This window comes from Actinoplanes sp. 13, from assembly GCF_056134165.1.
The window spans coordinates 1-57,671 of the sequence record NZ_JBVYOQ010000019.1 but is presented as its reverse complement, the minus strand read 5'-3'; the positions used below and the strand labels follow the sequence as shown (position 1 = coordinate 57,671).

45 protein-coding genes and 1 rRNA gene (1 of these 46 running past the window's edge) are annotated in these 57,671 nt (G+C 71.5%); 10 read left to right on the top strand and 36 right to left on the bottom strand.

The annotated features are described in order from the left end of the window. On the bottom strand, positions 1-957 hold the 5' portion of the coding sequence (gene hrcA, locus AC0NH5_RS29615) for a heat-inducible transcriptional repressor HrcA (RefSeq protein ID WP_474409984.1). The gene continues 66 nt to the left of window position 1, outside the view; 957 of the gene's 1,023 nt are visible here — the first part of the coding sequence; its start codon is at positions 955-957; the stop codon falls past the left edge of the window. Positions 958-1,050: 93 nt separating this feature from the next. Beyond that, entirely contained in the window at positions 1,051-2,250 is a 1,200-nt protein-coding gene (gene hemW, locus AC0NH5_RS29610) for a radical SAM family heme chaperone HemW (RefSeq protein ID WP_474409983.1), read from the bottom strand. Between the two features lie 27 nt (positions 2,251-2,277). Between hemW and AC0NH5_RS29605 the strand changes: the two genes are divergently transcribed. From AC0NH5_RS29605 to AC0NH5_RS29595, 3 genes are all read left to right on the top strand, one after another. Continuing rightward, positions 2,278-3,048, top strand: coding sequence for an enoyl-CoA hydratase-related protein (locus tag AC0NH5_RS29605; protein ID WP_474409982.1), 771 nt, complete (start codon positions 2,278-2,280; stop codon positions 3,046-3,048). A gap of 82 nt (positions 3,049-3,130) precedes the next feature. Beyond that, entirely contained in the window at positions 3,131-3,997 is an 867-nt protein-coding gene (locus tag AC0NH5_RS29600; RefSeq protein ID WP_474409981.1) for a hypothetical protein, read from the top strand. 120 nt (positions 3,998-4,117) lie between these two features. After that, on the top strand, positions 4,118-5,749 hold the full coding sequence (locus AC0NH5_RS29595) for a PAS domain S-box protein (RefSeq protein WP_474409980.1): 1,632 nt from the start codon (positions 4,118-4,120) through the stop codon (positions 5,747-5,749). A 246-nt stretch (positions 5,750-5,995) separates the two neighbouring features. Here AC0NH5_RS29595 and AC0NH5_RS29590 read toward each other — a convergent pair whose 3' ends face one another. The 4 genes from AC0NH5_RS29590 to AC0NH5_RS29575 form a co-directional block, all read right to left on the bottom strand. Next, the gene (locus AC0NH5_RS29590) at positions 5,996-6,277 is read right to left on the bottom strand and encodes a GlsB/YeaQ/YmgE family stress response membrane protein (protein ID WP_474409979.1); all 282 of its coding nucleotides are present in this window, start codon (positions 6,275-6,277) and stop codon (positions 5,996-5,998) included. 112 nt (positions 6,278-6,389) lie between these two features. Continuing rightward, positions 6,390-8,270 (bottom strand): translation elongation factor 4, encoded by a 1,881-nt coding sequence (gene lepA / locus AC0NH5_RS29585; protein WP_474409977.1) that lies wholly within the window; start codon positions 8,268-8,270, stop codon positions 6,390-6,392. Between the two features lie 321 nt (positions 8,271-8,591). After that, positions 8,592-9,485 (bottom strand): MOSC domain-containing protein, encoded by an 894-nt coding sequence (locus tag AC0NH5_RS29580; protein WP_474409976.1) that lies wholly within the window; start codon positions 9,483-9,485, stop codon positions 8,592-8,594. An 80-nt stretch (positions 9,486-9,565) separates the two neighbouring features. After that, positions 9,566-10,102, bottom strand: a complete 537-nt coding sequence (locus tag AC0NH5_RS29575) for a DUF4240 domain-containing protein (protein ID WP_474409974.1) — start codon at positions 10,100-10,102, stop codon at positions 9,566-9,568. Positions 10,103-10,156: 54 nt separating this feature from the next. On the opposite strand from AC0NH5_RS29575, the gene AC0NH5_RS29570 reads away from it, so the two are divergent. Continuing rightward, entirely contained in the window at positions 10,157-11,131 is a 975-nt protein-coding gene (locus AC0NH5_RS29570; RefSeq protein ID WP_474409973.1) for a phosphotransferase, read from the top strand. Between the two features lie 323 nt (positions 11,132-11,454). Further along, positions 11,455-11,721: a 30S ribosomal protein S20 gene (gene rpsT, locus AC0NH5_RS29565; RefSeq protein ID WP_474409972.1), complete on the top strand. Its 267-nt coding sequence runs from the start codon at positions 11,455-11,457 to the stop codon at positions 11,719-11,721. 377 nt (positions 11,722-12,098) lie between these two features. Here rpsT and AC0NH5_RS29560 read toward each other — a convergent pair whose 3' ends face one another. The 4 genes from AC0NH5_RS29560 to AC0NH5_RS29545 all read right to left on the bottom strand — a co-directional run bounded on the left by AC0NH5_RS29560 (position 12,099) and on the right by AC0NH5_RS29545 (position 17,775). After that, entirely contained in the window at positions 12,099-12,914 is an 816-nt protein-coding gene (locus AC0NH5_RS29560; protein WP_474409971.1) for a hypothetical protein, read from the bottom strand. After that, positions 12,911-13,894, bottom strand: a complete 984-nt coding sequence (holA, locus tag AC0NH5_RS29555) for a DNA polymerase III subunit delta (RefSeq protein WP_474410149.1) — start codon at positions 13,892-13,894, stop codon at positions 12,911-12,913. Before holA ends, AC0NH5_RS29560 begins: the two co-directional genes overlap by 4 nt. Before the next feature lie 240 nt (positions 13,895-14,134). Further along, positions 14,135-16,702 (bottom strand): ComEC/Rec2 family competence protein, encoded by a 2,568-nt coding sequence (locus tag AC0NH5_RS29550; protein WP_474409970.1) that lies wholly within the window; start codon positions 16,700-16,702, stop codon positions 14,135-14,137. Next, the gene (locus AC0NH5_RS29545) at positions 16,699-17,775 is read right to left on the bottom strand and encodes a ComEA family DNA-binding protein (protein WP_474409969.1); all 1,077 of its coding nucleotides are present in this window, start codon (positions 17,773-17,775) and stop codon (positions 16,699-16,701) included. The genes AC0NH5_RS29550 and AC0NH5_RS29545 overlap by 4 nt, the downstream gene beginning before the upstream one ends. 107 nt (positions 17,776-17,882) lie before the next feature. Here AC0NH5_RS29545 and AC0NH5_RS29540 point away from each other — a divergent pair, with 107 nt between their 5' ends. Next, a complete protein-coding gene (locus tag AC0NH5_RS29540) occupies positions 17,883-18,761 on the top strand; it encodes a putative protein N(5)-glutamine methyltransferase (protein ID WP_474409968.1) in 879 nt (292 codons plus the stop codon). Positions 18,762-18,770: 9 nt separating this feature from the next. Next, entirely contained in the window at positions 18,771-19,826 is a 1,056-nt protein-coding gene (locus AC0NH5_RS29535; RefSeq protein WP_474409967.1) for a hypothetical protein, read from the top strand. Between the two features lie 30 nt (positions 19,827-19,856). Here AC0NH5_RS29535 and AC0NH5_RS29530 read toward each other — a convergent pair whose 3' ends face one another. From AC0NH5_RS29530 to AC0NH5_RS29445, 18 genes are all read right to left on the bottom strand, one after another. Next, positions 19,857-20,702 (bottom strand): DegV family protein, encoded by an 846-nt coding sequence (locus tag AC0NH5_RS29530; RefSeq protein WP_474409966.1) that lies wholly within the window; start codon positions 20,700-20,702, stop codon positions 19,857-19,859. Positions 20,703-20,731: 29 nt separating this feature from the next. Continuing rightward, positions 20,732-21,124 carry a hypothetical protein gene (locus AC0NH5_RS29525; RefSeq protein ID WP_474409965.1) on the bottom strand — a complete coding sequence of 131 codons (393 nt, stop codon included), beginning with the start codon at positions 21,122-21,124 and terminating at the stop codon, positions 20,732-20,734. Positions 21,125-21,177: 53 nt separating this feature from the next. Beyond that, positions 21,178-21,807 carry a histidine phosphatase family protein gene (locus tag AC0NH5_RS29520; protein WP_474409964.1) on the bottom strand — a complete coding sequence of 210 codons (630 nt, stop codon included), beginning with the start codon at positions 21,805-21,807 and terminating at the stop codon, positions 21,178-21,180. Next, positions 21,804-22,208, bottom strand: a complete 405-nt coding sequence (rsfS, locus tag AC0NH5_RS29515) for a ribosome silencing factor (protein WP_474409962.1) — start codon at positions 22,206-22,208, stop codon at positions 21,804-21,806. Before rsfS ends, AC0NH5_RS29520 begins: the two co-directional genes overlap by 4 nt. Before the next feature lie 38 nt (positions 22,209-22,246). Next, positions 22,247-22,852, bottom strand: a complete 606-nt coding sequence (nadD, locus tag AC0NH5_RS29510; RefSeq protein ID WP_474409961.1) for a nicotinate-nucleotide adenylyltransferase — start codon at positions 22,850-22,852, stop codon at positions 22,247-22,249. A gap of 60 nt (positions 22,853-22,912) precedes the next feature. Beyond that, complete coding sequence (locus tag AC0NH5_RS29505) at positions 22,913-24,415, bottom strand: hybrid sensor histidine kinase/response regulator (protein WP_474409959.1); 1,503 nt, start codon at positions 24,413-24,415, stop codon at positions 22,913-22,915. 60 nt (positions 24,416-24,475) lie between these two features. Beyond that, positions 24,476-26,971: an aminopeptidase N gene (gene pepN / locus AC0NH5_RS29500; protein WP_474409958.1), complete on the bottom strand. Its 2,496-nt coding sequence runs from the start codon at positions 26,969-26,971 to the stop codon at positions 24,476-24,478. A 258-nt stretch (positions 26,972-27,229) separates the two neighbouring features. Then, entirely contained in the window at positions 27,230-27,682 is a 453-nt protein-coding gene (locus tag AC0NH5_RS29495) for a GNAT family N-acetyltransferase (protein ID WP_474409957.1), read from the bottom strand. A 57-nt stretch (positions 27,683-27,739) separates the two neighbouring features. Beyond that, positions 27,740-29,248 carry a GTPase ObgE gene (obgE, locus tag AC0NH5_RS29490; protein WP_474409956.1) on the bottom strand — a complete coding sequence of 503 codons (1,509 nt, stop codon included), beginning with the start codon at positions 29,246-29,248 and terminating at the stop codon, positions 27,740-27,742. Between the two features lie 186 nt (positions 29,249-29,434). Beyond that, positions 29,435-29,692 (bottom strand): 50S ribosomal protein L27, encoded by a 258-nt coding sequence (rpmA, locus tag AC0NH5_RS29485; protein ID WP_474409955.1) that lies wholly within the window; start codon positions 29,690-29,692, stop codon positions 29,435-29,437. 8 nt (positions 29,693-29,700) lie between these two features. Next, on the bottom strand, positions 29,701-30,015 hold the full coding sequence (gene rplU, locus AC0NH5_RS29480; protein ID WP_474409953.1) for a 50S ribosomal protein L21: 315 nt from the start codon (positions 30,013-30,015) through the stop codon (positions 29,701-29,703). A gap of 156 nt (positions 30,016-30,171) precedes the next feature. Then, a complete protein-coding gene (locus tag AC0NH5_RS29475; protein ID WP_474409951.1) occupies positions 30,172-30,714 on the bottom strand; it encodes a hypothetical protein in 543 nt (180 codons plus the stop codon). A 109-nt stretch (positions 30,715-30,823) separates the two neighbouring features. Beyond that, positions 30,824-34,090: an Rne/Rng family ribonuclease gene (locus AC0NH5_RS29470; protein WP_474409949.1), complete on the bottom strand. Its 3,267-nt coding sequence runs from the start codon at positions 34,088-34,090 to the stop codon at positions 30,824-30,826. Between the two features lie 131 nt (positions 34,091-34,221). Further along, on the bottom strand, positions 34,222-34,962 hold the full coding sequence (locus tag AC0NH5_RS29465; RefSeq protein ID WP_474409946.1) for a TIGR03936 family radical SAM-associated protein: 741 nt from the start codon (positions 34,960-34,962) through the stop codon (positions 34,222-34,224). A gap of 52 nt (positions 34,963-35,014) precedes the next feature. Further along, on the bottom strand, positions 35,015-36,958 hold the full coding sequence (locus AC0NH5_RS29460; RefSeq protein ID WP_474409945.1) for a TIGR03960 family B12-binding radical SAM protein: 1,944 nt from the start codon (positions 36,956-36,958) through the stop codon (positions 35,015-35,017). 20 nt (positions 36,959-36,978) lie between these two features. Then, the gene (locus AC0NH5_RS29455) at positions 36,979-37,323 is read right to left on the bottom strand and encodes an STAS domain-containing protein (protein ID WP_474409942.1); all 345 of its coding nucleotides are present in this window, start codon (positions 37,321-37,323) and stop codon (positions 36,979-36,981) included. Continuing rightward, positions 37,320-39,824 carry a SpoIIE family protein phosphatase gene (locus tag AC0NH5_RS29450; protein WP_474409940.1) on the bottom strand — a complete coding sequence of 835 codons (2,505 nt, stop codon included), beginning with the start codon at positions 39,822-39,824 and terminating at the stop codon, positions 37,320-37,322. Before AC0NH5_RS29450 ends, AC0NH5_RS29455 begins: the two co-directional genes overlap by 4 nt. A gap of 29 nt (positions 39,825-39,853) precedes the next feature. After that, on the bottom strand, positions 39,854-40,651 hold the full coding sequence (locus AC0NH5_RS29445) for an alpha/beta fold hydrolase (RefSeq protein WP_474409939.1): 798 nt from the start codon (positions 40,649-40,651) through the stop codon (positions 39,854-39,856). A gap of 227 nt (positions 40,652-40,878) precedes the next feature. On the opposite strand from AC0NH5_RS29445, the gene AC0NH5_RS29440 reads away from it, so the two are divergent. Then, on the top strand, positions 40,879-42,243 hold the full coding sequence (locus tag AC0NH5_RS29440) for a hypothetical protein (protein WP_474409937.1): 1,365 nt from the start codon (positions 40,879-40,881) through the stop codon (positions 42,241-42,243). Between the two features lie 97 nt (positions 42,244-42,340). Here the strand turns inward: AC0NH5_RS29440 and AC0NH5_RS29435 are convergent, their stop codons facing one another. From AC0NH5_RS29435 to ndk, 4 genes are all read right to left on the bottom strand, one after another. Further along, positions 42,341-43,018: a lysophospholipid acyltransferase family protein gene (locus AC0NH5_RS29435; protein ID WP_474410147.1), complete on the bottom strand. Its 678-nt coding sequence runs from the start codon at positions 43,016-43,018 to the stop codon at positions 42,341-42,343. Positions 43,019-43,164: 146 nt separating this feature from the next. Then, on the bottom strand, positions 43,165-46,281 hold the full coding sequence (ileS, locus tag AC0NH5_RS29430) for an isoleucine--tRNA ligase (protein WP_474409935.1): 3,117 nt from the start codon (positions 46,279-46,281) through the stop codon (positions 43,165-43,167). 410 nt (positions 46,282-46,691) lie between these two features. After that, positions 46,692-48,212, bottom strand: a complete 1,521-nt coding sequence (locus AC0NH5_RS29425; protein WP_474409933.1) for an alkaline phosphatase D family protein — start codon at positions 48,210-48,212, stop codon at positions 46,692-46,694. A gap of 57 nt (positions 48,213-48,269) precedes the next feature. Further along, positions 48,270-48,686, bottom strand: coding sequence for a nucleoside-diphosphate kinase (gene ndk / locus AC0NH5_RS29420; protein WP_474409931.1), 417 nt, complete (start codon positions 48,684-48,686; stop codon positions 48,270-48,272). 150 nt (positions 48,687-48,836) lie between these two features. Between ndk and AC0NH5_RS29415 the strand changes: the two genes are divergently transcribed. After that, positions 48,837-51,941: a VOC family protein gene (locus AC0NH5_RS29415; RefSeq protein ID WP_474409929.1), complete on the top strand. Its 3,105-nt coding sequence runs from the start codon at positions 48,837-48,839 to the stop codon at positions 51,939-51,941. Between the two features lie 134 nt (positions 51,942-52,075). On the opposite strand, the gene AC0NH5_RS29410 is transcribed toward AC0NH5_RS29415, so the two are convergent. The 3 genes from AC0NH5_RS29410 to AC0NH5_RS29400 are packed head-to-tail and all read right to left on the bottom strand — an operon-like array spanning position 52,076 to position 56,447. After that, on the bottom strand, positions 52,076-52,471 hold the full coding sequence (locus AC0NH5_RS29410; RefSeq protein WP_474409927.1) for a DUF4233 domain-containing protein: 396 nt from the start codon (positions 52,469-52,471) through the stop codon (positions 52,076-52,078). Beyond that, a complete protein-coding gene (locus AC0NH5_RS29405; protein ID WP_474409926.1) occupies positions 52,468-53,793 on the bottom strand; it encodes a bifunctional folylpolyglutamate synthase/dihydrofolate synthase in 1,326 nt (441 codons plus the stop codon). Before AC0NH5_RS29405 ends, AC0NH5_RS29410 begins: the two co-directional genes overlap by 4 nt. Positions 53,794-53,816: 23 nt before the next feature. Next, complete coding sequence (locus AC0NH5_RS29400; RefSeq protein ID WP_474409925.1) at positions 53,817-56,447, bottom strand: valine--tRNA ligase; 2,631 nt, start codon at positions 56,445-56,447, stop codon at positions 53,817-53,819. A 156-nt stretch (positions 56,448-56,603) separates the two neighbouring features. On the opposite strand from AC0NH5_RS29400, the gene AC0NH5_RS29395 reads away from it, so the two are divergent. After that, positions 56,604-57,269, top strand: a complete 666-nt coding sequence (locus tag AC0NH5_RS29395; protein WP_474409924.1) for a hypothetical protein — start codon at positions 56,604-56,606, stop codon at positions 57,267-57,269. A 141-nt stretch (positions 57,270-57,410) separates the two neighbouring features. Here the strand turns inward: AC0NH5_RS29395 and rrf are convergent. Continuing rightward, a 5S ribosomal RNA gene (rrf, locus tag AC0NH5_RS29390) occupies positions 57,411-57,527 on the bottom strand. Positions 57,528-57,671 lie beyond the last annotated feature (144 nt).

Here is a 57,671-nt window from a genome sequence, read left to right as displayed (position 1 = left end):
GTAGTCCATGCGGGTGGGGCCCAGTACACCGAGCCCACCAACGATCGTCGCACCCGGTCCGTAACCGCTGCTGACCACGGATGCCGAACGCAGGTTGTCGATCTCGTTCTCGTCGCCGATCCGGACCCGGGTGGTGCTGGGTTCCAGATCGCCGATGAGCTTGAGCAGGATGACCTCTTCCTCGAGGGCTTCGAGGACGGGGCGCAACGTGCCCTGGAAGTCCAGCACACCCCCGCGTGTCAAGTTGGCTGTACCGGCGAGCGCGAGCCGTTCCTCACTGCGCTCGACCAGTGTCTCGAGGAGCACGGTGGCGAGACAGGCCATCTCCCCACGGCGCTCGGCCGCGCACTCCTCCACCAGTTTCTGCACCAGCGGCGGGGTGTCGGCGAGCTTCTGACCTGCGAGTCTCTCGTTGCACCGGCGGCGCAGCTCCCAGACCACGTCGGGCTCCACCGGCGCCGGCATCTCGACCAGGCGCTGCTCGACACGGCCGGTATCGGTGATCATCACGAGCGTCAGCCGGGTCGTGGAGATCGGCACGAGTTCCAGATGGCGAACAGCGGAGCGGGACAGGCTCGGGTACTGCACGACGGCGACCTGCCGGGTCAGCTGGGCCAGCAGGCGGACCGTGCGATGGACCACATCGTCGAGGTCGACCACGCCGATCATGAACCGCTCGATCGCGCGGCGCTCGGCCGGGCTGAGCGGCTTGATCCGGGTGAGGCGGTCGACGAACAGCCGGTAACCGGCGTCGGTGGGCACCCGGCCGGCACTGGTGTGCGGCTGCCGGATGTAGCCCTCCTCCTCCAGCACGGCCATGTCGTTGCGGACGGTGGCCGGAGAGACGCCGAGCTGGTGGCGCTCGACGAGGGATTTGCTGCCGACGGGCTCGCGGGTCTCGACGTAGTCCTCGACGATGGCGCGCAGCACTTCGAGCTTGCGGTCATCGAGACTCATTCGACCCCTCCCCGGCGTTGGCTTCCGCTGGCACTCCCGCTAATAGAGTGCCAGTCTACGTCGCTGGTGGCGGCTGCGCGATGATCGAAAGGGTCAGAGCACGTCTCGAATCACCGCGTCGGCCAGCAGACGGCCACGCAGCGTGAGCACCAGGTTGCCCTCCTCATAGGCGCCGCGCTCCAGCAGGCCACCGGCGAGGGCCTGGGCGGCCCCGGCCGGGTCGACCCTGGTCAGCGGGATGCCGTCGCGCAGGCGGACGCGCAGCATCACGTCCTCCATGTGCCGGTCCTCCTCGGTAAGGAACTCCCGGGCCAGTCCCGGCGACTCGGCGGCGGCGAGGCGTTTGGCGTACGTCGTCGGATGTTTGACGTTCCACCAGCGGACGCCGCCGACGTGGGAGTGCGCGCCCGGCCCCAGGCCCCACCAGTCGGCGCCGGTCCAGTAGAGCTCGTTGTGCCGGCAGTTCCCGCCCGGTTTCGCCCAGTTCGACACCTCGTACCACTCGAAGCCGGCGGCGGTGAGCGCCTCCTCGGCGGCCAGATAGCGGTCGGCGGCGACGTCGTCCGACGGGTAGGGCAGCTCGCCGCGGCGCATCCGGGTGGCCATCCGGGTGCCGTCCTCGACGATCAGGGCGTACGCGCTGACGTGGTCGACCCCCGCGGCGATCACCGTCTCGAGGGAGCGGGCGAAGTCGGCGGGGGTCTCGCCCGGAGTCCCGTAGATCAGGTCGAGGTTGACGTGGTCGAAGCCGGCGTCGCGGGCCTCCTGCGCCGCCTGGGGGGCACGACCGGCGGTGTGCCGGCGGTCCAGCACCCTCAGGACGTTCTCCGCGGCGGACTGCATGCCGAGGGAGATGCGGGTGAAGCCGGCACTTCTCAGCCTCTTGAGATAGGCGAGGTCGACCGACTCCGGGTTCGCCTCCGTGGTGATCTCGGCGCCGGGGGCCAGCCCCCAGGTCCGATCGATGCCGTCGAGGATGCGCGCCAGGTCGTCGGCGTCGAGCAGGGTCGGCGTGCCACCCCCCACGAACACCGTGTCCACTCTTTCGGGATTTATAACCTTTGAAGCTAATGAAAGCTCTTGGAGTACGGTCTCCGCGTACTCGTCGCGGCTGGCGCCTCCACCCAGCTCACTCGCGGTGTAGGTGTTGAAGTCGCAGTACCCGCAGCGGCTGGCACAGAACGGGACGTGGACGTAGACCGCGAAGCCCTGCGCACCCACGTCACGGGTGGCTTCGTCGGGGAGCGAACCGTCGGCGGGGACGGGTTCGCCGTCGGGGAGTGTGCCGGCCATCGGTCAAGCGTAGTTAAGGTCTGCGGCATGGAACTGGTCCGTACCGTCACCGCCGCCGGGGTGACCACCATGACACTGGACAGCCCGTCGAACCGCAACGCGCTCTCCACCACCCTGCTGCGGCAACTCCTCGAAGCCCTCGGCGCCGCGAGCGCCGACCCCACCTCCCGCGTCGTCGTCCTCTCGCACGCCGGCCCGGTCTTCTCCTCCGGCGTCGATCTGAAGGAGACCGCCGCCGCCCGGCCCGGCGACCGGCTGCCCGCCGAGATGCTCGCTGACGTGCTCGCCGTGCTCTGGGAGTTCCCCAAGCCGGTCGTCGCGCGGATCGGCGGTCCGGCGCGGGCCGGCGGCCTCGGCCTGATCGGCGCCGCCGACATCGCGGTCTGCACCCGGTCGGCGACGTTCGCGTTCACCGAGGTGCGGCTCGGCGTCATTCCCGCGGTGATCAGCTCGACCGTGCTGCCGCGGCTGGCACCCCGCGCGGCGGCCGAGCTCTATCTCACCGGCGACGTCTTCGACGGGGCACGGGCGGCCGAGATCGGCCTGGTGACGGCGGCGGTCGAGGAGGACCGCCTGGACGCGGCGGTGGAGGCTTTCTGCGCGTCGCTCACCCGCGGCGGCCCGCTTGCGCTTGCCGGCACCAAACAACTTCTCCGGCGTACGCGCCACGACTCGATCCGGGTCGAGCTGAGCGATCTGGCGCAGCGTTCGGCCGGATACTTCAAGTCGGCGGAGGGCCGTGAGGGAGTGGCCGCGGCCAGGGAGAAGCGTGATCCTTCCTGGATTTCGTCGGCTTGATCATCTCGGTCGGGTGGCCGGTGGCAGTCACGCCGGCCCATGAGCGTTCGTTGTCTAGGCTTGGCGTGGCGACGAAGAGGAGGTGAGGGTGCGAGCGAAGCCGCTTGTGGGCGTCATCACCCTGCTCGCCCTGGTCGGTGTGGTCGGTGTGGTGGTGCTGGTCAACAATCTGGCGGGCAACCTCACCCTGCCCCACCTCGGCCCCGAGTGCACGGTCAGCGCCGACGGTGAGGTCACCCTCGACGCGGTGCAGATGGCCAACGCGGCGACGATCGCCGCGGTCGGCGTCCGCCGCGGGATGCCCGAGCAGGCCGTGGTCGTGGCGCTGGCCACCGCCTTCCAGGAGTCCAAGCTGGAGAACCTCGACGACGGCGACCGCGACTCGGTCGGCCTCTTCCAGCAGCGCCCCAGCCAGGGCTGGGGCACGGTCGAGGAGATCAAGGACCCGAGGTACGCGGCCGGCCGCTTCTACGCCGCCCTGAAGAAGGTCAACGGTTGGCAGGAGATGCGGGTCACCGACGCGGCGCAGATCGTGCAGCGCTCGGCTTACCCGGAGGCGTACGAGAAGTGGGCCGACGAGTCGAAGGTACTGGCCGCCGCGCTGACCGGCCGGGCCACCGGCGCGGTCGAGTGCACGGTCCGCGGCACCCCGCAGGTGCGCGGCGCCGAGGCGGCCACCGCCCTGCTGGCGAGCCTCAAGCTGGACTGGGGCAAGAAGCTGCCGCGCACCGCCGCCGCTGCTCGGGCGGCCGCGCTGACCGTCGACGTGACGAACGTCAACACCGGCTGGCGGTACGCGCATTGGCTCGTTTCGCACGCCTCGGCCACCGGTCTCGAACGGGTACGTTTCGGCGATCTGGAATGGCACGCGCCCGAGGGCAAGTGGCAGCCCGTCACCGACCGCAACAGCGCGAACACGGACCAGGTGGTGGCGGAGGTCTTCCGTTAGAGCAGGTCCGGAATTATCGGTGACCAGCCGTGATGTTTCGGCACGGCCAACCCGGATTGCGCTGCGTATATCGGCTCATGGACAGTGCGCTACCGCCCTGGTACTAAGTAGGGCGTGCTGATGGCGATCGAATGGATCCTGCTCGGGGCGGGAAGCGTCATCGCGATCCTTCTCGGCGTCCATCGGCATCGCCCAGCCCGCAAGTCGCCCTGGTTCCTGCTGGCCGGCGCGGTGACCGCGCTCACCGGCGGCGACGTCTTCTACGACCACGGGCTCATGGGCCTGGCCGAGGCCTGCTATCTGGCCATGTTCCCGCTGGTCGTGTTCAGCCTGATGATTTTCACGCGGGTCGGTGCGGTGCTCGTCGACCGGGCCCGGCTGATCGACCTGCTCGCGTTCGGCTGCTCGGCCCTGCTCGTCATCTGGGTCTTCGTGATCGGCTCCGGCGGCCAGCTCGGTGCGGTCGATCCCGCCAACGTGATCGGCGGGCTGCTGCTGATCGGCGTCGCCATCCGCCTGGTCGCCGCGGACCGCCGCAACGTCTCGGCACGACTGCTGCTCACCGGCGCGATCGGCCTGCTGGTCGGCAACATCGCCTATCCGCTGGCGCCCAACCCGTTCACCGAGTCCGCCTTCGCGGTGCTCTACGCCGCCTGGGGTCTCGCGGCAGTGCACCCGTCGATGGTGGGGCTGACCGAGCGGCGCACGCCCGACACGGCCCCGGGGCACTTCCAGTGGAACGTGCTGCTGGCCGCCTCCGCGGTGACGCCCCCTACAGTCCTGGTGATCGAGGCGTTGTCCGGGGACCTGCGCGACGGTCCGGTGATCGCCGTCACCACCGTGATCACGATGCTGCTCGTCATCACGCGGCTCGCCGACGTGATCCATCAGCACAGTCGGGCGCTCACCCGGGAACACGGGTTGCGGACCGCCAACACGGCTCTGGTCGCGGCCGCGGAACCGCCGGAGGTCGAGGCCGCGGTCCGCACGGCGGTCGAACGGCTGCTGCCCCCGAACACCGTGCACCGCGTCGTCCTCGCCACCGACGACGAGCAGGTCGCGCGCGCCGGCGTGCCCTCCGCCCCGCCGGGCGCCGAGTCGAGTTGGTGGGCGCCGGCCGGCCATCCGGACGACCGGATCCTGGTCTGCCCGCTGCGGCTGGAGCCGCTCGCCGTGGCCCGGCCGAGCGGCGGCGCGCTGATCCTTACCGGGCGCCGGGAAGCCCTGGTCACCTGCCGGGACTCGCTCGAGGTGCTGGCCGGTGAGGCCGCCATGGCCCTGGACCGGATCACCCTGGTCGAGGCGATGGGCCGCCGGGACAGCGACAACTACCTGCGGACGGTCGTCCCGAACAGCGCGGAGATGATGGCGGTCATCGACTCCGACCGGCGCATCCGGTACGCGAGTCCGGCGCTGCGGCGTCTGCTGGGCGGCGAGGACGAGCTGCCGCCGCTGACCGCGCTGGACGATCTGGTCCACTCCGACGACCGGTTCCGGGTCCGCCAGGTGCTCAACGCCCAGGGCGACGGGATGGTGCACTGTGCCCTGCACCGGCCGGACGAGACCCAGGTGCTGGTCGAGCTGACGTACCGCGACCTACGCGAGGACCGGCTCGTCCAGGGGCTCGTGGTGACTGTGCGGGACGTCACCGACCGGCGCAATCCGTTCGAGCAGGCGCCGCCGCAGGAGTTCCTCGGCGAGCAGCCGGCCCGGGTCAATCGGCGGAGCGCGCAACACAAGTTCCGGTTCTGAGGTCGGCCCTCTCGGGCCAGCTTCTCCCGGCGCTCACCGCTTCCCCCGCGCTCTCCCCCGGCGCTCACTGTCTCCCCGCGCTCTCCCCCGGCGCTCACCGCTTCCCCCGCGCTCCCTACTTCCCGGGCGCTTTGCTGTTTGCGGTGTCGCGCGGAAACGGCAAAGCGCCGGACCCCGGGGGTGGGTCCGGCGCTTTGCCGTTCTTACTGACCAGTCAATTACCGGGTCAGGCTGTGTTCTGACCGATTACCGGGTCAGGCGACGACGACCGCCGACGCCCGCGACCAGGGCCACACCGATGGCGGCGAGAACGACCTGGAACAGGAGCTCGATCCAGTCGAAGCCGGCCGTGTCAGCAACACCGGCGGCCCGGGCGATCACGGTGCCCAGCAGCGCGGCGACTACACCGACGACCATGGTCAGCCAGAGCGGGATGTTCTGCCGGCCCGGGACCACGAGCCGGCCGAGCGCGCCGATGATGAGGCCGACGATCAGGGCCACGATGATTCCGGTGAGGGTCAGTTCCATTTTAGTTCCTCCTCGGGGGGTGGAGCAGTTGTTGCGTCCGTCGAGCCCCAGAGTTCCCGACCCTTCGAAAACTCAAACCGCCCTATTTTATTTTTGGAACCGCTCCCATCGACTACTTCTTGCCGGAGCCCTTCGCGTCGCCCGCCTCGCTGGTCGACAACGCGGCGATGAAGGCCTCCTGCGGGACCTCCACGCGGCCGACCATCTTCATCCGCTTCTTGCCTTCCTTCTGCTTCTCCAGCAGCTTCCGCTTCCGGCTGATGTCACCGCCGTAGCACTTCGCGAGCACGTCCTTGCGGATCGCGCGGATCGTCTCGCGGGCGATGATCCGGCTGCCGATGGCGGCCTGGATGGGCACCTCGAACTGCTGCCGGGGGATGAGTTTCTGCAGCTTGGCGGCGATCGTCGTGCCGTACGAGTAGGCCTTGTCCTTGTGCACGATGGCGCTGAACGCGTCGACCGGCTCGCCGTGCAGCAGGATGTCCACCTTCACCAGGTCGGCCACCTGCTCGCCGGAGGGCTCGTAGTCGAGGGAGGCATAGCCCTTGGTCTTGCTCTTCAACTGGTCGAAGAAGTCGAAGATGATCTCGGCGAGCGGCAGCGTGTAGCGCAGTTCCACCCGTTCGGCTGACAGGTACTCCATGCCGAGCAGGTTGCCGCGGCGGCTCTGGCACAGCTCCATGACCGCGCCGACGTACTCGTTCGGCACCAGGACTGTGGCGCGGACCACCGGCTCGTGGATCTCCGCGATCTTCCCGGCCGGGAACTCGCTCGGGTTGGTGACCACCTTCTCGACGGCGTCCTCGGTGAAGACCCGGTACACCACGTTCGGCGCTGTCGAGATCAGGTCCAGGTTGAACTCCCGCTCCAGCCGCTCCCCGATGATCTCCAGGTGCAGCAGGCCCAGGTACCCGACGCGGAACCCGAAGCCGAGCGCCGCCGACGTCTCGGGCTCATAGGTGAGCGCGGCGTCGTTGAGCTTCAGCTTGTCGAGCGCGTCCCGCAGTGCCGGGTAGTCCGAGCCGTCGATCGGGTAGAGGCCCGAATAGACCATCGGCTTCGGGTCCTTGTAACCGCCGAGCGCCTCCTTGGCCGGCCGGTTGTTGCCGGTGACGGTGTCACCGACCCGGGACTGACGGACGTCCTTCACGCCGGTGATCAGATAACCCACCTCGCCGACGCCGAGCGCTCCGGCCTTCTCCATCTCCGGCGAGACCACACCGATCTCGAGCAGCTCGTGCACCGCGCCGGTCGACATCATCTTGATCCGGTCACGGGCCTCGATCCGGCCGTCGATGACCCGGACATAGGTGACGACGCCGCGGTACACGTCGTACACCGAGTCGAAGATCATCGCCCGGGCCGGAGCGTCCGCGTCGCCGACCGGCGGCTGGAACTCCCGGACGATCTCGTCGAGCAGGTGACCGACGCCGACGCCGGTCTTGCCGGAGACCCGCAGCACGTCGCTCGGCTCCACGCCGATCAGCTTGGCCAGCTCCTCGGCGTACTTCTCCGGCTGCGCCGCCGGCAGATCGATCTTGTTGAGCACCGGGATGATGCGGAGGTCGTTCTCCATCGCCAGGTACAGGTTGGCGAGAGTCTGCGCCTCGATCCCCTGCGCGGCGTCGACCAGCAGGACCGCACCCTCACACGCGGCGAGGCTCCGGGACACCTCGTACGTGAAGTCGACGTGCCCCGGGGTGTCGATCATGTTGAGGACGGCGGTCTCACCCTGCCTGTCGCCCTCGCGGACCGTCCAGGGCATCCGCACGGCCTGCGACTTGATGGTGATGCCGCGCTCGCGTTCGATGTCCATCCGGTCGAGGTACTGCGCACGCATCTGGCGCGGGTCGACCACCCCGGTGATCTGCAGCATCCGGTCGGCCAGCGTCGACTTGCCGTGGTCGATGTGGGCGATGATGCAGAAGTTGCGGATGCGGCCGGGATCGGTCGATCCGATCACGTTCACGCCGGGGTCGAGCGGTCCAGGCACGGTCTTCCGTTCTTCTCGAGCTGGTTTTCGCGGGCTGGCTCTCCGGCCGCACGGGGCCGGCCACCGGCCCGTGCGCCGCCCGGGCCGCCGCCCCCGCGGGGACCGGCTCGTCCGGGCCGGCAGTGAGGCCGACGGAGCCGGCGGTGAAGCCGGCACTCCCTATCGTCCCACGCCCGCGCGGACCGGTCCGATCACACCCGCTCCAGCGCCTCCCCACGGACGTGACCGACCCGCCGCGAGTGGCCGCGTTCACCTCGACCGCCCAGCTCCAGCGGCTCACTCTCCCGGTCCACCCGGCCCACGCACGACAGAAAAGTCCGCTCACACCGGCTCCAGCCGCTCCCCCGGACCCGGAGGTGACTCCACCGTGACCGGGTCGCCCGGCCGGACCGGGCCGCCGCGCAGCACCACAGCCATCACCCCGGCCTTGCGAACGACGTTCCCCGCACCGTCCTGGCCGATCATCTCCTTCAAAAGGCCCGGCCGGAACTTGTTGATCTGTGCACACGGACTGCGCAGCCCCGCCACCACGATCGCCGGCCGCTCGTCACACCCGCTCGCATCCCGCTCGGCGGCCGCCGCCACCGCCTCCACGGCCCGGGCCGTCGCCTCGTTCAGCGTCGCCCTCCGAGCCGCAGCCAGCACCCCCGCAACAGCGGACCCGGCCGCCTCCGTAACAGCGTGCCCGGCCGCCCTTGCCTCAGCGTGCCCGGCCGCCCCCGCCTGCCCGGCCGCCCCCGCCTGCCCGGCCGCCCTTGCCTCAGCCTGCCTGGCCGCCCCCGCCTGCCCGGCCGCCCTTGCCTCCGCCTGCCCGGCCGCCCCCGCCTCAGCCCGCGCCACGTTCCCGTCCGGCCCGTCCGCGGACGCACCGCCGGACATCTCCGGTCGGCCGAAGCGCAGGATCGTCCCGCGCGGCAGCCCGAGCAGATCGATCCCCCGGGTAGTGACGTTCTCCCCGATACCGCCCGGCGGAACCTCGTAGCCCTTCCCCGCCACCTCCTCCAGCAACTCCGCGTGGATCAGATGCACCTGCCGCAGGTTGGGCTGCGCCGGATCCGCCACCACCCGGCCGCGGTGCCGAACCCTCGCCCCCGCATGCGCATCTCCCTCCACACCGACCCCCGCCACCAGCACGATCTCGTCCCGGTTCGGCTTGGTGAACGTGTAGGCGTCGTTACCGCTGACCGCGGCCACACTCCCCTGCTCAGCACTCATGCCGCCGAGTCTGGTGAACCACCGCACCCGCCCACGACCCTGTTTCCCGCACTTCGGCCGGCCGGCCGAAGTGCGGCGGCTCAGTCCGGCGGCTCCAGGAAGAGCGACGACAGCCTCGGCAACCGCCGCCTCATCTCGTCCTCATTGTCGAAATCCCACAGGTCACCAGCCTCAGGCCGGGTCCGCGGCCGGTCCGCCGGCTGCGGCAGCGGCTGCCCCGTCGCCTTCTCATAGGCCCGGTCGGCGATCGTCAGCACCTCCTCCGCACCGAACACCGCCCCGCTGTCCGCCGCGGTTTTCACCGCCGGCATGCCGGCCAGCACATCGGGCGACTTCACCGCGCTCGCGACCGCCGCCCGGCCGTGCGCGACGAGCCAGCCCCGGAAACTGTCGAAGTCATCCCCCGAGGCGCCTCCGTTGATCAGGTAGGCCGCGGCCCACAGGTCCTCGGTGCCGGACGCGGCGAGGACCTTGTCAAGGTGACGGCCCCAGGCGACGATCTCCTCCGGATCGCGCTCGGCCAGGTCGGCGACGGCGCGCTCGGCCACCTCGGCGGGCGAGGCGGGCCGATCAGCGGTGGCGCGGTCGATGACCGCCCAGAAATCGTCGGTTCTCATGCCTGCGATCCTCCCAGTGGGGTACGACAATCCCGTCGGCGCCAGGATGGATGCATGCGGCCGATCTCGTTGCCCGACGTACCGTACGACGCCACAGCCGTACGCCCGGAATGGTGGGATCTTCCGAAAAAGGTGCGGGAAGCGATAGCGGTGCGCCTCGGCGGGCCGATCACCACCGCCCGCAGCGCCGGCGGCGGCTTCACCCGCGCCTTCGCCGCGGTGCTCAGCACAGCGGACGGCCTCAGCGCTTTCGTCAAGGCCGCACCGCTCAGGGAGCCGACTTCGCAGTGGTACGCACGAGAGGCGGCGATCACCTCTGCCCTCCCACCGGCGGTCACCGCCGCGCGGCCCCGCTGGACCTTGACCGAGGCCGGGTGGTTCGTGTTGTGCCTGGAAGCGGTCGACGGCCGGATCCCGGCCCTGCCCTGGACGCAGACGGACCTCGACGCCGCGCTGACGAGCTGGTCCGCCGCCGCGACAGCCCTGCACGACCCCGCACCCGAGCTGCTCGCCGTGGGGTTGCCGCAGCTGCCCGAGATCCTGCGGGCCGAGATGTCCTGGTGGTCCCTGATCGAGTCCGGTCACGAGCGGATGCCCGTCACCGCACACGGCACCGTCGCCCCGACCCGGCCGGCGGAGCTGGCCGAACTCGAGCGGGCCCTCCCCGCGCTGGCCGCCGGCACCTCGATGTCCCACGGTGACCTGCGCGTGGACAACGTGCTGATCGACCGCTCCGGCCGGGCCTGGCTCTGCGACTGGACCTGGCCCTGCCTGGGCGCACCGTGGTTCGACACCGTCACGTTGCTGGTCAGCGCGTACGCCAGCGGCCTCGACACCGACGCCGCCCTCCGTGAGTGGGGCGCCCCCGACGCCGGGGTGGACGGCGCCCTGGCCGCGCTCGCCGGCTACTGGCTGACGAGCGCCGCCGGCGGCCCCAGCAGCGCCTCCCCGCACAGCCGTCAGCACCAGCGCTTCAGCGGCACCCAGGCCCTGGCCTGGCTCGCCGAACGCCGCGGCTGGCACAGGTGAGCACCGCGCCCGGCACAGCTCAGCGCAACCAATGGTCAGCATCGCCGCAGGCACAGGCCAGGGGCCGCGGCCGGTACAGCTCAGCGCGGGAGTCGCCGAGACCGCCGCACGCCGGGCGGCGACCGGTTGAACGTCCGCTGAACCGTTTGCCACCGCCCCGCTGACCGGAGCCGTTTTGGCGGCCCGCAGCCGTGCTGGTAGTCTGGCTCATCGCGTGTGGTGACACGATGCTGTTGGCTGCACCGGCTCCCAGCCGGGACAGGTGATGGCGGTGACCACCGCTTGAGACCAGTTTCCGAACCTAGTCAGGACAAGGCTGTCGCGTGGCGAACATCAAGTCCCAGATCAAGCGCAACCGGCAGAACGAGAAGGCCCGTCTGCGCAACAAGTCGGTCAAGTCGTCGCTGAAGACCGTGATCCGCAAGCTGCACGAGGCGAGCGACTCGGGCAACGTCGAGACGGCCACCACTCTGCTGCGTGACGCCTCGCGTCAGCTCGACAAGGCTGTCAGCAAGGGCGTCATCCACAAGAACCAGGCGGCCAACCGCAAGTCGGCCATCGCCAAGAAGATCGCCTCGCTGTCAGCCTGATCTGCTCGTTCCGGATCAGGTCACGACCGCACGGACGCGGTCGGTGACACGCCTGCCGTAACAGGTGGGCAGACTCTTTGAAACCGGGCTCCGCCGGACCTTTCAGGTCCGCGACGGTGCCCGGTTTCATTGTGTCCGAGCACGGTCCCCGCGCGCCGGACCGAGCACGGTCCCCGCGCGCCGGCAAGAGCGTCCAGCGCGCCGGCAAGAGCGTCCGGCACGCCGCAGGCGACGAAGGCTGCTTGAAGCCCGGCGGGGCATCACCCGGCCCGGCCAGGCCCGCCAGGAGCCCAGGATGAGACGGGCGTAGATCGCGGGATGCAACCGGCGCAGTCCGACGACGGGGCCGGTGTAGTCAGATCCTCAGTGACCCGAACTCACTCGTAGCGGCGCGCAGCCGCCTGGCGCGCCACCTGCTGCCGCACGTCCAGCTGATCCGCCCAAGGACGCCGCACCACGCCGCCCCCGGCACCAGGCCGAGCCGTCTCCGCTCCGGTGACCCGCTGCCCACGCTCCGCCACGTGCCCGCGCCCCGCCACGTCACCGTCCCGGCTCGCACCCTGTGGCCGGCCATAGACGACACCCGGCGCATAGCCACCGGCCGGCACAGTGCCGGACGCCGCGCGCACCTGCGCGGCCACATCCTGACGAAGCTCACGGTCAACGGCACCGTGCCCCTCAGCCCCAGCGGGATGAGCACCGCCCGGGTGACCGGTGGAAGACCGGCTCGCAACGGGCATGCCCGTCCCGGCAGCCGAACGACTTTCATCAGCGGAAGGCGCTCCGGAGAACCAGGAGGAGCCGGAGAATTCAGAAGACCCGAAGGACCCCGAGGGCTCGGAGGACCAGCTCCCGTCGGCGAAGGACCGCTCATCCACACCGGGCGGCATCGTGGCCGACCGCAGCACGGTGGCCCGCGCCGTGGCCGGCTCGGCAGCGATCGACCCCATGGCGAACGTGCCCGCCACCAGGTCGTTGAACTTGACCATCAGGGCGACCGTGATCGGCAGCACCAGCACACCCCACCAGCTGACCAGCTCGGCCAGGGCCAGCAGGATGCCCAGGACCACGGCACCCTCGAGGAAGACGAAGCAGAGCAGGCCGCTGGGGGCGAGGTGCCGCAGGTGCAGGACCCGCGCGTAGAGCGGCTGGGAGGCCATCTCGGCGCGCCGGGACCGCACTGTCCGGGTCATCGGGCACCGCCGTCCCGGCGGGCGGCGGCCACCGCGAAGACCGCCCGCTCCAGCGCGTAGCCACGGTCCTCCGCTCCGCCCTTGACAGCGGCGTTGCAGTCGGCGGCGGCACGCATCGCGTCGATCAGGCCTTCCGGTGTCCAGCCGCGGCTGCGCTCCTGAGCGCGCTGGATCTTCCAGGCGGGCATGCCGAGGGTGCTCGCCAGCTGGTAGGCGTTGCCGCGACCGGCGGACGCCACCCGGGCCACGGTGCGCACGCCGTCGGCGAGCGCGTCGGCGATCGGCACCGGGTCCACGCCGACGTGCAGGGCCCAGCGGAGCGCCTCGAGGGCTCCCGGCAGGTCCCCGACGACCGCGGCATCGGCCACCGTGAAGCCGCTGACCTCGGCCCGGCCCTTGTAGTAGCGGGCCACCACCGCCTCGGTGACCTTGCCCTCGGTGTCGGCGAGCAGCTGCGAGCAGGCGGCCGCGATCTCACGCAGGTCGTTGCCGACGGCCGCCAGCAGGGCGGCGGCGGCAGCCTCGTCACATCGGGCGCCGTGGCGGCGGAACTCGTCACGGACGAACGCGACCCGCTCCCGGTCGTTCTTCAGTTTCGCCGCCGGCTCGACCACCGCCCCGGCGGCGCGCAGGCCGTCGGCGAAGGCCTTGCCTTTCGCGCCACCCGGATGCGTGACGATCAGGGTCACGTCAGGATCCGGGCCCTTCGCGTAGGCGAGCAGTGCGGTCACCAGGTCCTTGCGGGCATCCTGACCGTTACGGATCACCAGCACCCGCCGCCCGCCGAACAGCGAAGGGCTCAGCATCTCGGCCACTTCGCCGGCCGAGAGCGCGCCCGCCTCGTATTCCCGGACGTCGGCGCCGGGCTCGGCCGCGCGGGCAGCCTCCACCGCCGCGGCGACAGCGCGGGCGGAGAGCAGTTCCTCATCACCTTGGACGAGCAGCAACGAGGGAGGTGGCGCGGCATTCACGCCCGATATCGTCGCACGGTGGTCTGACAACCCGGCACGCCTCACTCCTTAGCGCATGGACGCCGATCACCGAACGCGAAAGCCGACATATCGCCGCTCAGGCATGCCTTGTCACCCGTAAAGTCGCCTGCTCAGGCCAAACGTCGTCACACCCCATGCATCCGGTTTCATCCGCTATATCACCTAACGGCCGCGTCCGCTGCCGTTACCCGGATCCCTCATCCGCGCGTGTCGTCGACAGGCCGGCCTCTAAGCGGGCGGGTCACCGCGAGCCGCCACCGCCAATCCGTCTCCCGCCGCGACCGCTGCCACGTCTCCCGACTCGTCGGTGCGGACGATCCGCGCTCCACCCCGCCCCAACCTGCCCAGCACCCCGGGATTCGGGTGACCGTAATCGTTGTCCCTGCCCACCGACACCAACGCCACCGCGGGCCGCACCGCGTCGAGCATCTCCACCGACTGCAGAGCACTGCCGTGATGAGAGACCTTCAAGACATCCGCTCGTACGCCCTCCGCGCCCACCACCGCCATCAGGTCGTCCTGCTGCTCCGTCTCCGCGTCGCCGGGCAGCAGCACCGTCCGGCCGCCGATCGTGGCCAGCAGGATCAGCGAGTTGTTGTTCGGGTCGGAGTTGGTGCCGCGCAGCGGTTCGAGCGGCCCGAGCACCTGCAGGCGGAGCGCACCCACCGTGGCGGACCATCCCGGCCGCACCGCCCGCACCGCGATCCCGGCTCCGGCCGCCGCACGCTCGACGTCGGCCCGGCCGCCCACCGGCTCCGGCCAGTCCGGGCCGATCACCGCGGCCACCCGGCGGCCGCGGAACACTCCGGCGACGCCGCCGACGTGGTCGGCGTGGAAGTGACTGACCGCCAGGAACACCACCTCCCGTACGCCCAGGCGGCGCAAGCAATGATCGACGGCGTGCGGCTCCGGACCGGCGTCGATCACGACTGCCCGGCCGTCCCCCGCGGGCAGCACCACAGCGTCACCCTGACCGACCGCGCAGGCGATCACCAGCCAGCCCGGCGGCGGCCACCCCGGGGCGAGCATCCGCACCGGCAGCGAGCCGAGCATGGCCGCCAGAGCAACGACCAGGGCGATCCGGCGTACGACAACCCGGCGCGCCGCCACCAGAAAGGCAATCGTGAGGCCCGCGAGCAGCAGCCCACCGGCCGCACCCTCGGGCCACGGCAGCGCGCCGGCCGGAACCCGCGCGCCGGTGTGCGCGACCAGCACCAGCCACCGGGCCGGCCAGTGCCCCAGCCAGGCGAGGAACTCGGCCCCCGCCGGCCACACCGGGGACACCACCGCCGCGCCCACGCCGAGCAGCGTGGCCGGGGCGATCGCCGGGACCGCGACCAGGTTGGCCGGCACCGAGACCAGGCTCACCGTCCCGGAGATGGCGGCCACCACCGGACCGCAGGCCACCTGCGCCGCGGCGGGCACCGCGAGGGCTTCGGCGGCACCGGCCGGCCAACCGTGCCGGCGGAGTCCGTCCCGCCAGGCCGGTGCGAGCAGCAGCAGTCCCGAGGTGGCCAGCACGGACAGGGCGAAACCGGGGTCGGCCGCGAGCTCGGGATCCGCGACCAGAAGCACCGCGGCACCGGCCGCGAGGGCCGGCACCGCCGCCCGGGGCCGCCCGGCGGCCAGGCCGAGCAGCCCGATGGCGCCCATCGCGGCCGCCCGGACCACGCTCGGTGACGGCCGCGCCAGAATGACGAACCCCACCAGCGCCACCCCGCACACCACCGCGCAGAGCAACGGTCCGGCCCGCGCCCGCCGCACCAGGAACAGCACCACGCCCACCACGATCGCCACGTTGGTGCCACTGACGGCCGTCAGGTGCGTCATCCCGGTGGTCCGGAAGTCCTCCTCCAGGGCCGGGTCCAGCCGGCTGGTGTCGCCGACCACCAGGCCGGGCAGCAGGCCGCCGGGCTCGTCCGGCAGCGGGGCGCAGGCGCGCTGCAGGCCGGCGCGCAGCACGTCCGCCGCCCGCTGCGCCCAGGACGGCCGCCCGATCGGGGCCGGGGGCTTGCGCGCCGAGATCACTGCCGCCCGCAGGTCACCGGGGCGAGGCTCCTGAAGCCGGCCGCTGACGGCGACGCGCTGGCCCGGCAGCAGGCCGCGCCAGCCCGGGTGCGCGCCGAGGACGAGCGCCCGCGCGGAGAGCCGCACCAGCGGACCCTCCTCAGGCTGCACGGACCGCAGTTCGACGGCGACCAGATAGGTGGGCGGCCCGGCGGTGCGGGGCAGCAGCCGCGGGTCGTCCCGGACGATCACCTCGACCCGCACCGGCTCCCTGGCTTCCAGCAGCGCCACCAGGGCCGGCGCTTCGCGAACCGACACCCGGGCCGCGGTGGCGATCGCCCCGCACCCGACGCCGAGCGCCACCGCCACCCCGATCCACCGCACGCCCGCCGCCGAAACGCCCGCCAGAAAACCGGCAGGCGCCACCCGGCCACTCCGCACCCCCACCGCCGAAGAAGCGGCCGGCGCCGCCCCACGACGGCGCCGGCGCAAAGGTCTGCCACCACCTGCGAGGAAGGCAAAAGGGCTACGCCGGACGGCGTGACCGCCGGCCACGGAGGCGTCGGCACCGAGGTGGGCGGCGGCGCCGACGTGAGAGGCGGCGCCGGGGTGGGATGCGGCGCGAGGGCGGTACAGCAGGAGGCTGATCGCGACGACTAAGGCCACCACACCGACCACCGTCCCGGCAGCGGCGGGCAGGTGGAGGGCAGCCAGTGCGGAGAGCCACGTCCCGACGGTGAAGCCGCCCAGCCGCAGGTCCGGCACACGGCGTTGACCAGGCTCGGTCATCCGACCGTCACCAGGTCCTTCAACTGCTCGTACCGCGCGTCACCGATGCCGTCGACCTTGCGGAGGTCACCGACCGCGCGGAAGCCGCCCTGGGCGGTGCGGGCGTCCAGGATCCGTTGCGCCAGGACCGGCCCGACGCCCGGCAACTGATCGAGGTCAGCCATCGTGGCGGTGTTCAGGTTGACCAGCGCCCCGGGCGTCGCGGGCGGCGGCGCTCCCGGGACGGCTCCGGCCATCGGGCCGGCACCCGGCGCCACGGAGACCCCTACCATGATCAGCTCGCCGTCGACGACCTTGCGCGCCAGGTTCAGCATCGCGACGTCCACACCCGGCTGGGCGCCACCGGCAGCGGTCAGCGCGTCGGCCACCCGGGCACCCGGCGCGAGGCGGACCAGGCCGGGCTTGCGCACCTTCCCGCCCACCGCGACCACGACCTCGCCCACATCCGCAGCAGAACCAGCGCTCGGCACCGGGCCCGCGCCGGGAACGGCGCCCGCACCGCCCGAGACAGGGCCCACCTCGACCGCATCGGCGCCCGCGATCGCCGGAGACGTGACCTCGTCGACTCTCGGCCGCGCCCGCCACGCCAGGAAGGCAGCGACGACGACCACGACCAGCGCGACAAGAGCCAACGCCCGCACACCCCGCCGGCCGGGATCAAAGGCATGCAGCCAGGACCGCCGGTCCCCGCCGAACGCGCCCGCCCCGCTCAGGCCCGCGGACGCAGGCCGCACCCGAGGAGCCGCCGGGTCGAGGAACACGGCGTTGGCGGGCCCCTCGGAAGCGGACAACCGCTTCCCGTCCCACGCATAAGCCGGCCCGGCGTCATCCCGCCCGCCCGGAGACGACCCCGGCGAGCCGCCGCCGGACCCGCCATCCTCCGCCCGCCCACCCGCGGGCGATCCCCCGAAAGGGCGACCATCCCCCGCCAGGTCCTCCTCGGACCACCCCGGCAACAGGTCGTCCCAGCTGACCGGCCCGCCGTCGGCCGGCACCGACTCGTCCGCGTCCGCGTCGAGCACCGCCCGGAGCCGCGCCCCGACGGCGTCACCGTTATCCTTCGCCTCTCGCACGCTTGGAGAAGGTAGGAACTCAGCCGGCCCGCTGCCCGCGTCCCTGTGGACAGCGCGTCATTGTGGATAACCGCCCAGCCCGCCGTCATCGTGCTAAAGGACTGCCCGTGAAGTCGACCGACGCCCTGGCCACGACCGTTTCCCGGCTGCGGGCGGCGGGCTGTGTGTTCGCCGAGGACGAGGCGGCCGTGCTGATCGAGGCAGCGGCGGACGACGTGGCGCTCGCCGCGCTGGTGGAGCGGCGCGCCGCCGGTGAGCCCCTCGAACAGGTGGTCGGGCACGCGGATTTCTGCGGGGTGCGGGTCCGGCTGCGTCCCGGCGTCTTCGTGCCCCGGGTGCGCAGCGAGCTGCTGGTCCGGCTCGGCGCTGCCGCGGTCCCGCCGGACGGCCTGGTGGTGGATCTGTGCTGCGGCTCCGGCGCGCTCGGGCTGGCGGTCCGGCATCGGGTTCCCGGCATCACCCTGCACGCCTGCGATCTGGATCCGGTCGCCGTGGCCTGCGCCCGGGACAATCTGGCACGGCCGGGCAACGAGACAGCCGCCGTACATCAGGGAGATCTCTTCGAAGCGCTTCCGCCGGGGCTGCGCGGCCGCGTCGACCTGCTTCTCGCCAACGTCCCTTACGTGGCGACCCGGCATCTGCCGTTCCTGCCCGCCGAGGCCCGTGACCACGAGCCCCGCACCGCCCTGGACGGCGGCGACGACGGGCTGACGATCTTCCGGGCCGTCGCTGCCGGGGCCGGCGACTGGCTCTCCCCCACCGGCCTGCTGCTGTCCGAGATCACCGAGACCCAGATCGACACCGCTCTCGCGATCGCCGGCGGGAACCTCTTGACCGCGACCGTCGAGAGAGACGACGATCTCGACGCCTTCGTGATCACCGCACGGCAGAAGGACGCCACCGTGAGCACCGCACGGCAGAACGACACCGCCGTGAGCACCGCACGGCAGAACGACGCCACCGTGAGCACCGCGCGGCGGAAGTAGGACGGACCCATGGGCCTCATGCGAAGGATCGCCCGAGCCAGACTGGCCGGCCGGGTCCTGCGGCGTCTGCGCCGTGCCGGTGTCAAGGACGCCCGCTATCACGCCCGCGCCTTCGAGATCCGGTTCACCGCGCCCAGCGACCTGGAGACGGCCATCGTCCAGCTCGAGCCGCTGCTGACCGGGCGGTACCGGCGCCGGCAGCTGGACGGCTTCATCACCGGCCTGCTGCAGAGCCCCGGCCTGCCGGGCGAGTGGTCGCAGGCCGCGCCGCTGCTGCGGCCGGTGCTGCGCGGCGTCACGCCGGGCGCGCCGCTGCGTCGCCCGGCCATGCCGTTCCTGTCCGAGTTCGTCGTGGTCGATCAGCCGGACACCATGACGTACGTGACTGCGGCCCAGTTGGCCGCCTGGCGGGTGTCGGCCGCCCGGGTCCATGCGACCGCCCGCGCCAACCTCACCGGCGCGGTGCTGCACGGCGTGGCGAAGGGTCCGACGGTGGTGCGGTTCGTCGACGACGGTGACGCCTACTGGACCTCGCATCTGCTGCTGGAGGGCTGGCTGGGCCGGCTTGCCGAGCAGGTCGGCGGGGTGCCCGTCGCATTCGCCCCGGATCGGGGCACCCTGCTGGTCACCGCCGACGGCAGCGATCACCTGCCGGGCCTGTTCGCCCAGGCCGAGGAGTTCTTCCTGCGCTCGGCGCGGGGGCTCAGCCCGATGGCGTACACGGGTGACGCGCAGGGCTGCACGGTCCCTTATCCGGCGCCGCCCGGCCATCCGCTGCACCACCTGGTCCAGCGCGCCGAACGCGTCCTGGCCGTCAGTGAGTACGCCCGTCAGGCCGTCGACTCCACCGAGCCGCTGGCACCGCTGGTGCTGACCGGCTCACCGGCGGAGGGGTGGCGCACGTGCGCGGTGTGGGAGCAGAACAAGCCCGTGCTGCTGCCGCGGGCGGACGAGGTGCAGATCGGGGACCGGGTGGTGCCGTGGCCGGAGATCGAACGCCATCTGCGCCGGGTCGAGGGCATCGAACCGGCACGCTGGTCGGCAAGCGCCTGGCCGAAGGCCTGACGCCGCACACGGGCGGCGAAGGCCGGCCGTTCAGCGCCGGTGCACGACCACGCCGGCCAGGCCCGGCCCGGTGTGCGCGGCGACCACCGCGCCCACCTCGGTCAGATAGCAGTCCCGCAGCCGCTCGCCGAGCCGCGTGCTGATCGCGTCGACCAGCGCCGACGCCCGGTCCGGCGTGCCGAGGTGGTGCACCGCGACGTCGGCCTCACCGTCGCCCGCCGCCTCCACCGCGAGATCGACGAGCCGGGTCAGCGCGCGCCCCGCCGTGCGCACCTTGTCCCGGACGACGACTTCGCCGCCGAGCACGTGCAGGATCGGCTTCACCGACAGGGCGGTGCCGAGCAGGGCCTCGCCCGCGCCGATCCGGCCGCCGCGCCGCAGGAACTCCAGCGTGTCCACGTAGAAGAAGGTCGTCACTCTGCGCGCATGGTCGAGCGCGACAGCGCGTACCGCATCGAGATCGTCTCCGTTGGCCGCCGCGGTGGCCGCCGCCAGGGCGGGGAAGCCCAGCCCCATCGCTGCCGTCCCGCTGTCGACGACCCGCACCCGGTCGCCGATCTCGGCCGCAGCCAGCTCGGCCGCCTCGAACGTGCCGGACAGCTTCGCGGACAGGTGCACCGAGACGATGCCGTCGGCGCCGGCGTCGAGCAGCCGCCGGTAGACGGCGGCGAACTGGGACGGCGCGGGCCGGGACGTGCTGACGGCGACCCGCCGGGTGCCGAGCGCTCGGGCGATCTCGGCGGGCGAGATCTCCAGGCCCTCCAGGCCGTCCCAGCCGTTGACAACCACGGTGAGCGGCACGATGGTCAGGTCATATGTGCCGCTCAGTTCGGCCGGCAGGTACGCCGTGGAGTCGGTCACGACCGCGATGGTCATGCACGCAAGGTACTTGATGAACCTGCGGATCAGTTGGTGGCCACGGAGGAGACCACGAACGGCTCGCCCTGCATGCAGGTGGTCATCAGGCCGCTCTCGGCCTTGCCGACGACGGTGATCTCGCTGCCGGCCTTCACCGACGACTCCATCGCCTTGTCCTGGAAGATCAGCAGATGGTCGCCGGCGCCGTCCTTGAGGAGCAGACAGCCGGGCTCGACGCCCTGGCGGACAGTGCCGGTGATGGTGGTCGCCCCGGCCGGCGCGGAGGCCGCCGGCGACTCACCGGTGGGCTCGGGCGAGGCCGAGGGGAGATCGGCGGAGGGTGCCGGTGCGGGCGCGCCCGCGTCGGTGGTGTTGTTCGCGCAGCCGGCGGCCAGCGCCAGGAACAGCGCGGCGGGGAGAACGCTTCGACGGATCAACATGGTCCTTGGACGTTACCGGATCACCGGTGGTTCCCCGCCGCCGGAGGGGAACCTCAGACCGGCGGCGGAACCGGGCGGTCGGTGAAGACCCCCACGTTGTACGCCCCGAGCTGCCAGCCTCGGACCGGGTCGTCGGTGAGCTCCACCCAGTGGCAGTTCTGCAGGGCCCGCAGGGTGCGCAGCTGTTCCTGCCGCCAGCCGAGCAGATGCCCGACGCCCTGCCGGGCCGCGGCGCCGTGGGTGGCCACCACGACTGTGCCGCCGGGCGCCAGCAGAGCCGCGTCCTGGATCGCGTCGCAGACCCGTTTACCCAGTTCGTCCAGGGTTTCCACGTCGCCGCCGACGACGTCCTCGCCGGCCGTCCAGCGGGCGTGCTCGTCGGGCCGGCGCGCGGCCACCTCGGTCATGGTCAGACCCTGCCAGGCGCCGAAGTAGCGCTCCCGCAGCCGCTTGTCGGCGCTGACCGGCAGCTCGGTCAGCGCGGCGAGCGCTGCGGCGGTGTCGGCGGCCCGGCTCAGGTCGCTGGAGACGATCGCGTCCGGACGGGTCCGGGCGATCAGTTCCGCGGCCTCGGCCGCCTGCCGCCGGCCCAGGTCGTTGAGCGGCACGTCGGTCTGCCCCTGCACGCGGTGGCCGGCGTTCCAGTCGGTGTTGCCGTGCCGCCAGACGATGACCCGGGTCACGGCGCCTCGGTGGCCGGGGCCCCGGCGTCGACCATGTCCCGGTCCACGAACGGGATGCTCGGGCAGTCCTTCCAGAGCTTGTCGAGCGCGTAGAACTCGCGCTCCTCGACGTGCTGGACGTGGACCACGATGTCGACGTAGTCCAGCAGGACCCATCGGCCCTGCCGCTCACCCTCACGCCGGGCCGGCTTGGCCTTCTCCGGCAGGTTGAGGAGCGCTTCCTCGATGGCGTCGACGACCGAGACCACCTGACGCTCGTTCGACGCCGAAGCGATGACGAACGCGTCCGTGAGGTAGATCTGATCGGCGACGTCGATGATGGAGATGTCCTGCGCCTTCTTGTCGGCGGCGGCCTGAGCGGCCGTCAGCGCGAGTTCCAGAGCGCGTTCGGTGACGGGCAAAAGAGTCCCCTCGGTCGGGTGTCAGTGCTTCAAGCGTCTCACATCGGAGCGGCAACGCCCGAGTCCCGATAGAGGCCCCGCTTGTTGATGTACTGCACGACACCGTCCGGCACGAGGTACCAGACCGGCAGCCCCTCGGCGACCCGTTCCCGGCAGTCGCTGGACGAGATGGCCAGGGCCGGCACCTCGACCAGAGTCACGCTCTCCGCCGGCAGATGCGCCTTGGAGAGCTCGAAGCCCGGACGGGTCACACCGATGAAGTGCGCCAGCCGGAGCATGGTCAGCGCGTCCTTCCACGACAGGATCCGGGAGAGCGCGTCGGCGCCGGTGATGAAGTAAAGCTCGGCGGACTGGCCGTAGACCGCGCGCATGTCCCGCAGCGTGTCGACGGTGTAGGTGGGGCCGTCCCGGTCGATGTCGGCGCGGCTGACGTGGAACCGCGGGTTCGAGGCGGTGGCCACCACCGTCATCAGGTACCGGTCCTCGGCCGGCGAGACGCGGCCCTTCTCGTACGGCTGGCCGGTGGGGACGAACATCACCTCGTCCAGGTCGAAGCGGGCCTGCACCTCGCTCGCCGCGACCAGGTGACCGTGGTGGATGGGGTCGAAGGTGCCACCCATGATTCCCACGCGCCGTCCGGACATCGCAGAAGAATATCGTTTGATTCCGGTCAGGGGCGGTGGCGGGGCGGTCGGATGGGGAGATCAACCGTCCAGGCGGGCTCGGACGGCGGCCAGCAGGTCGTCGGCGGTGAACGGCTTACCCAGCAGCGCCACGCCGGGGTCCAGGGTGCCCTGCGAGGCCAGCACCGGCTGGGCGTACCCGGACATGTAGAGCACCCGGGTCGTCGGGCGGGCCGTCACCAGCCGCTCGGCCAGCTCCTTGCCCAGCATTCCGGGCATCACCACGTCGCTGACCAGCAGATCGATCTCGCCCTCGTGCCGGGCGGCCAGCTCCAGCGCCTGCGCGCCGCCCTCCGCCGAGAGCACGTGATATCCCGCGCCGGACAGGATCCGCCCGGCCACGTCCCGCAGGGCGTCCTCGTCCTCGACGACCAGCAGCGTCTCGCCGTGCCCACCGGTCGCGGCCGGCTCGGCGGCCGCCTCCTCCGGCGCCTCGGCGGCGCCGACCGGCAGCAGCACGGTCACCGTGGTGCCGAGGCCGACCTCACTGGCGATGGTGACGTCGCCACCGGCCTGGGTGACGATCCCGTAGACCGTGGCCAGGCCGAGACCGGTGCTCTCACCGTTGCCCTTGGTGGTGAAGAACGGCTCGAAGGCGCGGTCCAGCACGTCGGCGGGCATGCCGGAGCCGGAGTCGCAGACCCGCAGCCGGACCCGGTCGTCCAGGGCCCCGGTGTCGATCACCAGGTTGCCGCCGGACGGCATCGCGTCCCGGGCGTTCAGCGCGAGGTTGACCAGCATCTGCTCGATCTGGCTGGGGTCGCAGGTCACCGTCGGCAGATGCGGGGCGGACCGGAAGATCAGCGTGATGTGCTCCCCGAGTGTGCGGCGGAGCAGGTCCTGCACCTCGGCGATCAGCGCGTTGAGGTCGACCGGCTGGGGGCGCACCACCTCCCGGCGGGCGAAGGCGAGCAGCTGGTGGGTGAGGTCGGTGCCGCGCTTGCCGGCGCGGACCACCTGCTGCGCGTCGGCCACGATCATCGAGACGTCCGGCTCCGGCGACTCCGCCTCCTCGATCACGAAACTGGCGTAGTTGAGGATCACGCCGAGCATGTTGTTGAAGTCGTGGGCGATGCCGCCGGCCAGCTGGCCGAGGCTCTCCAGGCGCCGGCTGCGGTGGGTGTGCGCCTCGGCGCGCAGCCGTTCCCGCTCCTGCTCGGCGTGCACCCGCTCGCTGATGTCGCGCACCACGGCGACAGCCAGCCGGCCCTGCGGGGTCTCCACGATCGTGGTGGAGGACTCGCACGGGAACTCGGTGCCGTCCCGGCGCCGGGCGGTGGTCGTCACCGTGCCGATCGAGCCGGGCGGGCTCTCCGCGAACAACCGGTGCCGTTCCGACCGGATCACCCGGGAGGCGTCGGTCAGCAGCACCTCGACGGGCTGCCCGATCAGCTCGGACCGCGGCCACCCGTACATCTGCTCGGCCCGGTCGTTGATCAGCACGACCCGTTCGCCGTCGATGACCAGGATCGCGTCCGGCGCGGCCTGCAGCAGACCGCTGGACAACTCCGCCGACCACTCCACGCATACACCCCCGTAGCCTCAGGCTACGAAATCGGAAGGGTGAAGGCGGGGCGAATCGGGTCAACCGCGGGCGTTGAGCGCCCGGCGCATGTCGTCGTCGGCGTCCTGCACCACGCGGCGCAGGATGGGGTTCAGGTCCGGGCGGGCCAGCAGCCCGGCGGCCAGCTGCCGGGTCCGTGCCGAGACCGCCACGTCGGGGTACGCCGCGATAGCGGTCCGCTCGGCGCTCATGCCGCTGCGCACGCGCATCATCTCCGGCATCTCGGCGAAGTACCGCTCGGCGTACCCGATCAGCAGGTCGAGCTGCTCCGGGTGCCAGAACCCGGCCGCGGTGAGTTCGGCCAGCCGGTTCGACAGCGAGGCGTCGCCGACCACGGCCGACCAGGCGGTCTCCTTGGCCACGGCGTCCGGCAGCGCGGCACGGCAGCGGGCCGCCCACTGCTCGCCGCTGGCGCTGCGGTCGGTGTCCAGCTCGGCGTCGATGGTGTCGTGGCCGGCCCCGCCGAGCACGCAGAGCCGGTACAGGATCAGCCAGCGCAGGTCGGCGTCGACGGCCAGGCCCTCGGGCACGTACTCGCCGTCGAGCCAGCCGCGCAGGCGGGCGGTCTCGGCGGTGGCGCCGATCAGGCCGCGTGCCGCCGCCAGCTGCCGGGAGCTGCCGGCCGGCGATGCGACGAGCAGCCGGTCGGCGGCCTGGGCGAGCAACTCCAGGACGGCGGGCCGGGTCTCCGGGGTGGCGTACCGGTCGACCAGCCCCCGGGTGGCGCGCAGCACGTCCTCGACGATCACCACCTCGGTCTCCGCCGGCAGCGCCGCGAGCACCAGGGTGACCAGCTCGGCGACCGGCCGTTCGCCGTCCACCACGGCGTCCAGCCCGGCGGCCCAGATCACCGCACGGGCCAGCGAGTCGTCGAGCAGGGGCAGCAGCAGCGGCACGCCGGCGGCCGACTCCTCGTCGAGGCGGACCTTCGCATAGGTCAGGTCACCGTCGTTGAGCAGCAGCAGGTCGGCCGCCGGCTCACCGGTGAGTTCGGTGATCACGGTACGACCGGACGCGTCCAGCTCGGCCTCCACGTGCTTACGGCGTACCACCGCGCCGCCCGGCCCCGCGTCGAACAGCCCGATGCCGATCCGGTGCGGCCGCAGCGTCGGATGCTCGTCCGGCGCGGTCTGCACCACCGCGACCTCGGCGTAGTTGCCGCCGTCGGTGGTCACCTCGGCGCGCAGCGTGTTGACCTGCGCGCGCCGCAGCCACACCTCGGCCCAGGCGGAGAGGTCCCGGCCGCTGGCCGCGGAGAGGGCGCCGAGCAGGTCGGCCAGGGTCGCGTTGCCGTACGCGTGCGCCGCGAAGTGTGCGTTCAGCCCGGACAGGAACGCGTCGTCACCGAGCCAGGCGACCAGCTGCTTGAGCACGGCGGCGCCCTTGGCGTACGAGATGCCGTCGAAGTTCAGCAGCGCCTCGTCGGTGTCGGACACCTGCGACGGCGCCACCGGGTGGGTGGAGGGCCGCTGGTCGGCGCGCAGCCCCCAGGCCTTGCGGTGCATGGCGAACGTGGTCCAGGTCCCCCGGTAACGGGTGGCCTCGGCGGTGACCCGGGTGCCCAGGTACTCCGCGAACGACTCGTTGAGCCACAGGTCGTCCCACCACTTCATGGTCACCAGGTCGCCGAACCACATGTGCGCCATCTCGTGGGCGATCACGTTGGCCCGGTGTTCCCGCTCGCTCTCGGTGACCGCGGACCGCGGGATCATCTCGTCCCGGAACACGACCAGGCCGGGGTACTCCATCGCGCCGAAGTTGAACTCCGGCGCGAACGCCTGCTGGTAGTGGCCGAACGGGTAGCGGATCGCGAACATCTCGTGGAACCGGTCCAGGCACTGCTTGGTGATCTCGAAGATCTCCGGCGCCTCGGCGTCCAGCTGCTCGGCGAGCGCGGCGCGGACGTAGAGCGCGAGCGGCACCCCGTCGTGGGAGTCGGTGAGCGCGTAATAGCGGCCGGCGATCAGCGTGGCCAGGTAGGTGGAGATCCGCTGGGTCGGGGCGAACTCCCAGCGCCCGCCGTCCCGGGACAGCAGGGGGCCGTTCGTCGCCACCAGCCACTCCGGCGGCGCGGTGACGCTCACCCGGAACGACGCCTTCAGGTCGGGCTGGTCGAAGCTGGGCAGCACCCGGCCGGCGTTGTTGATGAACAGGTGCTGGTACAGGTAGACGTTGCCGTCCGCCGGGTCCACGTAGCGGTGCAGGCCCTCGCCGTTGTTCGAGTACCGCATCTGGGCGTCCACGACGAGCTCGTTGCGCTCGGCCAGGCCGGTCAGCAGCAGCCGCTCGCCGGTCGCCGCGGCGGCCGGCACCGGCTCGCCGTTCACCGTCATCGCGTTGATCTCAGCCGGCTCGAACTCGAGGAACGTCGCGGCGCCGGCCCGGGCGCGGAAGCGGACCACAGTCCGGGAGCGGAACGTGTCGCCGTCCCCGGTGAGGTCCAGGTCTACGTGGTACTCCTCGACGTCGACGAGGGACGCTCGCTCGGCGGCCTCGGCACGGGTCAGGGTCGGCATGACGACCATCATGCCTGCCGGTGGAGCGCTACCTGCGCAAGCGCGCGCCACTGAGGCACCGATCGTCTCTGCTAGCCTGGGCGCTCTGCGCCCGTGATGGACCTGGCCGGCCTCATCACCAAGATGAGCAAGACCACCGGCACCGGCCGGATCGGCCTGCTCGACCCGCCCGACGTGCGGAAGGTCCTGGCCGAGGGCGCCGACCGGGTGCGGCCCACCGCCGCGGCGACGGTCGGCCGGGCCCGGCGGGCCATCGGCCTACTGGACCAGCGCGGGCAGCCGTTTCTCGAAGCAGAGGCGGTGCGGGTGCCCGGCGTGGTCGCCGAAGGCCGGGATCTGGTCGTACCCCGAGGACTGGTAGAGGGCGATCGCCGCGGCCAGGTGGATGCCGGCGCTGAGCCGGATCACCGGACGTCCCGCGGCGAGCGCCTCCTCCTCGATCGCGACGATCATCTGCCGGGCCAGACCTCGGCCCCGGTACGCCGGGCGCACGTACATGCGCTGCAGTTCGGCGGCGCCGATGCCGAGGGCACGCCAGCCGCCGCAGGCGACAGCCCGGCCGTTGACGAGACCGACCAGATAGGCGACGTCGTCCTGCGGCTCGAACATCCGGTCCCCGGACCCGGCGCCGGCCCCCGACACCTCCCGCTGCTGGGCGGTGACGAGGGTGGCCAGTTCGGGGTCCAACGAGGGACGGGATTCGATCAGCACACAGGTGACTCTAGGTGACGACCGTTTCTAGAGGGTTGCGACGATCTGGCCGATTCCCTATTCGCCGGTGTCCTCGTCGTCGTCATCGTCGTCCGTGACCAGCACCGGCATGTGCGTGTTCGACACCGTGGACACCGTGCCGTCCGCGGACATCTGCAGGACCTCGTCGTCCTTGCGGACCCGGCGGGCCTTGCGCGCGGCCAGGCGCTGCGCGGCGCTGGCACGGCCGGTGAGCTCCTCCAGGCGGGCGTCGGTGCCACGCGGACCGGTCACGTACTCGCCCGCGCTGGGCTGCCAGTCGAACTCGCGCTCGCCGATCCGGACCGGGTCGCCGGGCTGTGCGCCCTTCTTGGCCAGCTCCGCCTCCACGCCGAGACGCTCCAGGCGGTCGGCCAGGTAACCCACGGCCTCGTCGTTGTCGAAGTTGGTCTGCCGGACCCAGCGCTCCACCTGGGTGCCGCGGACCACGAACACGCCCTCCGCGTCCTGCTCCACGGTGAACCCGGCGTCGTCGACCGCCCGCGGGCGGATCACGATGCGGGTGGCCTCCTCGACCGGCTTGGCGGCGCGGTTCTCGGCGACCAGCTTCGCCAGCGCGAAGGAGAACTCCTTGAGGCCCTCGCGGGTCACCGCGCTGATCTCGAACACCCGGTAGCCGCGGGCCTCCAGATCGGGCCGGACCATCTCGGCGAGGTCCCGGCCGTCCGGGATGTCGATCTTGTTGAGCACCACGAGACGGGGGCGGTCCTCCAGCCCGCCGTACGCCGACAACTCGGCCTCGATCGCGTCCAGGTCGGCCAGCGGGTCGCGCTCGATCTCCGGCGCCGCCGCGTCCAGTACGTGCACCAGCACCGAGGTGCGCTCGATGTGCCGCAGGAACTGCATGCCCAGGCCCTTGCCGGTGGCCGCGCCGGGGATCAGGCCGGGCACGTCGGCGATGGTGAACGTCTCGTCACCCGCCTGCACGACGCCGAGGTTCGGCACCAGCGTGGTGAACGGGTAGTCGGCGATCTTCGGCTTGGCCGCGGACATCACCGAGATCAGCGACGACTTGCCGGCCGACGGGAAACCCACCAGACCGACGTCGGCGACGCTCTTCAGTTCCAGCACCACGTCCAGCCGGTCGCCCGGCTCACCCAGCTCGGCGAAGCCGGGCACCTTGCGCCGGGTGTTCGCCAGCGAGGCGTTGCCGCGGCCGCCGCGGCCGCCGCGGGCCACGGTGAACTCGGTCCCGGCGCCGACCAGGTCGGCCAGCACCTCGCCGTCCTCGGCCTGCACGACGGTGCCGTTCGGCACCTTGAGGATCAGGTCCTTGCCGTTCGCGCCGTCGCGGTTGGAGCCGGCGCCACCGCCGCCGTTGGTCGCCTTGACGTGCGGGTGGAAGTGGAAGTCCAGCAGGGTGTGCTGCTGCGGGTCCACCACCAGGGTGATGCTGCCGCCGTGCCCACCGTTGCCGCCGTCCGGCCCGCCGAGCGGCTTGAACTTCTCCCGGTGCACGGAGACGCAGCCGTGCCCACCGTCACCTGCCTGGAGATGCAGTACTACCCGGTCGACGAACGTGGTCACTTCGACTCCTACTGAGATTCCGTGTGGTGACGTGGGGTGCGCTGGGCACCTGAAGTCACCACACAGCGAACCGAGACTTCGTGTGGTGACGTGGGGTGCACCGGGCGCCCCGAGTCACCACACGGTGAACCGAGAAACGACAGCGGGCCGCGGACCCGAGGGTCCACGGCCCGCTGTAGAGGAAATCTACTCCGCGACCGGCACGATGCTGACGGTCTTGCGACCGCGGGACGTGCCGAACAGCACGTTGCCGGCCGCCAGCGCGAACAGCGTGTCGTCGCCGCCGCGGCCGACCAGGTCGCCCGGGTGGAACTTGGTCCCACGCTGACGGATCAGGATCTCGCCGGCGCTGACCAGCTGGCCACCGAACCGCTTCACACCCAGCCGCTGGGCGGCGGAGTCACGGCCGTTACGCGAGCTGGAAGCACCCTTTTTGTGAGCCATGGCTGCGCCTACTTCCCGCTGGAGATGCCGGTCACCTTGACGCGGGTCAGCGGCTGGCGGTGCCCCTGGCGCTTGTGGTAGCCGGTCTTGTTCTTGAACTTGTGAATCCGGATCTTCGGACCCTTGGTGTGCTCGGCGATCTCGCCGGACACCGTCACGTTGGCAAGCTTGGCCGCATCGGTCACCAGGTTGTCACCGTCGACGAGGAGGACTGCGGCGAGCTTGAGGGCATCGCCGGGCGCACCCGCGAGCTTCTCGACCTCGATCACGTCGCCCTCGGCAACCTTGTACTGCTTGCCGCCGGTCTTGACGATCGCGTACATCGACGCGGACTCCCTGAGACTTACGCAGCCGGAAGACTGCTGGCGGATACTGCTTGGGGATCCGGCGGCGCGGTTGGGCGCGCACGGAACAGGCGCCGAAAAAGCGCCGTCGGCAAGCCTACTTCATCGGCGGGCCCAGACCCAAACCGGCCTGGTCTAGCTCCGGCCGCAGGCCTTGTCCAGCGTGGCCCGCAGCTTGGCGAGCCTCTTGTCAGTGATCTTGTCGAGATCACCCTTCAGCGCCTCCACCTGGTCACCCATCGTGGCCAGCGCCTTCTTCACCTGGGCGTCGGCAGCCAGTCCGGACATGTCGAGCAGGGCGTAGGAGTAGTTCTCCACGTCACGGGAGGCCTTCTGCTTCGCCTCGGCCTCGGCCTGACCACCCTGCTTGGCGGCCTTCGCGAGCAGCCGGGAGTCCTCGGCGAAGGTCTTGCCGAAGGCGATGCTGGTCCGCGACGCCTGCTCGCAGATGGCGTCGGTGTCCTTGGACAGTGCGGCGTCACCGGCAGCGGCGTCCGCGGCGGCCGGAGCGCCGGCGTCGGCCGTGGCGCCGCCCTCGGCGTCGGCCGTGGGGGCGGCGGCATCGGCGGCGGCCGGCGACGCCGGAGCCGGCGCGGACGCGGCCTTCGGCTCGTCGCTGGAGCAGCCGGTCAGGAGCAGGGCAGACAGCCCTACAGCGGCGACAAGGGTGCGGCGCATGGCTTCGCTCTCCTCGGGGGACGGGGATCGATCCCGGAGAGAGTAACGGATCACACGGCCCCGTAGTTAACTTTCTTTACAGCTAACTACGGTGCCGTGTCCGCGGAGGTCAGGGCCGGGTACGCCGCCGCGTACCGCCCCGCCGGGAGCGACGCCGGGCGCCCGTCCCGGCACCCACCGGCTCGTCGTCCTCGTCCTCGTCGTCCTCGGCCGCGTCCGGGTCGTCGGAGCTCACCAACTGCATCGGCTCGGCCGGGTCGTGGCCGGCGCTGTTCGCCACCGGCGCTTCGTAGCGGGACAGGTCGTACCCGCTGATGTCGTAGTCGTCCTCGTCATCCGCGGCATTGACCGCCGGCTTGGCGGCCACGCGCACGATGCCGGAGCCGGTGACCGGCTCACCGGTCTCGGCGACCGCCTGCGCGGCCGGCGGCGCCTCGGCAACCTCGGCCACCGGACCCGCCTCAGCCACCGGAACCGGCTCGGCCACCGACTCGGTCACCGGCGCGGCCTGGGTCACCGGGCCGGCCTCGGCCACCGGCGTCTCCTCGGCGACCGGCGTCTCCTCGACGACCGGGGCGCTCTCGCCACCGCCACCACCGCGGCGGCGCCGCTGCTTGCCGGACGGCTGCTGGGGTTGCACCGCCGGCGCCTCGGTCCGCGGCGCCGACGCCACCTGCTTCAGGGTGGCCGCCCCGCTGCCGCCGCTCCGCTTCTCCGGCACCGGCTCGGGGTGGATCAGCAGGCCCCGGCCCTTGCAGTGGTCACAGGTCTCGCTGAACGCCTCGAGCAGGCCCGCACCGATCCGCTTGCGGGTCATCTGCACCAGACCCAGCGAGGTGATCTCGGTGACCTGATGCTTGGTCCGGTCCCGGCCCAGGCACTCGGTGAGCCGCCGCAGCACCAGCTCGCGGTTGCTCTCCAGCACCATGTCGATGAAGTCGATCACCACGATGCCACCGAGGTCGCGCAGCCGCAGCTGGCGCACGATCTCCTCGGCCGCCTCGAGGTTGTTGCGGGTGACCGTCTCCTCCAGGTTGCCGCCGGCGCCGGTGTACTTACCGGTGTTGACGTCGACGACGGTCATCGCCTCGGTCCGGTCGATCACCAGGTGACCACCGGAGGGCAGGAAGACCTTGCGGTCCAGCGCCTTGAGGATCTGCTCGTCGATGCGCCACTCGGCGAAGGCGTCCGCCGTGCCGGTGTGCCGGCGCAGCCGCTCCACCAGGTCCGGGGAGACCGAGTCGAGGTAGTTCTCCACCTCGGCGTACGCCTGCTCGCCCTGCACGACAAGCTCGCGGAAGTCCTCGTTGAACAGATCCCGCACGACCCGGATGACCAGGTCCGGCTCCTCGGACAGGGCCCGCGGGGCGTTGCCCTCGGCAGCCCTGGCCTGGATGTCCTCCCACTGTGCCTGCAGCCGCTTGACGTCGCGGGCCAGCTCGTCCTCGCTGGCGCCCTCGGCCGCGGTCCGGACGATCACGCCGGCGCCGTCAGGCACCAGCTTCTTCAGGATGTCCCGCAGACGCTTGCGCTCGTTGTCCGGCAGCTTGCGGCTGATCCCGGAGGCGTTGCCGTTCGGCACATAGACCAGGTGCCGGCCGGAGAGCGCGATGTGGCTGGTGAGCCGGGCGCCCTTGTGGCCGATCGGGTCCTTGGTGACCTGCACCAGCACCGAGTCACCGGAACGCAGCGCCTGCTCGATCGAGCGGGCCCGGCCCTCGAGACCGGTGGCGTCCCAGTTGACCTCACCGGCGTAGAGCACGGCGTTGCGGCCCCGGCCCACGTCGACGAAGGCGGCCTCCATGCTCGGCAGCACGTTCTGCACCTTGCCGAGATAGACGTTGCCGACCATGGTGCCCGAGGTGGCCCGGGACACGTAGTGCTCGACCAGGATGCCGTCCTCGAGAACAGCGATCTGGGTGCGGTCCTGCTTCTGGCGGACCACCATGACGCGGTCCACGGCCTCCCGGCGGGCCAGGAACTCCGACTCGCTGAGGATCGGCGGGCGGGTCCGGCGCTGCTCCCGGCCGTCCCGGCGGCGCTGGCGCTTGGCCTCGAGCCGGGTCGAGCCGGAGACGCCCTGCACCTCGTCGCTGCGGCGCGGCTCGCGCACCCGCACCACGGTGTGCACGCCGTCCTCGATGCCGCCGGCCTCGCCGTCCCCGCTGGAGCCCTTGCGACGGCGGCGGCGCCGGCGGCGGGTGACACCCTCGGCGTCGCCCTCGGTGTCGTCGGCCTCGTCGTCCTCGTCCTCGCCGTCGGCCGATGCCTCGGCACCCTCCTCGGACTCCGGGTCGCCGTCGGCGTCGTCGGCCTCGTCGGACGGGCCCTTGCCCCGGCCCCGGCCACGGCGGCCGCGGCGGCGCCGGCGGCGGGCGCCGGCCTCGTCATCGTCGTCGCCCTCGTCGTCGACGCCGTCCTCGACGTCGTCGGAGCTCTCGTCGGGCTCCTCGAGCACCGGTTGCGGCGCGATCGTCTCGGTGGCCTCGACCTCGGCGGGCTCCTCGGCCGCGCTCCGGCGGCGACGCCGGCTGCGGCGGGCGCCCTCGACGGGCTCCTCCTCGGCCACGACCTCCGCCGGCTCGGCGGGAGCGGGCGTCTCGACGGGCTCGGCGGCGGCCGCGGCCCCGCGGCGGCGCCGGCTCACCGGCGGCGCGGGCTCGGTCTCGGTCGCCTCCGGCGGCATGAAGAGCACTGCCGGGGGAAGCGCGGCACGACGCGTCCGGGGGGCGCGGACGGGCTCCTCCTCGATGAAGTCGTCGTCGAGCGGCAGGATCCCGACGACCGGGACACCGGCGGCGCGGGCCGCGGCCTCCGCGATCAGGGCGGCCTCGTCCTCGTCGTCGGTCTCGTCGATGGCCTCGGTCACGGCCTCCGGCGCGGCGGCCGGGGGCACCTCGGCGGCCGGCACCTCGACCGGAGCCGGCTCCGGCTCGGGTTCGACCTTCTTGCGGCGGGCCCGGGTGGCCTTCTTCACCGGCGCGGGAGCCGCCTCGGTGGCCTCGACCGGCGGGGAAGCCGCCTCGGCGGGCGCCGGGGTGTCCACGGCCGGGGTCTCGGCGGCCGGCGAAGGGGCCGGCTCGGCGGCAGCAGCCGGGGCGGCTGCCTTACGCCGGGCGCGCGTCGCCTTCTTCACCGGCGGGGGAGGCGCCTCGGCGACGGCCTCCGACGCCGCGGCGGCCTCGATGCCGGCGCCCGGTTCGGCGCCGGCTTCCGGACCGCCGGGCTCCGGCGGTGGCGCGGCGGCCTTGCGGCGCGGTGCCCGCGTCCGGCGTGCCGGGGTGGTGCCGGTGGCGGCATCTGCGGGCGGCGTGACTGCACCGTCCCGTTCACCGCCCTGATCTCCCAGGTTGACTGGGGGCTCGTTATCGAGCATGGGGCGCTCTCCAGTTCTAGCGACCCCGGGCGCGGGTAAGCGCTGCCACGCAGGATCGCTGCAAGTGTTCCGGGCCCGGCCGTGTCCGGCCGAGCTTCCGAAGTCTGCCAACGAACGCCGACCGGAACCGGTCAGCGCCCTCCGATGCCGACATCCTCGCGATCCGCGTCCAACGGATCGACGATCTCCCCCTGCGCGGTAAGGGAGCCCTGGGCCAGCCGGGTCACCCTGGGGGGCACCGGCGGCTCCAGGCCAGCCACCACGCGCAGGCCGGAAAGGACGTCATCGGGCCGCACGGCGGGCGTTACCTGCCGTACGACAAGGTCGATTATCGCACACGGTACTCCCGTGGCCCCGGAAGGTAGGTCGGGCTCGCCCTCAACCGTGAGGCTCTTCACTGCCACACGCGCGTCGAAGGTGCGCTTTCCCTGCTTCGTCATGCGCTCCACCAGGACTTCCGGCGCCGCCAGGAAAGCAGCGACGGCGTCCTTGGCGGTTGCCGGCTCGACCTCCGGCAGCTCCAGCCGCCAGTGCGACGCGTCGATCCGGTCGGCCAGCCCCCCACCGCCCTCGGTGGCGATCACCGCCTCGAGGATGTCCAGGCCGGGCGAGAGAGCAGCGTCCAGCGCGACCCGCAACTGCTCCGGGTCGACCGGCGCCTGCAGGCCGATCTCCAGGTACTCCGCCTCGCTGCCGACGCCGGTCGGTGCCGCGCTGGCGTACGAGATCTTGGGGTGCGGGGTGAAGCCCTGGGAGAACGCGATCGGCACAGCGGCACGCCGCAACGCCCGCTCGAAGGCGCGAGCGAAGTCACGGTGTGAGGTGAAGCGCAGCGGACCGCGTTTGGCGTACCGCAGGCGGATCCGCTGCACGACCGGGGCCTGACCGCCCACGGGTTGGTTCTTGGGGGGAATGGTCCTTCTCCTATGCAGGAACCCGCAGGTTGTTTACGGGTGTGAGAGGGAGCAGCTTCTTGCCGGTCGGGCCGATCTGGATCTCGGTGTCCATGGACGGGCAGACACCACAGTCGAAGCAGGGGGTCCAGCGGCAGTCGTCCTGCTCGTACTCGCTCTTCGAGTCCTGCCAGTCCTGCCAGAGCCAGTCCTTGTCCAGACCGGAGTCCAGGTGGTCCCAGGGCAGCACCTCGAGCTCGTCGCGCTCCCGGGTGGTGAACCAGTCCAGGTCCACCCCGAACTCCGGGAGCACCTCGGCGCAGGCCTCCACCCAGCGGGAGTACGAGAAGTGCTCGGACCAGCCGTCGAACCGGCCGCCCTTCTCCCAGACCCGGCGGATGACCTTGCCGACCCGGCGGTCGCCGCGCGAGAGCAGGCCCTCGATCAGCGACGGCTCGCCGTCGTGGTAGCGGAAACCGATCGCCCGGCCCAGCGAACGGTCGCTGTTGATCTCCTGCTTGAGCATCTTGAGGCGGGCGTCGATGACCTCGGGGCGCTCCATCGAGGCCCACTGGAACGGGGTGTGCGGCTTGGGCACGAAGCCACCGATCGACACCGTGCAGCGGATGTCCTTGGTGCCGGCGGCCTCCCGGCCGGCCCGGATCACCTCGTGCGCCATGTGCGCGATCTCGAGGACGTCCTCGTCGGTCTCGGTGGGCAGGCCGCACATGAAGTACAGCTTCACCTGCCGCCAGCCGTTCGAGTACGCCGTGACGACCGTCCGGATCAGGTCTTCCTTGCTGACCATCTTGTTGATGACCTTGCGGATCCGCTCCGACCCGCCCTCGGGGGCGAAGGTCAGTCCGGTGCGCCGGCCGTTGCGGGACAGCTCCTGGGCCAGGTCGATGTTGAAGGCGTCCACCCGGGTGGAGGGCAGCGACAGCGAGACGTTGGTGTCCGCGTACTGCTCGGCCAGGCCGGAGCACATGTCGCCGATCTCCGAGTGGTCGGCGCTGGAGAGCGAGAGCAGGCCGACCTCGGAGAAGCCCGAGAACTCCAGGCCCTCCTTGACCATCTGGCCGACCGTGGTGATCGACCGCTCCCGCACCGGGCGGGTGATCATGCCGGCCTGGCAGAACCGGCAACCCCGGGTGCAGCCCCGGAAGATCTCCACCGCGTACCGCTCGTGGACCGTCTCAGCCAGCGGGACGAGGGGCTTCTTCGGGTACGGCCAGGCGTCCAGATCCATGGTGGTGCGCTTGGCCACCCGGAACGGCACGTCCGGCCGGTTCGGCACAACGCGCTGGATCCGGCCGTCGGGCAGGTAGTCCACGTCGTAGAAACGCGGCACATAGATGCTCTCGGTCCGGGCGAGACGCAGCAGCAGCTCGTCACGTCCGCCCGGGCGGCCCTCGGCCTTCCAGTCCCGGATGATCCCGGTGATCTCCAGGACCGCTTCCTCGCCGTCACCGAGCACGGCGGCGTCGATGAAGTCGGCGATCGGCTCCGGGTTGAAGCTGGCGTGCCCGCCCGCCAGCACGATCGGGTGGCTCTCGTCCCGGTCCGCGCTGTTCAGCGGGATCTGGGCGAGGTCCAGCGCGCTGAGCATGTTGGTGTAACCCAACTCGGTGGCGAACGACAGCCCGAGCACGTCGAACGCCTTGACCGGGCGGTGCGCGTCGACGGTGAACTGCGGGACGCCGTTCTCCTTCATCAGCGCCTCGAGGTCCGGCCAGACCGCGTAGGTGCGCTCGGCGAGCACGTCCTCCTGCTCGTTGAGCACCTCGTACAAAATCTGGACGCCCTGGTTGGGCAGGCCGACCTCGTACGCGTCGGGGTACATCAGCGCCCACCGCACCGTGGTGGCGTCCCAGTCCTTGACGACGGCGCCGAGCTCGCCGCCCACGTACTGGATCGGTTTGCTGACCCTGGGCAGCAGCTGCTCGAGCTGCGGGAAGACGGAACTCACGCTCATGGGTCTCCAGGGTACGCGGGTCAGGAGCCGAGTTCCGCCGCGGCCCTTTCCAGATCGGTGGCCAGCAGGTCGGTGCGGAACGCGCACAGCTGCAGGGTCATCCGGGCGGCGCCCCGTTCCCCGACCACCAGCTTGATCGGCTTCCCCCGGTCGTCCAGGTCTCCGACGATCAGGTCGAGCAGCCGCACCCCCGCGCTGTCCAGGAACGAGACCGCGGTCAGGTCGATCACCACCGCGTCCGCGTCGCTGATCCCGGCCACGATCGCCCGGCCGATGTCGTTGGCGTTCGCCAGGTCGATCTCGCCCCTGAGATGAACGAGTTCCGCGACACCCCGCTGAGAAAAACTGACCCCATGGTCGGTCATTGCCGATCTCCTCCCCGGTGCCGGCGCATGGTGACCGTCGTCCCCTCGCCACGGTCGATGAAGACCTCGTCCATCGAGTCCTCGATCAACTGCAATCCCCGGCCGGGTACGACCTCACCACCCTGCCCACGCCAGGTGCCACGGTCGCTGACCCGGATCTCCACGGCATCCTCGCTGATCGTGGCCGCGACGTCGACCACCCCGAACGGGTCGTCCCGATAACCGTGCTCGATCGCGTTGGCCACCGCCTCCGAGCAGGCCAGCAGCACCGCGTTCACGCAGTCGCTGTCCACCGCGTGCCCGATCAGCCAGCCGCGCAGGTCGGCCCGGAGCAGCGCGATCTGCAGCGGGTCGGCGCCGATCGAGCGTTCCAGCCGTTCCTCGGCGCCCAGCGTCAGGCAGAGCAGGCAGACGTCGTCGGCGTGGTCCCGGCCGACCATGGTGTCGGCGAGGCCGGCGGTCAGGCCCTTGAGCGGGGCGTCGCGCCGCCGGGCGTACTCCCGGGCCAGCACCTCGAAGCCGCGGTCGATGGGCCGGGTGCGGCGTTCCACCAGGCCGTCGGTGTAGAGCAGCAGGCGGCTGCCGGGCGCCAGGCGGATCCGCTGCTCGGTGCGTCGCCGGTCGCCGGCCCGGGAACCGAGCGGTGCGGACCGTGCCTGCAGAAGGTATTGCGGGGAGCCGGCCGGCTCGTGCAGCAGCGGGGGCAGGTGACCGGCGCACGCGTACGCCAGCTCCCCGCTGAGCAGGTCCACCTCGGCGTAGACGACGGTGGCCATCCGCGCCGACTCGACCCGCTCGCAGAACCGGTCCAGTTGCTCGATCACCAGGGCCGGCCCGTGCTCGGCCGAGGCGAGTGCCCGGATCGCGCTGCGCAGCTGCCCCATCGTGGTGGCCGCCTCGATGCCCCGGCCCACCACGTCGCCGACCACCACGGCCAGTTTGTTCGAGGTGATCATGAAGGCGTCGAACCAGTCGCCGCCGACCTCGAGATCCTGCGCCGCGGCCTGGTAATACGTCTCCACCGCGAACCGCGAGTCGCCGCCCGGCACGTCGGCGGCCAGCAGGCTGCGCTGCAGGGTACGCGCGATGGCGCGCTCCTGCTCGTAGAGCCGGCCGTTCTCCAGCGCCAGGCCGGCCCGGTCGCCCAGGTCGGTGAGGAAGAGCTTCTCCGCCTCCGCGTACCGCGGATCCGGCGTCATCCGCATGGCGAGGGTGCCCAGCACCCGGCCACGGGCGGTGAGCGGCAGGATCGTGCAGCCCAGCCCGTCACCGTCGGTGGCGAAGATCGGCGTGGTCGACGCGATCGCCTCGGCGACCCGGGCGGCGAGCAGCTCGGTGTCGGGCGCCGGACCGCCGGCGTCCTCCAGCAGGCCGGCCGGGCCGACCTGGAGCCGCACGGCGGCCCAGTCGGCGATCTCCGGCACCATCCGGTCGACCAGGCGGCGGGCGCGCTGCAGCAGGCGGTGCTCCTCGTCCAGCGCACCGGACAGCCCGGCCAGGAAGAGCGCCCGCTCCTCGCGGCGGCGGGTGTCGTCGTAGAGGCGTGCCCGGTCCAGCGCCTGACCGGCCTGCTGGCCGAGCAGGCGGATCACTCGCAGCTCACCGTCACTGAGCGTCCGCTCCTCGCGGAAGCTGAACGCCAGCACGCCGAGCACGACAAGGCCGTGGGAGTCGTCGGACGGGCCGGTGGTCAGCGGCAGCAGCACCACCGTGTTCCGGCCGGATCGGCGCATCGTCACGGCCAGGTCCGGGAAGTGCTCGTCGGCCTCGGCCAGCGAGGCGACCACGTGCAGGTCGCCGCGGCGGGCCACCTCCGCGACCGCCCGGTGCGAGGAGCGCGGCATGTCGTCCCAGTTGCCGGTGGTCGGGTCGGTGGAGGCGACCGCGACGAGCTGTTCGCGTTCCACGTCGACCAGATAGATGCTGCTGCTCGCCGCCCCGAAGGCGGGCTCGGGCGCCCGGACCACCGCCTCGGCGACCTCGGCCTGGGTCGGCGCGGCCGACAGGTCGGCCACTATCTGCTGGAGCACCCGGACGCGCTGCTCCGAGGCCTCGGCCGCACGGCGGGCGGCGAGCAGCTCCTTCTCGTAGCTGCGGCGTTCGGTCGCGTTGAACACCATGGTCCGGATGATCCGGGGCGACGAGTTGGGGCCACGCTCGAGCACCGAGTTGACCAGCGTCGGCAGCCGGCGACCGTCCTCCCGGACCAGCTCCAGCGCGATCTCGTGCACCTCGCCCTGCATGGTGAGCAGCGGCGCGTAATGGGTCTCGTGGTAGATCTGGTCGCCCGGAGTGAGCAGGTCACGGAACCGCCGGTGCCCGATCAGCTCCGCCCGCGAATATCCGGTCCAGGTCAGAAAGGTCTCGTTGACCCGAACGATCGTGCCGTCCGGGAGAGTCGTGAGATATCCGCACGGCGCGTGCTCGTACAAATCCTCAGGATCGTCGTCCCAGGGCAGTCGTAACTCTTGTGTCACGTCCGGCCCACCAGTCTCACTCACGCCACTGCTCCGCCGATCATGCCCGCTGTCTACAACCAGGACTTGATCGCGTCAACCGTCTCCCCCGGGGCGCTCAGGTTGGGGCAGTGCCCGGTCGCGTTCAGCGACACGAACGTGCTCCCCGGAATGTTCTTGTGGACGTACTCCCCGACCGCTGTGGGCGCGATCACATCGTCCGAGCATTGCAGAATCAGCACCGGGACGCGGGACCGGGACAGATCGTCCCGGTTGTCCGAGAGGAAGGTGACCCGGGCGAACTTCTTGGCGATCGCCGGGTCGGTGCGGCAGAAGCTGTTCGTCAGCTCGTCACCCAGCTCGGGCCGGTCCGGATTGCCCATGATCACCGGAGCCATCGCGCTGGACCAGCCGAGGTAGTTGCTGTCCAGGGACTCCAGCATCTCCTCGATGTCGGCATGGCCGAAGCCGCCGACATAGCCGTCCGCGTCGTCGTTGATGTACCGCGGCGAGGGGCCGATCATGACCAGGCCGGCGAAACGCTCCGGTTCCTCGTTGGCGGCCAGCAGGCCGATCATCGAGCTCACCGAGTGCCCGACGAAGATCACGTCGCGCAGGTCGTGCTCGTGAATGATCTCCAGAACGTCGTCGGCGTATCCCTGGAGGCTGGCATAGCGGTCGTCACGGTAGGCCGACAGGTCGGACCGGCCGTTGCCGACGTGGTCGAAGAGCACGATGCGGTGGGTGTCCGCGAAGGCGGACGTGACGTGACGCCACATGTTCTGATCGCAGCCGTACCCGTGCGCGAACATCATCGGCCGGCCGGCCGGGTTCCCGGACATGGTGACGGCGTTCCGCTGGGTGGTTCTCATCTCAGTCCTCCGAGGGCGGCGGCGAGGGGATCCGGGCACTACGGCCGCTGAGTCGCGTAGCGCCGGGTCCGGGTAACCATACGACTCCGGAGCGTCTCGCACATCGCCCTGGTTGTCCGGCATTCGCGTTCGGTGTCCCGTTCCGGCCCGGCCGTCCCGCTGGCGCAGCGACCTTAACCTGGGAGAAGACGTTCGTCTCCAGGCGTGCGGGAGGGAGCAGAGAAACCATGGCCGACCAGGAACCGGTCGACCCGACCACGGTCGCGGGCACTCCCGGACCGGCGCGCGCCGAGGACCCCGGCGACCCCGCCACGCTGGACCTGCCGGCCCGGTGGAGCGGCGCCGCCCCGGTGCGCCTCGCGGCGCCGCGACGGTCGAGGTGGGCGCGCCTGCGCGACCGCGTGAGCGGGACGCGGCCGGGCCCCGCGGAGCCGGACGACTGGGCCACCATGCCGGCCGTCGACCCTTGGGCGGACCAGGACACCCCGCTCTGGCCGGATACGTACGCGACGCAATCCCTCCAGCCGGACGCGACAGCCGTTCCGGGCGTCGATCTGCCGGCCACACGCTTCGACGCCGCCCCGCCGCCCACCCGGCTCGACGCGGCGGCCGCATCGCACCCCGGTGCTGCGTCCCCGGCGGCGGCGAAGGCGGCGGACGTCGCGGAGAAGGCGATGGCCGACGCTCTCGCGGCCGGCGCCAAGGTCGTCGAAGCCGCCCGGACAGCCGCCGCCATCGCCGCCGCGAAGGCCGCGGAACAGGCGGTGAAGGCCGCCACCCCGCGCATCCCTCCGCCCGGCACCTATCCGCCGCCCGCCGCCGGGACCGGCCTGCCGCCGGCCCGCACGCCGAAACTGCGCCCGTGGCGGCGGATCGCCCGCGCCGGGACCGCCGACCAGCCACGGATCCCGGTCCAGCCGCGCCCGGCGCCCGGCCACCCGGATGCGCTGACCCGCCCGGCCCCCGGCCGCCCGGTGCCCAGCCGCCCGGCCCCGCCACCATGGGCGGCCCGCCCGCCCCGGCGCCGCGGCCGGATCCGCCGCTGGATGCGCCGGATGACCCTGCTCGGCGTGCTCGGGCTGGTGCTCTGCTGCGGCGGCCCGCTGGCCTACTGGCAGTTCCCGGCGGCACGCCAGTTCCCGGTGACCGCCGTCCTGCCGTCCTCGTTCGCCGACCTCGACCTGCGCGACACCGCCGCCGGCCAGCGCGCCGCCGAACGGCTCGCCGGCCAACTGCAGGACACCGGTTCGGCGGGGGACGCGTTCGCCGGGATCTATGCCGACAAGCGCGGCAAACGCGTCACCCTCTTCGGCGTCACCGGCTGGCGGCTGACCCCCGGATCCGACGTGGACGCCCAGCTCGAACGGCTCACGGACGAGCTGAAACTCAAGGACGTGCAGTCGTTCGACCTGGGTGAGTTCGGCGCGCACGAGCGCTGCGGCGTCGGCCGGCTCGACGGCAACGCGGTGGTCGCCTGCGCCTGGGCCGACCACGGCAGCCTGGCCACCGCCGTGCTGACCCGCCGGTCGCTCACCGAGAGCGCCGAGCTGGTGGCCGAGCTGCGCGACGTCGTCCTGACCCCGGCGTTCTGAAGCGGGAGCGGGCAGCTCCGCCCGGCGGCCGCGGCACAGGCCGGACCCACCGCTCAGCTCGCGGTGTAGTCCGGGACCTGTCGTCGACCCGTACCCTCTAAGAAGTCTGATCCGCGCGTTTGGGCGCATAGCGCGGCACGTACTCCTGGCCGGTCAATTTCTGGATCTCGGCCATCACCTGATCGGTGAGCTCGCGCAACGCGCTCCGGTCCTCGGACCGGCCGATCGTGTCGATCGGCTTGCCGAACTTGATCGTGATGGTGTCCCGCATCAGCTTCGGGTACATCCGGCCGATCGGCTGCACCTTGTCGGTGCCGAGCGAGCCGACCGGGATGATCGGCACGCCGGCGGCCACCGCCAGGCGGGCCACGCCGGTGCGCCCGCGATAGAGGCGGCCGTCGGGCGAGCGGGTGCCCTCGGGGTAGACGGCGACCAGGTCACCGCCGCGCAGCGCCGGGATGGCGGCGTCGAACGCGGTGAGCGCGGCGCGCCCGCCGGCCCGCTCGACGCGGATGGCGCCGAGACCCTCCATCAGCTTGCGGTTGAGGAGGCCTTTGACACCGGTGCCGGTGAAGTAGTCCGATTTCGCCCAGAACGCCAGGTGGCGGGGCACGACCGCGCCGAGGAACAACTCGTCGGCGACGGACAGGTGGTTGCCGGCGAAGATCGCTCCACCGGTACGCGGTATGTGCTCGAGGCCTTCGACGCGCGGCCGCCAGCCAGTCATCAGCACGTTGCCGACCGTGACTTTGCCGATCGAGTAGAGCAGCGGCAACTCGTCCTCCGGGAACACCTGGGTAGGTCGTACAGGAAAGGGGTGCTGTGAGGTTATCGGACGACGAGGCTGAAGTATCTAACTGTTCTCGCGCCGCGGCCCGGACATTCGCCCACACCGGGCGAACATCCGGGCCAATCGGTTGTTCAGCCCGCTGTGACCTTGACCGCGACCTGCTCGCCGTCGCCGACCTCACCGGCGAAACCGCCGTCGAGATCACTGAACGACAGAGACGTGGCCAGGGTTTCGCCGGCGACGAACTCCCGGTGCGCCTCGACCGCCTCGCGCACCGCCGGCGATGCCGACAGCTCGAGCGAGATGCGGTCGCTGACGTCCAGGCCGGCGTCGCGACGGGCCTGCTGCACGACCCGGATCACGTCGCGGGCCAGGCCCTCGGCCGCGAGGGCCGGGGTGACGACGGTGTCCAGCACCACGACGCCTCCGCCGTCCGGCAGCGGCGCGGAGTTCTCCACGTCGGCCGCGACCAGCTTCAGCTCGTACTCCCCCTCGGCGAGCGTGACACCGGCCGCGACCGGAGCGCCCTCGACCAGCTGCCAGTCGCCGGACTTGACCGCCTTGATCACCTGCTGCACCTGCTTGCCGACCCGGGGGCCGAGCGCGCGGGGCACGACGGTCAGCACCTGCCGGCAGTACGCCGCGACGTCGTCGGTGAAGACCACGTCCTTCACGTTGATCTCGTCCTTGAGCAGATCCCCGAGACCCGCCAGGGCCGCGCCGGACGAGGTCGCCACGGTCGCCGACGCGAGCGGCAGCCGGACCCGCAGGCCCTTCGCCTTGCGCAGCGACAGCGCCGCCGAGGCCACGTCCCGGATCGCGTCCATCGACGCGACCAGCTCGTGGTCGGCCGGGAACTGCTCGGCCGAGGGCCAGTCGGTCAGGTGCACCGACCGGCCGCCGGTCAGGCCGCGCCAGATCTCCTCGGTGGTCAGCGGCGCGAGCGGCGCCACCACCCGGCAGAGGGTCTCCAGCACGGTCGCGAGGGTGTCGAACGCGTCCTCGTCACCGGCCCAGAAGCGGTCCCGGGAACGGCGGACGTACCAGTTGGTCAGGGCGTCCAGGTACGAGCGGACCGAGGCCGCCGCACCGGAGATGTCGTAGTCGTCCATCTGGCGCTGCACGTCGGTGACCAGCTCACGGGTCTTCGCGAGCACATAACGGTCGAGCAGATGCGTGGAGTCGGTCCGGAACTTCGCCTCATAGCCGGAAGCGTTGGCGTAGAGGCTGAAGAAGTACCAGACGTTCCAGAGCGGCAGCAGCACCTGCCGCACCGAGTCGCGGATCGCCGGCTCGGTGACCGGCATGTCCCCACCGCGCAGCACCGGCGACGACATCAGCATCCAGCGCATGGCGTCCGAGCCGTACGTGTCGAAGACCCGGTACACGTCCGGATAGTTGCGCAGCGACTTCGACATCTTCCGGCCGTCCTCGCCCAGCAGGATGCCGTGGCTCAGGCAGTTCCGGAACGCCGGCCGGTCGAACAGCGCCGTCGCCAGCACGTGCATGGTGTAGAACCAGCCACGCGTCTGCCCGATGTACTCGACGATGAAGTCGCCCGGGTAGTGGTGCTCGAACCAGTCCTTGTTCTCGAACGGGTAGTGCACCTGGGCGAACGGCATCGACCCGGACTCGAACCAGCAGTCCAGCACCTCGGGCACGCGCCGCATCGTGGACTTCCCGGTCGGGTCGTCCGGGTTCGGCCGGGTCAGCTCGTCGACGTACGGCCGGTGCAGGTCGGTGACCTTCACCCCGAAGTCGCGCTCCATCTCCGCGAAGGAGCCGTAGACGTCGACCCGTGGGTAGTTCGGGTCGTCCGACTTCCACACCGGGATCGGCGAACCCCAGAACCGGTTCCGGGAGATCGACCAGTCACGCGCGTTGGACAGCCACTTGCCGAACGAGCCGTCCTTGATGTGCCCTGGCGTCCAGTTGATCTCCTGGTTCAGCTCGACCATCCGGTCCCGGAACTGCGTCACCGCCACGAACCACGAGGACACGGCCTTGTAGACGAGCGGGGTGTCACAGCGCCAGCAGTGCGGGTACGAGTGCGTGTACCCGTCGTGGCGCAGCACCACGCCGCGCTCCTTCAGCGTGGCGATCACCGGCTTGTTGGCGTCGAAGACCTGCAGGCCCTGGAAGTCCGGGACCAGCGCGGTGAACCGGGTGTGGTCGTCGACGGTCACCACGGTCGGGATGCCGGCCGCGTTGCAGGTGTTCTGGTCGTCCTCACCGAAGGCGGGCGCCATGTGCACCACCCCGGTGCCGTCCTCGGTGGTGACGAACTCGGCGCCGAGCACCTGGAAGGCGTTCTCCCCGCCGGCCTCGACCAGGAAGTCGAACAGCGGCGTGTAACGGCGCCCGACCAGCTCTTCGCCGAGCACTGTGCCGACCTGCTCGTAGCCCTCCAGCTCCTTCGCGTAAGCCGCGACACGCGACGCACCCAGCAGCAGCTTCTGACCGTTCTCGTCGGAGAGGACGGCATATTCGATCGAGGGGCCCACTGCCAGCGCGAGGTTCGACGGCAGCGTCCACGGCGTCGTCGTCCACACCGCGATGTCCTCGCCGGAATCCAGCCGGAACTTCACCGTCAGCGCCGGATCCGTCCGATCCCGATAGACGTCGTCCATCCGCGTCTCGGTGTTCGACAACGGCGTCTCGCACCGGAAGCAGTAGGCCAGAACGCGGAAGCCCTCATAGACCAGGCCCTTGTCATGCAGCGTCTTGAACGCCCACATGACCGACTCCATGTAATTCGGGTCCAGCGTCTTGTAGTCGTCCGCGAAATCCACCCACCGGGCCTGGCGCGTGACGTAACGCTCCCAGTCCTTGGTGTACGCGAGCACCGACGTCCGGCAGGCCTCGTTGAACTTGTCGATACCCAGATCGACGATCTGCGCCTTCGTCGTGATGCCGAGCTGCTTCTCCGCCTCCACCTCGGCGGGCAGGCCGTGCGTGTCCCAGCCGAACCGCCGCTCCACCCGCTTGCCGCGCATCGTCTGATAGCGCGGGACCAGGTCCTTCACATAACCGGTGAAGAGGTGCCCGTAGTGCGGCAGCCCGTTCGCGAACGGCGGGCCGTCGTAGAACACGTACTCGTTGGTGCCGTTGTCCCCGGCCGGCCGCTGCGCGACGGAGGCCTCGAACGTCTTGTCGGACGCCCAGTGGTCGAGGACCCCGCGTTCGACCGCCGGCAGGTCCGGCGACGCCGGCACGCCGGTCGCATCACTGTGCTTCGGATAGGCCATCGGTAGTTCTCCTCAAGCAGTTCACATGTCGTGACTGCGAGGACGAGCGTTGTGCGCCCGCGGTACCACCTCGCTTGACGGGTCGCCCCGCCCGCTCATTCGCCGGATCTGCACGCGGTCCGGTCCGCCCGGTTCTACTAGGGCCGCCGGAGCGGAACCCGTTCTTCCGGAGGCTCCCCGGTGATGGCCGGTTCAATGCCTGCGTGCCGACAACGATACCGGGCGGCCCGCCATTCCCTCATCCGCATCACCCCCACCCCCATGTAGTACGACCTACGCAAGCACCCGTGGCTCCCCCGCGACCTACGTCGCTGGTCACGCCTTTGCCGCCACCGCCGGGCGGAGCTGCCAACCCCAGCGTGCCGACTTGGGGTCCCGTGCGAACCCCAAGTCACCACACTCGCCGTGAGTTACGGGTGCAGGGTGGTGGACCAGAGGCTCGCGCCGTCCCGGTCACGCAGGTGCACCGTGAACGCGCCCGACTCCCCGTCGATCGACACCTCGCCGAAATGCTGGAAGCCGCCCGCCGGGGATGTGTTCGCCACCGGCGGCGCGTTCACGAAGACCGCCTCGGGACCGAACGTGCCGTCCAGCGCGTTCGGCCCGAAGGCGCCGGCGTGCGCCGGCCCCGAGACGAACTCCCAGAACGGCGTGAAGTCCCGCACGGCGGCCCGCGCCGGGTCGTAGTGGTGCGCCGCGGTGTAGTGCACGTCTGCGGTGAGGAAGACGATGCCCTCCACCCGGTGCCGGTGCGCCGCCCGCAGCACCTCGGCGAACTCCAGCTCCCGGCCCAGCGGCGCGCCCGGGTCACCCTGCGCGACCCCTTCCTGGGCGGTCGCGCCGTCCGGCACCACGAGACCGAGCGGCAGGTCCGCGGCGATCACCTTCCAGGTGGCACGGCTGCGGCGGAGACCGTCGATCAGCCACTGCCGCTGCAGCGTGCCGAGCAGGCCGCGCTGCGGGTCGGCGTATGTGTTGCCGTCGTTGGGATCCTTGCGGGTGCGCATGTCCAGCACGAACACGTCGAGCAGTGGCCCGTACGAGATCTTCCGGTAGATCGGCGCGGTGCTGCCCGGCAGCGGCAGCCACTCCAGGTACGCCTGCCGCGCCCGGGTGGCGAGCACGTCCACCCGCTTCTCGGTGTACCGGGCGTCGGTCAGGATCTCGCCGGGGTACCAGTTGTTGGTGACCTCGTGGTCGTCCCACTGGTTGATCTGCGGCACCTCGGCCGCGAACCGGCGGTAGTGCTCGTCCAGCAGGTTGTACGCGTACTGCCCGCGGAACTCGTCGAGGGTCTCGGCCACCTTCGCCTTGGCGTCGGTCATCAGGTTCCGCCAGACGCGGCCGTCCGGGAGCGCGACAGTCTCGGTGAGCGGGCCGTCGGCGTACACCGTGTCGCCGCTGTGCAGCAGGAAGTCCGGCCGCCGGCGCCGCATCGACTCGAAGATCCGCATCCCGCCGAAGGCGGGGTCGATCCCCCAGCCCTGCCCCACCACGTCACCGGTCCAGACGAACCGGACATCCTGCCGGCGCGTGGGCGCGGTGGCCAGCCGGCCGGTGACCGGGGCACTGAACAGTCCCGGCCGGTCCAGGCTCTCCACCTTCACCCGGTAGAAGATCCGCTCGCCGTCCGGGAGGCCACGCAGCCGCACCTTGCCGGTGAAGTCGGTCGCCGGGGTGACCACCGGGCCGCGGATCACCCGGGACCCGCGGAAGTCGGGCCGCCGGCTGGTCTGCACCCAGAGCCGTCCGGGCCGGTCCGCCCGGCCCCACACGACCGCCGAGTTGCTGGTCGCGTCGCCGCTCTGCACGCCGTGGGTGAGCCGCGGCCGGGCCGCGCCGGCGGAGAACGCCGGCGCCTCGAACACGGCGCCGGCGACGCCACCCGCCAGGCCGGCGCGCAACAGGTCACGTCGTGAGATCGAAGACATACCGAGGTGTCTATCGATCCGATCTGGCCGCCGGGTGGCCGTCGCCTGAACCGTTCGTCAGAGCTTGGGGAACCAGAGGGCCAGCTCGCGCTGGGCGCTCTCCGGGGAGTCGGAGGCGTGCACCAGGTTCTCCCGGTTGGAGAGGGCCAGGTCGCCGCGGATCGTCCCGGCAGCCGCCTTCCGCCCGTCGGTGGCGCCGATCATCGCGCGCACCACCTCGATCACCGAGCCGCCGGAGAGCACCAGGGCGGCCAGCGGCCCGCTCGTCATGAAGTCCTTCAGCGGCGGGTAGAAGGCCTTGTCGACGTGCTCGGCGTAGTGCTCGTCGGCCAGGGAGGAGTCCATCGTGCGCAATTCCAGCGCCTCGATGACCAGACCCTTACGCTCGAAGCGGGACAGAATCTCGCCGAGCAGGCCGCGGCGGACCGCATCCGGCTTGACGAGGACGAGCGAACGCTCGGTGGTGCTGGACACGCGGTTCCTCCGTAAAGACGACTGCCGCGACACGCGGGAGGTTCAGCCTATCGGTACCACGAACGGGGCGAGCGGCGATGCCCGGAACGGCGTACTTTCGCGGAGCCACCGGCGGGCAATAACCTGACGGGAACAACCGGGAGGTCCACAGTGGCGAACCAGACCGGCCGGCCCATCGCACCCGCCCGCAAACTGGTGGCGGCGGTCATGGGCACGCTCGCGGTCTTCGTGATCGTTTTCGGGCTCGGCATGTCGAGCGGAGCGGTCGCCTTCTTCGGCGTCGCGGTCCTGCTCGTGGCCATAGCCCTGGCGCTGGTGCCGGTCTCCGGCCGCCGGGGTGGTCGCGCCACCGTGGCCGGCAACGCGGAGGTCGTCTCGATACCGCCGCCCCCGGTCTCCGCCGCGTACGGTCGCGCCGACATCGAGGCGATCGTGGTGGCCCCCGGCCTCGGCACCTTCGACACGGTGATCCGCGAGTCCCGCATCCCGGTCCCGAAATGGCCGGTCCCCGGCGCCACCGTGCCGATCACCGTGGACGTCGACGACACCCGGCGCGTCCGCGTGAACTGGAACGACGCCAGCCTGCGCGACGAGAGCGCCGAACCGCCGCTGCCGCCACCACCGGCCGCCGCCGACCAGGACGAGTTCGACGACGACGTGCTCGGCGCCGTCGGCCCCACGCCGTGGGAGGGCCGCGACCGGGACTGGGTCTTCGACCCCGAAGACCCGGCGTCGCCGCCCCCACCGCCGCCGCCCGGCCCGCGCCCCGCGGCCGGCTTCGACGACGGCCGGGTCACCGCGCCGGTGGTGGTCCGCGACACACCCACCGGCACGATAGTGGAGGGCCAGCTGGTCAGCGGGGCCGAAGAGCCCACGCCCCTCCCCCGCCGTGCGCCCGGCGCCAGCCATTTCACCCCCGCCGAACCGGCGCCCGGTGAGGCGGCCGACGACTTCCCGCCCCCGCCACCACCTGGCTCCTACTCCGCCTCCTACACCCCCACCTCCGGGGGCGGTTCCTACGCCTCCGGCGCCGCTCCCAGCGGTTCTTACACCGCCGGCCGCGCTCCCGGCACCCGGCCCAGCCCCAAGCGCCGCAGCAGCGGGGCCACCGCGACCGCGGAGCGGGCGGACCCGACGTCGGGCGCCCCCGGCGAGCCCACGCCCGAGCCGGACGCACCCACGGCCACCACCACCACCACCGCTGCTGCCGCCACCCCTGCTGCCGCCACGGCCACCACCGGTCGCCCTCCGACGCAGCGCCCGCCGGCCGAGTCGGAGTCCACCCACTTCGCAGCCGCCGAGCCCGGCTCGACCCGAACCGGAGCCGGCCGGCCCGAGGCGACCCGGCCTGAGTACGCCCGGCTCGAGTCCCTCCGGCGCGAATCCGCCCAGCCCGAGTCCGACCAGTCCGAGACCGTCCAGTCCGAATCCGACCAGTCCGAGTCCGACCGGTCCGAGACTGCCCCGTCCGAGACTGCCCGGTCTGACGCCGACCTCCTGCTCGACATCCCGCTGGACGAGCCCGACCGCCCCGCCCGCCCGGCCGACGCCACAACCGCCTGGGCGCCCACCGGCGCCCCCGCGGAACCTCCCGCAGCGGAGGCACCCAGCGCTCCGCCCGCGACCCGGGCAACCGACACCGTGAGCTCGTCCGCTGCCCAGCCCCACACAGCCGATGCCCCCGAGCCGCGCGCGGACGACAAGCCCGACTCGCCCACCGGCCGGTCAGCAGCCGGCGTCACCGGCGCCTTCGTCGCGGGCGCCGCGGCGGCAACCGTCGCGGCGGCCAAGAGCATCTGGGACCGGCGACCGGCCGCCAAGAGTTCCCCCAAGGACCCGGCCGCCGAAGCCGACACGGTCGCGTGGCCCGCCACCCGCACCGGCCCTGGCCCGGGCCCTGACACCGGCACCGGCACCGGCACCGGCACCGGCGCCGGCACCGGCACCGGCGCCGGCACCGGAGACCCTGCTCCCCCCGCAGACCGGGACGCGCTCCCGGACGACAGCGAACCGGCACACCAGCCGGAGACGCCCCCCGGCCGGACCCGCTTCTACTCCCAGCCCGACGAGGTCACCGAACAGTTCCTCGCCGACCAGGCCGGCCGCCCGGAGCCCACGCCGACCGCGGTCCGTCCCACGCCCCGCCCCGAGCCCGTGTCCTCGCCGGTGCCCGCTCCGGTCACCACCCCGCCCGTCGCCCCGGAGCCGGACCGGCCCTTCCCCACCGCACCACCGCCGGAGATCCCGCGACCGGCCACCCCGATCGACGAGATCGACATCCCCCTCGACGAGCCCGCGCCGGCAACCACCCGTGCCGCAGCCGACGACCCCGTCGACATCCCCCTGACCGACAACCCGGACCAGGCGCCCGAAGCCGAGCTTCCCGCGACCCGGGCCATGGCCGACGGTGTCATCGCGCCCCCGGCCGCCGAGGTGCCCGGCGATCTTCCGGCTGACCCACCGTCCGACGTCACGGAGCCGCTGCCACCCCCGGACACAGGCACCGCGCCCGACCGCATCACCACGTTCTCGGAGGACGCGATCCCCGCCGCCGCCGTCCCGCTGACCGCGCCCACCGCAAGCGCGGCCCCGCCGCAAGCGCCCGCCGCAAACACGCCCCCGCCGCAAGCGCCCACCGCAAGCGCGGCCACGCCGGAAGCACCCACCGCAAGCGCGGCCCCGCCGGAAGCACCCGCTCCGCCGGTCATCACACCGTTGATGAGCACAGGCACGCCGGCTTCCAGCGCCTCAGCCGGCGAGACGGAACCGGCTGCCCCGGCCCGGACCGGCAGCCCGTGGGGAGACTTCGGCGGTGCCTCGGAGCCGGACGACCAGGTGGGCGAGGTCATCACCGCCTATCCGAGCGCCCGCCCCGGGCCGGCCGGCGCGATCCACGGTGTGGGCATCACCGTCCTGGTCACCGACCTCGATCGGTCGGTCACGTTCTACCGGGACATCCTCGGCTTCTTCGAGATCGACAACGGCGACGAGAGTGCGGTGCTCGCGTCCGGCGACACCCGGATCGTGCTGCGTACCGTGCACAACCTCGCCGCCGAAGCCGGCCGCCTGATCCATCTGAACCTCGAGGTCGGCGACGTTCAGGCCGTCTACGACGAGCTGCGCGAGAAGGGCGTCAAGTTCGTTCACACCCCGCGCTCGATGAACCGTGGCGACAAGCTGGAGCTGTGGTCCGCCACCTTCCGGGACCCGGACAACCACAACATCGCCATCACCCAGTGGCGGGCCGTCCGCTGACGCGCTGACGAACCGGCACCCATCGTGGGTTTCCGCCGGCAGCACTCAGGAACCGGACGCGACGCTGGGCCGCCCTTACACCGGCGCGGCGCTGGGCCGCGCCCTTCCACCCGAAGCGGGATGAAGGGCGCGGATCAGCCGAGGATCGACCGGCGAACGTAGGCGGCGTAACCCCAGGCCGCACCGAACAGGAGCCCGATGACCGCAAGCGACCAGTGCAGCAGCCCGCAGGCGATGAGCAGCCCCTGGAGCACCGCGCCGGCCGTCCACGCCCAGCTGTGGCGCATCATCCCGGCCAGCAGGGCCGCCAGGACGGCCAGCGCGATCACCGCCGCCACACCCCAGCCGCTGAGGTCGCCGCCCAGGATGCGGATCGGCTGGATGGCCAGGAGCAGCACGATCGCCTCCAGCGCCAACGTGCCGGCGCCGAGTCCTCGTACAGCCGCCTGGGGGTTGCGAAGGCCGGAAGGCCGCGCCGCGGCAGTGGGCTCGCCCTCCGCCGGCATCGTGCCTTCCTCGGGGCCGGTCATCGTTTGAGCAGCTTCCGCGCGTCGGCGACGGTGACCACCGAGCCGGTGACCAGCACACCGACGCCGCTCATCTCACCGGACGCGTCCTCCTCGGCCAGCACCACGGCTTCCTCGATGGCGTCCGGCATGTTCGCCGCGACCGTGACCCGGTCCTCCCCGAAGACCGCGACCGCATGCTGCCCCAGCTCTTCAGCGGTCATCGAGCGGTTCGAGCTGTTCTGCGTGACGACGATCCGGGCGACCACCGGCTCCAGCAGGTCGAGCAGGCCGGTGACGTCCTTGTCGGCGAACACCGCGAGCACCGCGACGAGGTGGCGGAAGCTGAACTCCTCCTCCAGCGCGGCCACCGTGGCGGCCATGCCGTGCGGGTTGTGCGCGCCGTCGAGCAGGATGGCCGGCGCGCTGCGGACGCGTTCCAGGCGTCCCGGCGAGTCGACCTCGGCGAAGCCCTCACGGACCAGGTCGATCTCCAGCTGCTTGCCGGGGCCGGCGCCGAGGAACGCCTCGACCGCGGCGAGCGCCAGCGCCGCGTTCTGCGCCTGGTGGGCGCCGAAGAGAGGCAGGAAGACCTCCTCGTACACCCCGCCGAGCCCTTGCAGGGTGAGCACCTGGCCGCCGACCGCCTGGGTCCGCTCGACGATGCCGAATTCGCTGCCCTCGCGGGCGAGGGTCGCGCCCATGTCCGCGCAGCGTTCGAGGATGGGCCGCATGGCCTCCTCGGTCTGCAGCGCGGTGATCACGGTGGCACCCTGGTGGATGATGCCGACCTTGTGCCAGGCGATGTCCTCGATGGTGTCGCCGAGCCACTCGGTGTGGTCCAGCCCGATCGGCGTGAGCACGCACACCCCCGCCTCGATGACGTTGGTGGCGTCCTCCTCGCCGCCGAGTCCGACTTCGACCACCGCGATGTCGACCGGCGCGTCCGCGAACGTCGCGTATGCCATCGCGGTCGTCATGTCGAAGTAGGTCAGCGGTTCCGGGTTGCGCGCGTCGATCAGGTCGGCGAGCGGGGCCACCTCGTTGTACGTGGTGACCAGCCGCTCCTCGGACACCGGCTCGCCGTCGAGGCTGATCCGTTCCCGGACCGTCTCCAGGTGCGGGCTGGTGTAGCGGCCGGTGTGCAGACCGTGCGCCCGGAGCAACGCGTCGATCATGCGGGCCGTGCTGGTCTTGCCGTTGGTGCCGGTCAGGTGGACGGCCGGGTACGCCCGTTGAGGGCTGCCCAGCACGTCCATCAGATCCCGGATCTTCTGCATGTCGAAGACCATGCGGGTGAAGCCGCGCTCGTTGAGTGCGGCCTCGACCTCGGTGTACTCGCTCATGCTCAGCTTTCTTCAAGCCCTACTCAGGCGGACGGAAGTGCTTCCAGGGCGGCGGCGATCCGGACCAGGTCGGCCTCGGCCGTCGCCAGACGGTCCTTGATCTTCGCGACGACCTGCTCGGGGGCCTTGCCGACGAACGCCTCGTTGCCGAGCTTGGCACGGCACTGGGTGGCCTCCTTCTCGGCGGCCGCCCGGTCCTTCTCCAGCCGGGCCCGCTCGGCCGCGACGTCGATCGCGCCCCGGGTGTCCAGGTCGACCGTGATGCCCCCGGTCACCGCGAGCGTGGCGGTGGCCGCGAAGTCGGCGCCGGGCGCGTCGAGCCGGGCCAGCGAGCGGATCAGCGGCTCGTGCGTGTCGATGCCGACGTTGCCCAGGCCGGTGAGTGCCGCGGTGACCCGCTGGCTCGGCTTGAGTCCCTGATCGGACCGGAACCGCCGCACCTCGGTGACGACCTTCTGCAGGGCAGCCACCTCCTCCTCGGCCGCGTCGTCGACGAGGGCGTGGTCGACGGCCGGCCAGGCGGCCCGCCCGACGGTCTCGCCGCCGGTGAGTGCGATCCACAGCTCCTCGGTGACGAACGGGATCACCGGGTGCAGCAGCCGGAGCAGCTGGTCGAGCACGTGACCCAGCACCCGCCGGGTGGCCGCGCCACCCTCGGCCAGCACCGGCTTGCTCAGCTCGAGGTACCAGTCGCAGACGTCGTCCCACGCGAAGTGGTAGAGCGTGTCGCAGACCTTCGCGTACTCGTACGAGTCGAACTGCTCGTTGACCTCGGCGATGGTGTGCTGCAGGCGGGACAGCACCCACTTGTCGACCGCGGACAGCTCGGCGGCTTCCGGCAGCGGCCCGTCCACGGTCGCGCCGTTCATCAGCGCGAACCGGGTGGCGTTCCACAGCTTGTTGCAGAAGTTACGGGAGCCCTGGCACCACTCCTCGCTGACCGGCACGTCGGAGCCGGGGTTGGCGCCGCGGGCCAGCGTGAAGCGGGTGGCGTCGGCGCCGTACCGGTCGATCCAGTCGAGCGGGTCCACGACGTTGCCGAACGACTTCGACATCTTCTTGCCGAACTGGTCTCGGACCATGCCGTGCAGATTGACCACGTCGAACGGCTGCTTCCCGTCCATCGCGTACAGGCCGAACATCATCATCCGGGCGACCCAGAAGAAGAGGATGTCGTACCCGGTGACCAGCACGCTGGTCGGGTAGAACTTCTCCAGCTCGGCGGTCTGCTCCGGCCAGCCCAGCGTGGAGAACGGCCACAGCCCGGAGGAGAACCAGGTGTCGAGGACGTCCTCGTCCTGGCGCCAGCCCGCACCCGACGGCGGCTGCTCGTCCGGCCCGACGCAGACGACTTCACCGTCCGGGCCGTACCAGACCGGGATGCGGTGCCCCCACCACAGCTGACGTGAGATGCACCAGTCGTGCATGTTGTCGACCCAGGCGAAGTACCGCTTCGACAGCTCGACCGGCTCGATCCGCACCCGGCCGTCGCGCACCGCGTCGCCGGCCGCCTTCGCCAGCGGGCCGGTGTTGACGAACCACTGCAGCGACAGCCGCGGCTCAACCGTGGTCTTGCAACGCGAGCAGTGCCCGACGGAGTGCACATAGGGACGCTTCTCGGCGACGATCCGGCCCTGCTCACGAAGGGCGGCCACGATGGCCGGTCGCGCTTCGTACCGATCAAGACCTTCGAACGGCCCGGGTACGGTGATGACCGCGCGCTCGTTCATGATGGCGGGACTGGGCAGCCCGTGCCGCTGGCCGATCTCGAAGTCGTTCGGGTCGTGTGCCGGGGTCACCTTCACCGCGCCGGTGCCGAACGACGGGTCGACGTGCTCGTCGGCCACGATCGGGATGCGCCGGCCGGTCAGCGGCAGCTCCACCTCGGTGCCGACGAGGTGCTGGTAACGCTCGTCGTCGGGGTGCACGGCCACCGCGGTGTCACCGAGCATCGTCTCGGCCCGGGTGGTGGCGACGACGATCGCGTTCTCCCCCTCGCCGTAGCGGATGGAGACCAGCTCGCCCTCGTCGTCGGTGTGCTCGACCTCGATGTCGCTGAGCGCGGTGAGACAGCGCGGGCACCAGTTGATGATGCGGTTGGCCCGGTAGATGAGCTCGTCGTCGTACAGCCGCTTGAAGATCGTCTGCACTGCGCGGGACAGGCCCTCGTCCATGGTGAAGCGCTCACGGGACCAGTCGACCGAGTCGCCGAGCCGCCGCATCTGCCCGAGGATCGCGCCGCCGGACTCGGCCTTCCACTCCCAGACCCGCTCGACGAACTTCTCCCGGCCCAGGTCGTGCCGGGACAGCTGCTGCTCGGCAAGCTTGCGCTCGACCACGTTCTGCGTCGCGATGCCGGCGTGGTCCATGCCCGGCAGCCAGAGCACCTCGTAACCCTGCATCCGCTTCAACCGGATCAGCGTGTCCTGGATGGTGTGGTCCAGGGCGTGCCCGACGTGCAGCGAGCCGGTCACGTTGGGCGGCGGGATGACGATGGTGAACGGCGGCTTGTCGCTCTTCGGGTCGGCGGTGAAGTAGCCCTCCGATACCCAACGCTCGTACCGCCGCTGCTCTACCTCGCCCGGCTGGTACTGGGCGGAGAGGCCACCGGTGGGCCGGCTGTCGGGGGTACGGGCTTCGGTTGCATCGGTCACCCGACAAGTCTACGGAGCCCCGCCGAGGGACTGGTATTGGCACCTCCTTCCGAGGGGGGACGGTAGGCTCGCCGGATGTCGGACCGTGGCCAGCACATCCCTTCATCCGCGGACCCTTCTTCGCCGGCGGCTCCGCCCGCGTCCTCGCCGGCGTCCTTGCCTGATCCCGAGCCTGGACCGGAGGAGAGCGCGCCGATCGAGATCGACGAGGCCCCGTTCCGGCTCGGCACCGGGGCCGAGGGCGAGGAGCCGGAGACCGACGAGTCCCGCAGCAAGGTCCGGACCGTCGTCCTGAGCGCCCTGCTCGTCGTGTCCCTCGCCGGTGTGGCCACCCTCGGCTGGTTCGCCTTCAAGGTCAACTCGCAACGGGACACGACGCTCTCCGCACCGCCCCAGGTCGGCCAGCTCAAGATAAACAGCAGCGAAGACGCCTCCGCCACCGCGGACTACCTGCAGGGCGCCCTCTCGGCCGAGATCACGATGGACAAGACGGTCGGTGCCGTCTACTCCGCACCGGACGGCAAGAGCGTGCTGTTCTTCGGCGGCACGACGCTGCTGTGGTCGCCCGAGACGGACCTGGACACCTCGTTCGAGCTCATCTCCGACGAGGAGGGTGCGGTGACCGACCTGCGGGAGGTCGAGGCCGGCGAGCTCGGCGGCGTGATGAAGTGCGGCGTCACGCACTCCGAGGGCACTGATCTCACCGTCTGCGGCTGGGCGGACCACGGGAGCCTCGCGCTGGCGATGTTCCCCGACCAGACCGAGTCCGCCGCGGCGCCGCTCATGCTCGAGATCCGCAAAGCCGCCCAGACCCGAGACTGACAAACCCCTGTCGTCGCCGCCTCAAACCAGTGTGTGAAGTTGTGGTCGGATTCGCACCTCAACTTCACACACAGGGTTGGCGCCTGGGGAATGCAGAAAGGCCCACCCGAATGTTCGGGTGGGCCTTTCTGTTCACGTTGAGTCCGGCGGCGTCCTACTCTCCCACACCCTCCCGAGTGCAGTACCATCGGCGCTGGCGGGCTTAGCTACCGGGTTCGGAATGAGACCGGGCGTTTCCCCACCGCTATGACCACCGAAACAACCATCAGCACCACAAACATCCAACAACCTTAGGGTACGACCGGTTACCGGCCACACCACCAAAGGGTGGTTGTTCGTTTGCTGTGAATCACACAGTGGACGCAAGCGCAATGTTTAGGGTGGTTAAGCCCTCGGCCTATT

Excerpts from the sequence above, each read along its gene's own strand:
- hemW (WP_474409983.1), bottom strand. The coding sequence starts at position 2,250 with ATGGCCGGCACACTCCCCGACGGCGAACCCGTCCCCGCCGACGGTTCG.
- AC0NH5_RS29605 (WP_474409982.1), top strand. The coding sequence starts at position 2,278 with ATGGAACTGGTCCGTACCGTCACCGCCGCCGGGGTGACCACCATGACA.
- AC0NH5_RS29595 (WP_474409980.1), top strand. The coding sequence starts at position 4,118 with ATGGCGATCGAATGGATCCTGCTCGGGGCGGGAAGCGTCATCGCGATC.
- AC0NH5_RS29590 (WP_474409979.1), bottom strand. The coding sequence starts at position 6,277 with ATGGAACTGACCCTCACCGGAATCATCGTGGCCCTGATCGTCGGCCTC.
- AC0NH5_RS29580 (WP_474409976.1), bottom strand. The coding sequence starts at position 9,485 with ATGAGTGCTGAGCAGGGGAGTGTGGCCGCGGTCAGCGGTAACGACGCC.
- AC0NH5_RS29575 (WP_474409974.1), bottom strand. The coding sequence starts at position 10,102 with ATGAGAACCGACGATTTCTGGGCGGTCATCGACCGCGCCACCGCTGAT.
- AC0NH5_RS29570 (WP_474409973.1), top strand. The coding sequence starts at position 10,157 with ATGCGGCCGATCTCGTTGCCCGACGTACCGTACGACGCCACAGCCGTA.
- AC0NH5_RS29560 (WP_474409971.1), bottom strand. The coding sequence starts at position 12,914 with ATGACCCGGACAGTGCGGTCCCGGCGCGCCGAGATGGCCTCCCAGCCG.
- AC0NH5_RS29550 (WP_474409970.1), bottom strand. The coding sequence starts at position 16,702 with ATGACCGAGCCTGGTCAACGCCGTGTGCCGGACCTGCGGCTGGGCGGC.
- AC0NH5_RS29535 (WP_474409967.1), top strand. The coding sequence starts at position 18,771 with ATGGGCCTCATGCGAAGGATCGCCCGAGCCAGACTGGCCGGCCGGGTC.
- AC0NH5_RS29530 (WP_474409966.1), bottom strand. The coding sequence starts at position 20,702 with ATGACCATCGCGGTCGTGACCGACTCCACGGCGTACCTGCCGGCCGAA.
- AC0NH5_RS29525 (WP_474409965.1), bottom strand. The coding sequence starts at position 21,124 with ATGTTGATCCGTCGAAGCGTTCTCCCCGCCGCGCTGTTCCTGGCGCTG.
- nadD (WP_474409961.1), bottom strand. The coding sequence starts at position 22,852 with ATGTCCGGACGGCGCGTGGGAATCATGGGTGGCACCTTCGACCCCATC.
- pepN (WP_474409958.1), bottom strand. The coding sequence starts at position 26,971 with ATGCCGACCCTGACCCGTGCCGAGGCCGCCGAGCGAGCGTCCCTCGTC.
- rpmA (WP_474409955.1), bottom strand. The coding sequence starts at position 29,692 with ATGGCTCACAAAAAGGGTGCTTCCAGCTCGCGTAACGGCCGTGACTCC.
- rplU (WP_474409953.1), bottom strand. The coding sequence starts at position 30,015 with ATGTACGCGATCGTCAAGACCGGCGGCAAGCAGTACAAGGTTGCCGAG.
- AC0NH5_RS29475 (WP_474409951.1), bottom strand. The coding sequence starts at position 30,714 with ATGCGCCGCACCCTTGTCGCCGCTGTAGGGCTGTCTGCCCTGCTCCTG.
- AC0NH5_RS29470 (WP_474409949.1), bottom strand. The coding sequence starts at position 34,090 with ATGCTCGATAACGAGCCCCCAGTCAACCTGGGAGATCAGGGCGGTGAA.
- AC0NH5_RS29460 (WP_474409945.1), bottom strand. The coding sequence starts at position 36,958 with ATGAGCGTGAGTTCCGTCTTCCCGCAGCTCGAGCAGCTGCTGCCCAGG.
- AC0NH5_RS29455 (WP_474409942.1), bottom strand. The coding sequence starts at position 37,323 with ATGACCGACCATGGGGTCAGTTTTTCTCAGCGGGGTGTCGCGGAACTC.
- AC0NH5_RS29445 (WP_474409939.1), bottom strand. The coding sequence starts at position 40,651 with ATGAGAACCACCCAGCGGAACGCCGTCACCATGTCCGGGAACCCGGCC.
- AC0NH5_RS29440 (WP_474409937.1), top strand. The coding sequence starts at position 40,879 with ATGGCCGACCAGGAACCGGTCGACCCGACCACGGTCGCGGGCACTCCC.
- ileS (WP_474409935.1), bottom strand. The coding sequence starts at position 46,281 with ATGGCCTATCCGAAGCACAGTGATGCGACCGGCGTGCCGGCGTCGCCG.
- AC0NH5_RS29425 (WP_474409933.1), bottom strand. The coding sequence starts at position 48,212 with ATGTCTTCGATCTCACGACGTGACCTGTTGCGCGCCGGCCTGGCGGGT.
- AC0NH5_RS29410 (WP_474409927.1), bottom strand. The coding sequence starts at position 52,471 with ATGACCGGCCCCGAGGAAGGCACGATGCCGGCGGAGGGCGAGCCCACT.
- AC0NH5_RS29405 (WP_474409926.1), bottom strand. The coding sequence starts at position 53,793 with ATGAGCGAGTACACCGAGGTCGAGGCCGCACTCAACGAGCGCGGCTTC.